Source organism: Pseudomonas monteilii NBRC 103158 = DSM 14164, from assembly GCF_000730605.1.
Lineage (GTDB): Bacteria > Pseudomonadota > Gammaproteobacteria > Pseudomonadales > Pseudomonadaceae > Aquipseudomonas > Aquipseudomonas monteilii.
The window spans coordinates 107388-151036 of the sequence record NZ_BBIS01000037.1; the positions used below are offsets into that span (position 1 = coordinate 107388).

A 43649-nucleotide genomic window follows, 5' to 3' on the forward strand; every position below is an offset into this window, starting at 1 on the left:
TATTTCCTCGCGCGGCACGCTGACCATCTCGGTGTTGCTGGATCGGTTTTCTGTGGGCATGGGGATACCTCAAGTCTTGGACTTCGCGCGCTTTTTGCTCCAGGCAAGAACATCGAGTACGACGCTCTTGCTGAATGTGGACTGCCTGGTTGATCTCTTGCTGCTCTTCCTCGTCGAGGTCTTTCCAGTACTCCTCAGGGCTGAACCAGCGCCTGTCTTCCAGGCAGACCACTAAGCCCTCGGCGTAGTCAGCCTCATAGCCGTAGTCGATGCGCTTCTGCTGCACAGTGAACAGCGCGCAGGCCGTGTGATGCCACTTAACACCCTGGCCATTGCAGTGGTGGCGAAGGCGGGTAACGAAGTCCGCCCAGGTGTCGGCGTTCATCGGGTGTCCGGTTGCCAGGCTCTGGTCGGCTTCGGTGTCGCTCATGGCTTTCTCCAAGCATGCGCCGCCCTCCGTGGCTGGGCGGCATGGTGGCAATTTGGTTTGGGATGGGGTATTACGGGTGATCGGCATGGGGCCGGAGGGGATAGCTATGGATGCAGCAGTGGCAGGCCTGGTGGGCGCTGCAGTTGGTAGCGTGGCGACTTTGTTGGGGCAATGGATTCAAGCCCATTACACTCAGAAGCGAGAAAAGCAAAAGCTTTTATTAGAGGCAGCGATTCAAAACAGAGCTCAGGACATCAGCGTTATTCTTGGGCGCAACGAGATGAAGAGGGCAGCCCCTATGGCGGCCTACATTCTTCACCAGCAAGTCATGAACAAGCTTGTAGAGTCAGGAAAATTGTCGGCTGCAGATGTTGAAAAAGCGTTTGCTCAACATCTGCTGGATTCAAAGCGGCTAAGCGAGCTTGACTCTAAATGGACGCTCACCGCAGATCTTGAAGACGCGGCTAAAGGGAAGGGCTGAGGACCTCGTCGCCCGGATCCTGCTGAATCATCAGCAAGCTCTTCCGGTCGAAGGCCAAGGCCAGGCGCGGTGAGATGCTGATCTTGTGACGCGGCGGAGTAAGAAACTTCGCCGCGTGCAGGCTGCCCAGGGCGTGGATGCCGTGGATCAGCGCCTCGATCATCTGGCTGTAGGTAGCGTCAGCCCAGCCGCAGATGGCGCGCAGGTTCTGGCCGGTTCGTTTCCTGGTCGACAGCCGCAGCGGCTCAGTGCGCGCCACATTCCGGTGTGCTTCGATTTCGTGGCGCGCGATCCGGAACAGTGCGTGATGCCCGAGCGCTTCGATGTGATGAATCATCAGCGTCATCGCCTCGCCCTGTTCCTCGATCCCGGCCCACTCCATCAGTTCCAGCAGGGCCTGTTTAGTCCCTGGTCGAACCTTCAAGCGCAGGTCTTCTTCCTGCAACCGTGCGGCTTTGGCGCGTCGTTTCTCGTCGCGTTCCTTGGGTGACATCGCCATACGGCACCTCCATGATTCCGCTGGGCGGGATGTGTACGTGCAGCTGGCGGCGACGCTGCTGCGTGAGCTTCTGGATTCGTTTCATGGGTGGCACACCTCAATAGGCGTTTTCTTCGTCGAGCCAGACGGCATAACCACCAGTAGACGCTTGTTTCCTCGGTATACGCCCCAAGGCTGACCAGTGGACCTGGCCATGGCCGCCGCGTACTTCACGGCGGGCACAGGCTGAGACATGGTGGCGATCATGCGCCCGCCAGGTGGTGGAGCGGGGCGAACGGGATATCGTCGTCGAAGCTTTCGGGATCCGGCCCATACCCTGCTTGCTGGTTCTGTTGCTGCGGCGCCTGGCGCTGCTGTTGGTACTGCTGGCGCTGCGGCTGCTGACGTTGTTGCTGTCGTTGCTGCTGAGGCTGGCGTTGTTGCTGTTGCTGCTGGCCGCCGCCCTGGTTGTCAGGCCGCCCCCCGAGCAGCTGCAGGGTGCCGTTGATGTCGACGTGCACCTCTGTGGCGTAGCGTTTTATCCCGTCTTTCTCCCATTCGCGGGTTTTCAGCTTGCCCTCGATGTAACACTGGGAGCCCTTGCGCAGGTACTCGCCGGCAATCTCAGCGACCTTGCCGAACAGCACCACGCGGTGCCATTCGGTCTTCTCGATCTTCTGGCCGGTCTGCCTGTCATTCCACGATTCGCTGGTGGCCAGGCTCAGGTTGGTGACCGCGTTGCCGTTGGGCAGGTAACGGACCTCGGGATCCTGGCCGCAGGTGCCGACCAGGATGACTTTGTTTACTCCGCGAGCCATGTTGTCTCCTAGCGCTGCAGTGCTTTGCGAACGAACGGGTCGAGGTCAGGTTGGTTGAGCAGCCAGCGGCGGTAGTCGGCCGGCAGATCGCTGAACTTGGTGCCGCGGTGCTTGCCGAAGCTGATCACGGTCGGGATGCGGGCATCTTCGGAGATACTCCAGAGTTCTTCCCAGTCGGCCACCGGGCGTCCCAGCTCGCCAGCCAGGGCATCGAGAATTTTGACCAGCAGCAGTCGGCAGTTCTTCACATCATCCAGGGCTGCGTGGGCATTGCGGAGCAGGCCCGGAGCTTGCTCGCGGTAGTGCAGGTAAATCATCGCCGACTGCGAATGAGAGTCGGCGTCGGGCCATAGTCGGCGGCTCAGGGCTGCGGTGCAGATCCGCTTGATCGCTGGCTGGCCGATGACGCCCCAGTCGTAGTCGACGTTGTGACCGATCAGATACTCAACCTCGGTAGGCAGCGCGAACTCGGTATGGTCCGGGCAATCCGCCAGTTCCTCATCAAGGATGTGGCTGGTGGCCAGGGCGCCGAGCTCAATCGGCTTGCCCGGTTTATAGCGCTGTAGGAATTCGTCAGCCACTGGCAGGCCGGGGATCGCTGCAAGTTGCAGCCAGGCGGCCTCGACCAAGTGCGGCTCGTTGAAGCCAGTGGTCTCGCTGTCGAAGATGAATGCATTCATGCCGATTGCTCCTGATGGGTAAGTTCGTACTTGCGTTGGTCCTTCGCGGCGTTCAACTGCGCAAGGAGGTGAGGGGACTGCTCGAGGACGCGATAGGCTGCCGAGAACACGCTCTGCAGCTCCTGCATCGTTTCTGTGATCGGAATCTTCGACAGGGCGTCGTCGAGTGCCGCAGCTTGGAGATCAGCTTGAGACTTGCCATCGTTCAGCCAGGCCAAGAGGCGCCGGCCGGTATCCGGGCTGATCACTTCAGGCTGATCGAAGAGCCGGGTACGGTCCTTGGTGGCCACGGCAACGTTGCCGTCGTGGAGGAGGTCGAGCACTACGGTGAACTCGTAGTCAGAACCGTCACGCTGCTCGGACTTCATGCCAAGCTTGAGGATCTTCTTGCCTTCGCCCTGGACCGTCTCGGTCTTGCTGCGCATCGTGCAGATGATGTGCAGCGGGCTGGTCAGGATGGTGTCGACCAGCTTGCGGTGGCGCGGCGTCGTCTCGTTCCAAGCCGACCAGGTGTTGCCCTTGTAGCGCTGCTTGGCGATCGTGTCGTTGATCTCAAGGCAGCCACCGGAACCGACCCACTCGTGGGAGTAGCTGTCGATGATCAGCGTCGAGTAGCCGCCTGCCTCTGCAGCCTTTATGGCCTCGATGTACCGTTCCGGCGAGTACGGTGCGCTCAGCCCCGTGACATCGAAGTCGGTCAGGTCGGCGTACAGCGAGGCGCTTTCGTGCTCGGTATCGATTACCGCGATCGGGCCGCCCAGGCCGATGGCCAGTTGCAGCGCGGAATAGGTCTTGCCTGATCCAGATGGGCCGGTAAGTGCTAGCCGTAGCCTTGCCTGCTTACGTTCGGCTTTCTTGAACATTGGGATGCCCTCAGTTCGGTTGGTTGTCCCACTGCCGCTCAATGCGAGCGGCCTCTTCTTCGTACTCTTTGCGCTCTTCGCCTTGGTACCGTTCAGGCGAGAAGGCTCCGACCGTCATCCAGTCGAGTTGGGCGGCCAGGCGGGGTGTTGTGTTCATGGTTACCTCAGGAGGTGATGCAGCCGGCGTAAGCGCTGGCCAGCATCCAGGCGGTGCACAGGGAAAGGGTGATGAAGCTGCCGCGCCACATGGCAAAACGTCTGGCGCGCTGGTATCCGGTCATGGCCGCACGCGGACAGCGAGGCGCCGCCCCTTCATGGTTGTGCTGAGGCGACGGGTCAGGCTAGAAACCGGTGTCTCTCGTGGTAGCCCAATGGCCTCGTTAAACGGCAAGCCGAAGCTGATCACTGCCAGGGTGCGCTCGATCTGCTCAAGCTGCTCATCGATGAGGGATTTAACAGGTGCAGTGCTCATGCCACCCTCCCATACCTTTCCATCCACTGCTCATGGTCGCGGGCAATGATGCGGTTCAGGCGCTCGGTGTAGCTGCGCTGTTCGGCCAGTTCAATGGCGCCAGTGAGCCCGGCTAGATCGATAGCCATGACCAGCTCACCACGTAGCGTGTCGCTGAAATTCGCACAGATCGCAGCGAAGCGAGATTCGATGATGTCGATAACATCCTGCCTGGTCTTCCTGTTCATGCAGTCCTCCGGGCGGCGCTTGAGCCGCACATGGCTTCCATCTTGTCGAGTGCCGCGGCAATGACCCGGCGGCTTTCTATCCGCTGACGTTCGTCGCGCTCTCGGATCGACGTGTTCCAGGCCTGGTTATTCGCTCTGGCCTGCTCCGAGGTCAGGTGATCCGCCCAGTGCGTATCGCCGAATAGCCTGTACTGGTGATCAACCTCGCGCGCCTGGGCGCTGTCTGCGTAAAGCTCATGCTCGCGAGCCATGGTCGCCTCCAGGTGGTGGGTTACTCGGTGGGTGGAGTGAGGTGCGGCTGCCAGTGAGTCACGCGGTGCTCGAAGCGCGAGCCATCCCCGTAGCGCCAGTCAATGCCGTTCCAGTAGAGGAAGCGGGCGCCGTTGAAGGCGCTCTGCGCTTTTCGTGCTGGCGTGTAGGCGATTACCCAGGCCTTGCCGCCGCCCTTGGGCAGCTCAGGCATGCGTTCAGAGCACTTGATCCAGTCGCTCATGGCTCTTCTCCACGGCGCCGGCGTTCGGTTGCCATTTCCATATCCAAATCATGTCGCTCCTCGCTGATCAGCTCGGCTACGGCATTTTCGATTTGGGCCATGGCCTGCTGCTCGTCAGTGGCGCGGCGAATCATCACGCGCAGCAACTGAATGGCTGCATCAAGGCGTGTTGGGTAGACATGGGCCGAAAACCCGCTGCCTGACGGCTCCTGAATCATGATCTGGCCGGAAACGTTCATTCCGCTCATTGGGTGATCCTCATGACCGCATTGGCCAGGAGCCAGGCGCGGGTGACCAAACCCACCGTGAAAGGTGGCCTGGCGCCTGCCAATGCGGTCGTATGTGAAGGGAAGGGGATGCGGGATGCATCGGAGATTGATCGGAACACCAGGGCGCTACCCCTGCTTGGTTCCCGCCGCGTTTCTGGTATTGGCCGTCTCGCATATACCGGCTCAGGAGGTTCACGGGTCTTTGCGATCCTAGCGCTGCAGCTCGCTTGAGCACGCTCCGATCAATCTCCGATGCAGCCTGCGATGGGGAGCAGGGCATCATGGACTCTTGCGGGAAACTAAGATGTGATGAGATTCAGCTCTAAAGTTTTCTCAACTTCTGCCGACTCGATAGCTGTCAATCGCTAAAACCAACACTCAAAGGATGATGCGCATGGGGTTTTTCGACATTGTTGCTGGCCTAGGAAAAGCAGCAGGCAAGGCTATGAACGACACGATGGTCAGAAACTTGCTCACTATGTGGGACAAGGTCAAGAATGCTCCCGAGTCTCGGCTCATGGACTTCTACGAGCAGAACAACACGAGCGAGAAAAACAACAGTACGAATCGGGCTATGGCCTTAGCCGCAATGGCCGGATCGTACCAAGCCCGTCAGTTGCTCGAGCGTGATGAAAGCGCACGACGTGCTCTCCGCAATATCCGTGAAAAAATTTCGCTGGAAAACTCATCTTCGGCTGACCGCTTGCGCGAAGCTATTGATCAGTTGCTACGTTGATAGCGCGGCACTCTGACGTTTATTTCGGGCTGGCCAGCTAGCGTCAGGCTGTCGTTAGCTGGTTGTTCAGTCGACGCTGATTTTCCCGCCGCCGGGCTTCTGGATGGTCTTCAGCATTTCGCGTTGCAGCTCACCGATTGCCCAGGCCGCAGCAACAACTGCCACGTCGCGGCACATCGCGCCTTTCACGTCGAAACCTTCAACGCTGATGCCGTCCTTGGTGATGGTCACGCGCCCAGTTTTGCGGATCTTCAGTTCATCGTCGGTCGTGTACATACTGCTCTCCAAGGCGGTTGATTTCCCGTCTGGCCCTGTCGCCAAGGCCAGCCAGTGAAATCGCTCAGCGCTTGCCCAGAACCGCCTTGGTGACGACCTTGGGAAATTTCTTGGTGCGGATCTCGTTGGCCTGCTTATCGGTCAGCAGGCCTGCCAGATACAGCGTGGTGATGGACGTGTTGATATGGTCGAGGCGCTTGGCCTCGTCGGCGTTCATTTCCGGGAACTGCTGCGCGAAGGGCCGCGCCGCCCAGCCTTGCTCGAACGTGCCTGACATTGTCTTGCCCTCTGCTATTCAGTGGATTCCCCCTGATGCGCCCCGCTTGAGGCGCACCGGGGAATCGTCTGTTCAAACCGGCGAGTTGCTATCGTCGCCGCCGTGCGAAAGGAACTCGTGGATCTTGTCGAGGCCGATGTACTCCAGCGTGTCGTCGGGATCGCTGTTATCGATCAGAAATTTGCGGACAACGTCCTCATCAATGGACTCAAGAATGTTCTCGACGCCCACCTCGCTGATGATGTCGACAGGGTCGAGATCGTGAAGGCGGTCGTCCAGATCGAGCTTGGCGGCAATCTCACGGCCATTTGCCTCTACCGTGACGCTCACGCCGCTGGTGTGATAGGTGCTGTCCACGCTCACGCTGTCTGCTGGGAAGGTGATTTCCATTGGTGTCACTCCAGTTGATTCCCAATGCCGCCTCATCGAAGCGGCATCAGTGAATCGTTCTGTCCCATTACCGCCGGGGTGGCGGGGCGCATTGCATGCCCGGGTCGTTCTCTCGGTTCAGGCGTTTCACCCTGACCGGTATTGGCATCTAGCCTTTTCATATTGCTCGGCGGCCAGCTCAGGCGTTGGGTATCGGCCCAGGAATATGGTCCGGCCTGAAACCTTGATCGATGCCATCCAGAGCTGACGACGCTGATCGAAAGCGACACCCCTGAATCCCGATTTGTTGTTGGTGTGTAACCCTCGATTCAGAGAGTTCTCCGTCCTGGTGCAATCCCGCAGATTCAAAGCTCGGTTGTCATCACGCTTGCGGTTGATGTGATCGACCTCGCCCAGTGGCCAGGATCCGTGATGCATTGCGTAGGCGATGCGATGAGCTCGGTAGTACCGACCAGCGATGCACACGACTATGTATCCGGATGGCTTGGTCGAGCCCGCTATGGAGCCAACTGCACCTGTTGGCGAGCTTGTCACGCGCCATGTCAGGTGGCCTGTATCTGGGTTGTATGAGAAGAGTCGGTGCAGTTCGGATATTTCCAGTTCGTTTGTGTTCATTGATCTCCTCGCATCGAAAGCGAACTCGGCGAGAACGCTTTCGATGTAGCCCTAATTGGCGCCAGGGCTATCGGCGCGGCATGCAGCTATGCGGGTCATTCGCACGGTTCAGCGTTTCGCTTCGTTCGCCGTCAGAGGTTGTCCTCCGCGTTGGTTGCCTTTCGGGGCAATCGAACTCCGGTCACCACAGGAAGCTGCATGGTCTGTTCACCAGTTCCAGAGCTGGCATGGGGATCGAATTTATTGCTCGCGCTGTACCGTTGCCGGGATCGATCCGCGATGTTCCCATCAATGTGAAAGAGCGGTCGGCTTGAGGGCCTCCCGAGGGGCTGTGTAGCGCCTCGATGGGTAAAATATGCACCAGTGCAATTTTGGTGTCAATGCACCAGTGCATAAATTTTTATGCAGGCACAAAAAAGCCCGCGCTAGGCGGGCTCTCATGTCGGCGGATTCTAGTTTTGCGGGACGTACTTTGTTTTGGCGTCCATGCCACATTCGGCTATCAGCCTCTGGCAGATCTGATCGGCTTCTGCCCGAGAGTCGTAATAGCCGCAATGGATTGGCATGCTTGAGCCGGATACGACTGGAAGACCAAGCTCTCTGGCGACCCCGAGGCGCCTGCCCAGCTCAGCCTTGCTGGTGGCTGGCAGTATGGCGACCCAGCCGTGCGAGGCTCCGCTTCCTTGAGGCATTGGTACAGGCTTGCTGATGTACTCATGCGCTTGATGGCCTGAGCTTCCAGAGATGGGGGCGCCTACGGAGTCAATGCTGGATCTTGATCGCACCGAAAGAAGGATCACGCCAGAAACAGCAGATGCAGCCCCAAGCACTGCCAACATGGTGCGCCTGGATAGAAGCTCAGCATTGCTCGCTCGCTCCCAGTACATGAGCCCGTAAGGCAATGTCACATCCATGGCCAGAGCGTAGGCGATGACGGCCAGCCCGATCCCGATCAGTGCGATTCCCCAAGCCTTCATGGCGAACTCCCTGTGAATTTAGCGCCATCCTACCACTCTGGCCGCCAGCCATCACGCAGGCATAGCGCTGGAAATCAGTCGTTCTGAGGGAGGTCCCTGGGCTTTACAATGAGGCCTAGCATTGCAACCAGGTAGAACAAGGCCCACCATGTCCAGAAGGCGATCAGTAACACCGACATTCTGGTGAGCGGCTTATCGGTGAACACGTTGAGCTGAATCTGAAGGAGCAAAAACCACATGACCGCAATATTTCGCAGGGCTGCTAGAGAGATTTCTCTAATTGTTGCAACGTTTGCGGCAACAATGCCTATATACCTCCTTCTTGACTCCCAGATAGCCCTTGACAGCCCTATTATCATGGCCGCAATCAAGCTGGCGACTACGCTATTAGCTATGTTGCTGATATCCAAGCTGCCTCCATTTCGAAAAAGCCGAGACGAATCCCGGCCGGCAAAATAGCCTCTTCAGGATCTCTCGATACGGCCTGCTTTTACCTCTTCCCCATACCCCACCAGCCGATCCTCCCCATCCTGCATCACCTGGCAGATCCTGATCACCGCCTGGGCGTCATGCTCGTTTCCGGCTTCGCTCAGGCGGACGGCGATTCGCATCAGTTCGACTGCTGACCATTTAAGGTCAGAGGCAAGGCCCTGGAGGTCGCGGCGGAGGTCTTGGCTGGGCTTGGTTAGGGGCATGGCTACACCGGCTGCCCATTCCACACGTAGAGCACCCGGGCCAGGATGTGGGTGTCGTCCACACGGATCTCCTCAGGGTCATGGTGTTTGTTGTCAGAAATCATCTTGAACCGATCACGGCCTTTCTTCTGCAAGCGTTTCACGTACAGCATTTCGTCGTGAGAGAAGAGGTAGATGCCGTCACCGGTGAATTCTCGGATCGTAATATCGACCAGCAACGGGTCGCGGTCTTTGATCGTGGGCGCCATTGACTGCCCCCAGCCGGTGATCATTTTGAGGTGATAGTGCTCTTTGAACGTCACGCCCATTTCGCGCAGGTGCCGAGGGCTGACCCGGATGTCTTGCAGCATTTCCGGGTAATCATGGGGTATCTGTCCGCCACCCATCGCTGCCCGAACGTCGTAGTGCGCAATCCAAACCTCGTCACCAACTTGACCAGGCCGCGAGAAATCAAATGTGACGACCTTGGATGCTTCCTGCTCGGCAGATTTCTCCTCAATCGCGTCAGCGATCTTCTGCCGAGCATCCACTGAAAGCCCTTTTCCGTGCTTCGCCAGCATCTGCTTGACGATATCGGCAGTGGAAAGGGTGGCTCGCTCTTCCGGCTGAGGCTCGACTTCGCCCAAGGGTTCATAGCCACGCAGCTGATCGGTGGTGATACCGAAGAAATCGGCTAAAGGCCTGACCTGCTTGTCAGTCGGCTCTTTGATGCCTTTTGGGCCTTGAGGCTTGAGAATCCTGGAAATGGTCGACTGGCCGACACTTGTCCGGCTCGACAGCTCAACCTGAGTTATGCCATTTGCGGCCATCAGTTGAGCGAGAATTTTATCTATCGATTTATGCATGAGTGCAATGCTGCCTCCCGGCGGTGCATACAGCAATACAGCGGAGCGTTGACAGATATGCACCAGTGCATGATGATGTGCATATCTACAAAGGAGGCAGCCATGAGCGCTACCGATCTTCCGAAAAAACTGGATGAGCTGCTGGGCTCAGGCATGACCTACAAGGCCATTGCTGAACGCGCCAAGTGCGACGTCTCGACCGTTTTCCGTATTCGCAACGGCCAGATCAGCAACCCGAGCTATGTCGCCGGAACCGCTATCGACCAAATGCATGCCGAACTGGCCAAGAGCGGTAAGCAAAGCATCAAGAAATCCGCCGCTTAAACACTTTTCAATCACAAGGAAATCCCTGAATGCACCTGGACCCCGCCAACAAACGCAGCGAAGTGATCAAGTCGCGCTGGAAGCCTGAATAGGTTCGAAAGCTACGCATGGAGGCCCGCATGGCTGGCATGCAGCTGGCGACCTACGTGCACGAACTGGCCAACCTTGGCCGTCGCCTGGGCGCTGCTGATCTGCTCCGAGAAATGAACGGCGCTGGTGAGCAGGATAAAACGGCCTGAAGCCCCTATGGAGGGCCTATGCCTGAAACCACCTTCGAATTGCTGCCAATCGAGGTGAAGGCTGAGGTTCGACAGCTGGCTGCCGACCTTGGCTGGAGCCTGGATAGATCGACGGATGAGTACTTGGAGATGAGTCGCTCACTCGCGATCCAGGAGCAATTGAGACAAATGCGACACAAGGCCCCCGTGTTGGGGCTGGTAGGGCACAAAAAGGGCCTCGATGTTCCCTGATTGTGAAAAGACAGAGGCCCTCTTTCGGGCTTCTGGCAGGCACAAAAAAGCCGGGATTGCGCCCCGGCTCTCTGCAACATCACATAAGTGAGACCAATTATGCATATGCAGACCCCAAGTGTACAGCCCATAGGATTGCTCGCGCCACAAAACACGAAGCATGATTTTGTGGCGCGCATGTCGTCTCGAGAGATTGCCGATCTGGTGGGATCTCGCCATGACAAGGTGAAACAGTCCATCGAGCGCCTGGCCACGGCCAAAGCCCCCGACAAGCCGGCTGTGATTGATCTTCCCCCATTGGGGGAATACCTCGACTCGCTGGGCCGTAAGGCTACCGAGTATCTCGTCAACAAGCGCGACAGCTTCGTTGTCGTCGCCCAGCTTTCGCCAGAATTCACCGCCGCCCTGGTGGACCGCTGGCAGCAGTTGGAGGCCCAGGTAGCGAAGCCAATGCCCGCCGACCTCAGCAAGCTGGAAATCCTCCAGATGGCCCTGGAGTCGGAAAAAGCCCGCGTCCTGCTCACCGTCCAGGTCGAGGCCCAGGCCAAGAAGATCGACCACCTGGAAAACCTGTTCAAGGAAGGCATGAGCCACGTCCAGTTTTGCAAGGGCCTCAATGGGGTCAACGTGATGCAGGTTGGCCACTTCCTTGAGCGCCGCAACTGGCTCTACAACGAGAGCAAGTCCGGAACCCGGTACCGCGTCGCCGCCTATGCTCGCGACAAGTACATGACCGAGCACCAGCAGGAGATCACCCCGCACGGGAAAGAGGCGTTCATCAGCTACACGCCGATCCTGCTGCGCAAGGGCGCCGCTCGCCTGTACGAGCTGTATCTGGCCGGTGACCTGCCCATGAAGAAGAACTGGGACGGCCTGCACACCCACGACAAGGCAGTGCGGGGTGCAGCATGAGAAGCCGTGAGCAAGATCGCCAGCAGTGGCAAGACCCCGACTTCAACAAGTGGCTGGATGAAGCCATATCCGACGCCGGCCATATCGTTTGGGATGCGATTCCCGATGTTGGTTCGGCCTGGAATGGCTGGGATGCTGCGAAGGCTGCGCTTGGCTACTACTGCCCAGCCTGCAACGGTTCCGGCGAGGAAATCCACGTCACCTATCACGGCCCTGATTCGTTTGAGCGCCTCGGCCACTGCACTGCCTGCAACGGCGATGGGAGGACCTCGGCAGCACTTGCCGTCGCGAGTGAGCGTCTAGTCAGCGAAACCGCGCACCGTGGCGACCTTCAAGCGAAGGTCTGCGGCCTTCAGGCGGAGATCGACAAGCTCAAAACCGATAACGAGGCGTGGGGGCTTACCGTTGAGGCTGAGCGTCGCATCAAGCGCGGCATCTCCGACGAGAACGAGGCGCTGCGCATGCAAGTCAAGGAGCTCGACCTGTTGTTTGGGCGATACCTGCTTGGCATGCGTGCCGCTGTTGTGGAGTGGCAGAAAGGGAAGGGTGCCGATGCCGCGATGCAGTGGATCTGGAACGGTCTGCGTGGCCCTGGCGAACTGCCGCCTGAAGAAGAAACCCAGGCCCAGGCCTACTTCGACCGTGAGGTAGTGAAGATCGAGGAAGGCCTGGAAGAGGTGTACGCCTACCGCGACAAGCGCCGTAGTGAAAAAGCCCAAGGGGGTATTTGATATGCAGTTCACCCTCACCATCAACCAGGTGAAAGCTCTGGAATGGGGGCTCAACTCCCAGCAGGCGCTGCTGTTCTCGTTCGTCTACGGCTGCCCGAGCTGGGCCAAGCCTATGCAGACGCCGGACGGGATCTACTTTGCCCTGAGCAAGGCCAAGATCACCGACGAGCTCCCGCTGCTCACCGGCAAGCCTGATACCGCCTATCGCATGCTGAAAGCCTTGGAAGAGGTCGGACTTATCGAGCTTTCCAGCACGTCCAGCATCACGCTGTTCCGTCTGACGGAGAAGGCCACCGAGTGGAACCAGAAACTGGATGGGTCGGAAAAATATCCGACCCCGCCTACTGGTACCAAAGGTCGGAAAAAAATCCGATCTACCTCGGAAAAAAATCCGAGCATGGTCGGAAAAAAATCCGAGCCAAGGTCGGAAAAAAATCCGACAAATCAGGATACCAATAATCAGGATACCAATCAGGATACCAATCAGGGTACCAGTCAGTGTTCGCAGGAAGGTTCGGACGAGCCGAACCAGCCTGCCGGAAAAGTGGTTGCACTGATCCCTGTTGGGGGCGAAGAGCCGCGCTGCGAAATCCCGGCAGACATGCCAGGCCCGAAGGACCAGTCCTGCAAAACCTTCAAGGCCTGGGCCAACTACGCGATGGCTTACCGCAAGCGCTATCACACCTGGCCGGTATGGAATGCGAAGGCAGGCGGGCAGATGGGTCAGCTGATCGACCGCCTCGGGATTGAAGTTGCTCACCATGTCGCCGCGTTCTACCTGCGGATCAACGACGCCAAGCTGATCAACGGCTGCCACAACCTTGGCGACCTGCTGGCCAAAGCCGAGGCCTACCACACCCAGTGGGTGACCAACCGCCAGATGAACGCCACCACTGCCCGCCAGCAAGAGCAAACCCAGGCGAACATGAACGCGGCGCAGGAAGCGGCTGACGCGATCCGTAACGGCCAGGGGGGTAAGCGCAATGCTTTCCTCTGACCAACAAGCCGAACTGGCCGTGGCCATCTGCGCCACTGCCGAGGCGATGGGGCAGGCAATCAGCGCAGGAGGCGCTCAGCTCATCGCTGAGGACCTTTCGGCGTATGAGCCTGGCGTCATCATCGGCGCACTGCGTGCGTGCCGTAGAGAGCCTGCTGGGCGCCTTTCGCTCGGCATGGTCCTCAAGAACATCCACGCGGCAGACACCCGCCCAGGCAAGGACGAGGCGTGGTCCATCGCCCTGGCGGCCAGTGACGAGCACGATACCGTGGTGCTCACCACTGAAATCCGCCAGGCCATGATCGCATCCGCTCCGATCCTTGAGGCTGGCGACAAGATCGGCGCCCGGATGGCGTTCATGAGCGCCTACGAGCGCCTGGTCAGTTTCGCCCGTGCCGAAGACCAGCCGGCCAAGTGGGAGGTGTCGCTGGGCTACGACCAGGGCCGCCGGGTGACCGCGATCGAGTCCGCCGTCCGCGCCCAGCTCATCACCCACGAGACAGGGGCCAAGTACCTGGCTGACCTGCGCATCGCGCCGATCACCGAAGACGGCCATGCGATTGCCGGCCTACTCACCGGTGAAGTGCGGGCCAAGGTCAGTCCCAAGGTCCGCGAAAAGCTTGCCGAGGTCCGCCAAATCATCGGCGCCGCCAAGGAGCGCAAAGAGAAAGAGCGCCTCAAGGAATCGAAAGTGATCCGCGTCGATACCTACCTGCGCAAGCGTAAGGCCCGCGAGGCCATTGCCGAACTCATGAGGAAGAGCCAATGAGCCTGCTGGCCAAGTTGAACATCAAGCGCGCCGGGCAGCCGGCCGGGGAGGGGGTGTGATGCGCAAGTTCAATCCGCGCGGTGCTCAGGCATGGATGCTTCGCCGACCATGGCTTGCTCGTCTGTACCTGCTGGCACTGCTGCCGTTCACTCCGATCATTTTCTCTGTCGCGATCCTTTGGCAGAACCGTCGAGATTTCCGGGAGATACCCGAGCTGATTTCAGCCATTTTCCTGCCTTGGGAGCAGCACTGATGAGCATGTGTGATCAACAACTGCTGGAGCTGGCGGCGAAGGCTGCTGGAATCCGCCCGGTCCTCTGCTACGAGGCCGCCCGTAATTGCCTGCGCATTGGCAGCCGCGACTCCTACCGCCTGTGGCGACCGCTCCAAGACGATAGCGATGCGCTCAAGCTGCTTGTGGATCTCAATTTCGAGGTCGAGCGCAATGGTGGAGGCGAAAGGTTCTATGTCGGCCCGTTTGGAGAGGCCAAATGGATGGAAGACGCTGACGATCACTGGTTCGAAGGCGCTGACGAGCATGAGGTCCGCAGCAAAGCGCTCCGTACCGCAATCGTTCGTGCAGCTGGCGAAATCGGCCAGGCCATGCAGGAGGGCAAGTGATGCAGATCGCAACCGAGGTTTACCGCACTGCCTGCCGCCGCTTCGAGGCGCAGATTGAGGAGTGCGTGGAGCGCGTGCTGGGTTGCTCGCTGGCGGAAGGCCTGGAGCGAGAGCGTGTCAGCACGCATGCCGGGCAGGTTTTCGTCGATGGCAGCCAGGTCTGCTACGTCGAACCGCCACGCCTGAGCGGAGCGAATGTGGTGTGGATATTCCAGGATTTGACCGCGCAGGAGAAGCACTGATGGACACCAACAAGATGCGCGATATCAGCCGCGAGCAGTTCGAGAGCTTCGCCCGCGATGTTCTGGACTGGTCAGACGATGAGTTTCGTCTGGCATCGGATGGCAAGTCCTACTACTGGGGCGCCACGGGTGAAGCCTGGGTGTTCTGGCAGGCCTCCCGCGCGGCCGTGGTGGTGGAACTTCCTGCCAAAATCAGCGCGCACAATGCCACCGAAGGCGGGTGGGTTCGGCCAGAGGCGGAGCACTACGACGAAGCCGTTGACGACTGCCGCGAGGCGATCGAGGCCCATGGGCTGAAGGTGGCGCCATGAAGCGCGTATGGACCGTGATCGTAGGCCCCAAGGCCTTCCAGATGGTGCTGATGGAGCAGAGCCTGGACCGTGCCGGCGCTCTGCGTGAGGCGCAGTTGATCTGGCCTGAGTGTGAGGTGGTGGCATGAGCAAGAGACAACCAATGCAGCCAGTGGTAGTTGCGGCCGACGGCGTTATCCGCTTCAAGGCAAATCAGATCATCAGCGACATGCTCGAGCTTTGCCAGAAGCATGGCTTCGGCCTGAATGAGATCGCCATGCGCGAGTACGAAAAGGATGACAGGTCCCAGCTCATGCAGTTGATCGGGTACAGCGTCAGTGGCTACGGCAACCTGGACTGTTCACGCGCCAAGCACGTGATGCGCGCTGACCAGAAGGCTGAGACGTTGGTGCGGGAGGTGGCGCCATGACCGAGAAGATCAGCGTGAACAGCCAGGCTAAGCTGTCCGAGGCGATCACCATGCTGACCCGGCTGTTCCGCGACAAGAAGTTCGTCGTTGTCAGCATGCGCCCGGGCAAGGATCGGACCTTAGACCAGAACGCCCTGTGGTTCGCCATGTACGAGCGCATCGCCAAGAGCACCGAGATGGGTGACATCGAGGACGTTCGCCGTTACTGCAAGCTGCACCTGGGCGTGCCGATCATGCGCGCCGGCTGCGCCGAGTTCCGCACCGGCTGGGCTGAGTCGTTTATCCACTTGGATTACGACGTCAAGCTTCGTTTGATGGGTCCTTGCGCCATGTTCGGGCCGGATGGCTTCCCGGTGACCCGCCTTTTCGACCGCGCTCAGGGCTGCCAGTACACCGACCGCATCGTGGCCGAGTTCGCGCCGAAGGGGGTGTTCTTTGGTGACCTTCTGAGCGAGGAGGCTGCATGAGCCATCAATTCAAGCCGGGCGATCTGGCACTCATCGCGGGGTCTCGCACTGGAGTGTCACCGAACATCGGCAGGGCCGTTGAGCTGGTCATCAAGTTGGTGCCAGGTCAGTCCTTTGTGGCTCCGAACGGGCGTGATGCCAAGAACGCAAGCGGATACGAGGCGTGGGCCGTCCACTCGGACGGGGCTACAGCGGTAGGAGAGAGCGGGCGTATCGATGTTGGCGGGATTTTCTTGATCCAAGAGCGATTCCTGATGCCCCTGCGCGGTGACTTCGAACCCGAGCAGCAGAACGCCAAGGAGGCTGAGCCATGCGCGTAGCTCTCAAGGAAGTGAAGCAGAAGACCTGCAAGGGCTGCGGTACGAAGTTCCGGCCATCTCTGTCGACGCAGAAGGTCTGCGGTGTTCAGTGCGCCCTGGCGCTGGCCAAGAAGCCCGAAAACCAGGCGGTGGCACGCAAGGCGATTGCCCAGCGCGAGCGCCGCGAGATCCAGGTCCGCAAGCAGAAGCTCAAGAGCCGGGCGGATCACCTCAAGGAGGCGCAGGTGGTGGTTAATCAGTACATCCGCCTGCGTGACGCTGACCTGCCGTGCGTGAGTTGCGGCCGCTTCCATGACGGCCAATGGCACGCAGGGCATTTCAGATCGGCCGGCGGACACCCGGAGTTGCGTTTCGAGCCGCTCAATATCTGGCGCCAGTGCGCTCCATGCAATACCCACAAGTCAGGCGACCTGGTGAATTACCGGGCCGAGCTGGTGCGCCGCATAGGGGCTGAAAAGGTCGAGTGGCTGGAAGGCCCTCATGAGGCCAAGCGCTACACCATCGACGACCTGAAGGCCATCAAGGCCGAGTACCGGGCAAAGATCAAAGCCCTCAAGGAGGCAGCATGACACCAGCATGGGGATTCCTGATTCTGGCCACCCTCATGGTGGTGGGTGGTGTGGCGTTGTCCTGGGCGGGCGCAGTGCGCCGCAAGCGGTACGCGGAAGAGTTTCTGGTGCGCCGGGCTGAGAAGAGGGGAAAGGCATGCAACTGAACAGCGCGCGTCAGGCTTGGCACGACTGCCTGTACACGGCCTGGGATAGCCAGGGCTCATTCATCGAACAGCTCGGCCTGCTGGGGGCGATGGTGCAGACCACGGAGCGGCAGCGCCACGCAGGTCACGCTGCCCACCAGGTCATTGCTGGTGGTGTGCAGTCAGCGATCGACAAGCTCAAACCTCACGTCAAAGCGTTCGGGCACTTCATGTACGCGCCGCGCCTGGACGTGGACGACAAGGAAACTTCGGAGGAGGTCGTATTCTTCATGGTCCAGCAGCGTTCGCCACGCATGACTGCGGCCAAGCGCGAAAAGCTTGAATACGTGGTCAAGGGCGTCATGGCCCGGTACCGGTACATGCACCAGGGCGGCCAGTCGGCCAATGACGATCCCCTGGAGTCGCCTGAGGGCTTCCGTGCGTGGATGGTGGCCCATTACGACGTGAAGCTTGAGTCAACAAACTGGGAGCGGGATTGGGCCGGATTCGTCCGGCTGGCCTTCGATTGCTGTGAGGATCTGGACAAGGAGGCACTGAGCCCGGTAGCCGCCGCAATCTACGAAATGAAAAGGGCCGCTTGAGGCCCTATTGCGTTCCCGTTCGGCTGGTGATACCGTATCGCCATTGTTACAGTTTTGCCTTCGGCAAACACCAATCAAAAGCCCGGCCAAGTGCTGGGCTTTTTTGTGCTCGCAAGAAACGCAACTGCAGCCAGGGCAGGCCCTAACGGGACAGCCTGGACACTGCTAGCCGGTAGTGTGGTGTACGGAAAAACACCGGCAGCCCGCGCACTCATTCCCTCACTGTGCTGATGGGTGGCGCGAGACTTGATCGGCGAGACTGGTGCGTCAGGGTGCCAGCGCTGGAATGGTCTTCGGCGGACAGGTGGGGAAAGACCCACACAAAGCGGGCAAGCAGCAGGTTTGCCGCCAGCCTTCCAAGCTGAGCAGAGAAGGGTTCGATTCCCTCTGCCCGCTCCAATTTCGTTATGTGCTGCTCCGCACGCTTGCCCGGTCCCTGAATAGGGTCCCGCCGGGCCTTTTATTCCAAGGACACCCCTTATGGCCGAACCAACAAGCGCCGCTGCCAGCGTAGTGCTGGGCAAGTACGGCTTGGTGATGGCTGCATTCATCGGCTCGATCCTCTCACTGGGATTCCTGAAGGACCTAACCCGGTTCCAGGCCGCCACTGCGGTCGCCACCGGATTCGGCTTCTCGGTCTACCTGACCCAGCCCGTTACCGCCTGGCTCGCCCCAAAGCTGGAGCTTGCGGTTACTGATGACCTGCTGTGCGGGGTAGCGTTCGTGCTTGGCCTTACTGCCATGAACATCATCCCCGCGATCAAGGCTGCCATGGGGGCGTTCGTCACGGCGCGAGGTGCCTGATATGAACAACATCCTGGTTTCAGCGCTGACGGCCCTGGACGTGTTCCTGTGCGTCATGGTCGTGCTCGCTGCCTGCGATTACCTGCGCAAGGTCCGCCCGGTGGATCAGCCACTGCTGAGCATCGCCTTCTACCTGGTGGCCATCGGCGGCTTCGGCGCATTCGTCACCGGCCTGCAAGGGCATTGGGTCAACCCGTTCGGTGTGGTGCTCCACGCTGGGGTGGTGGCCTATGCCTGGGTTCGTCGCGGTCACGTCTTCAGCTGATCCGCTCCACAAAATCGAGATGCGCTGTTTCGTGGCGCGAGGGCAGGCAAATGGCATCGGTAACCGTGCGCATCGCTTGCCGCCATAAGTGGTGGCTCAAGTACTACCTGGCCGGCGTCCTCGTCATGGCCCGGCTGACTGGCCGAGAGCCATGCCCTGAGCGCTTCAGCTACTGGGTGGGGCGCGGCATCAAGATCGAGGTTCATCCTGAATGACCACCATCGCGTACAAGGACGGCGTGATCGCCTACGACTCTCGGGTTACCCGCGGCGACCTCATCACCGATGACGACTGTGACAAGTGCATTGAGCGTGACGGTGTGAAGTTCTTCATGTCGGGCGCCCTCTGTGACTATGACGCATTGGTCGGGGCCTACTTCGGCACTGCGCCATCCGGGAAGGTCGACGCATCTGCAATTGTCGTGGATGCGGGCAAGCTGATGATGGTGGCGGTGGATGACGACACCGGTCTGTGGAAGTCGCCAATCAAGCCTGATCGACCGTATGCCATCGGAAGCGGAACGCCATACGCATTCGCTGCGATGGACATGGGCGCATCTGCCGAGAAGGCCGTCGAGATGGCTGCAAGGCGCGATACCAGCACTGGCGGCAGGGTTCGGACTATGAGGATTGACCAGCATGGAAAGGCCAGTTCCTCCGGCTGATCTCCTTGAGCTGACCGAGCTATCGATGCTCGGAACCAGGCTTCAGCCAGCGCCCGAGGTGGGTGAATGGGTGCAGGCAGCGATCCTCAGCGAGGGTGGCGAGCTGCATAACCCTGACCATGCACACCTGATCGACGCGCCGCTGCGATTCCTCTGGGCCTCAGCCTGCTTCGAGAAGCAAGGGCGAACCGTGGTAGGTCAGGCCGAGGCTGTGATGTTTCGTGCTGGCGGGTGGCAGAAGGCCAGGCAAGAGCAGCAGATGATCGACTGGTTCGGGGAGGTGCCGGGCTTCGTCATCACCCTGGCTGCCGACTACTGCTCCCAGTGCACCGACACCGAGCTCTGTGCGCTCATCGAGCACGAGCTGTACCACATTGCCCAGAAGCTCGATCAGTACGGCGCGCCCAAGTTCACCCAGGACGGGCTGCCCAGCCTGACGATCCGCTCACACGATGTGGAGGAGTTCGTCGGCGTGGTACGCCGCTACGGTGCCAGCCACGACGTACAGCAGCTGATCGACGCTGCAAGCCGGCCGCCTGAGGTGGCCAATATCAACATTGCGAGGGCCTGTGGAACCTGCCTGCTGAAGTCGGCGTAGTTTTGACAGGCGCTTGACGGAACCAAATCTATGGCAGCCCTGAGCAACGAGGTGAAGGCCTTCATCGTTCAGGCGCTGGCCTGCTTCGATACGCCATCTCAGGTGGCAGAGGCCGTCAAAAACGAATTCGGGCTTGTGGTGAGCCGCCAGTCGGTAGAAAGCCACGACCCAACCAAGCGCGCTGCGCACCGCCTGGCCAAGCGCTGGGTGATCCTGTTCGAGGACACTCGAAAGCGTTTCCGCGAAGAGACGGCAGAAATACCGATCGCCAACCGAGCCTACCGGCTGCGTGCGCTGGGCCGAATGGCCGAGAAGGCCGAGAGCATGAAGAACATGGCCCTGACTGCCCAGTTGCTGGAGCAGGCGGCCAAAGAGGTCGGTGATGTGTATGTGAACCGCCAGACCAAGAACGAGAATCCCCACGACAACGTGCCGCCCACACGGGTTCAGGTCGACGTGGTGGATGCGAGGAAGCCTGATGCCGTCGTTGAACGTCCCCCAGGCTAATTTCCTCCGGATGGAGAACAAGTTCCGCGGTTTCGTCGCGGGGTTTGGCAGCGGGAAAACTTGGGTAGGCTGCGCAGCATTGTGCAAGCACGTCTGGGAATGGCCCCGGATCGACTCCGGCTACTTCGCCCCGACCTACCCGCAGATCCGCGACATCTTCTTCCCGACCATCGAGGAGGTCGCCTTCGACTGGGGCCTGAAGGTCAAGACGAAGGAGAGCGACAAGGAGGTCGAGTTCTACAGCGGCGGCCAGTATCGCAGCACGACCATCTGTCGCTCGATGGAGAAGCCGCAGACGATCGTAGGCTTCAAGATCGGGCACGCCCTGGTCGATGAGCTCGATGTCCTGCCCGCGCTGAAGGCTGAGCACGCCTGGCGCAAGATCATCGCCCGGATGCGCTACAACGTGCCTGGGCTGAAGAATGGCGTGGATGTGACGACGACCCCTGAGGGGTTCAAGTTCGTTTACCAACAGTTCGTGAAGCAGCTGCGTGAGAAGCCAGCGCTTCAGGGCATGTACGGCCTGGTGCAGGCCAGCACGTTCGACAACGAGCTGAACCTGCCGCCGGACTACATCCCGTCGCTGATGGAGTCGTACCCGGATCAGCTGATCCTGGCTTACCTGAATGGCAAGTTCGTCAACCTGAACTCCGGGTCGATCTACACAGCCTACAGCCGCAAGCTGAACGGTAGTCAGGAGAAAGTGCAGCCCGGCGAGCCGATCTTCGTGGGCATGGACTTTAACGTCGGCAAGATGTCGGCCATCGTCCACGTCAAGCGCCTGGGCATGCCCCATGCAGTGGGCGAGATCATGAACGGCTACGACACGCCCGACATGATTCGCCAGATCAAGGAGCGCTATTGGCTATACGCCGATGGCGATTACCGAAAAACACGCGAGATTCTGGTTTTCCCCGATGCATCGGGCAAAGGCCGGAAGTCGGTCAATGCGAGCACCTCAGACCTTGAGCTGCTGCGCCAAGCCAGCTTCACCGTCATGGCGCCAGAGGCAAACCCTCCGGTGAAAGACCGGATCAACGCCATGAACGCCATGTTCTGCAACTCGGCCGGCGAGCGCCGGTACCGGGTCAATACAGACCTGTGCCCAACCTACGCCGACTGCCTGGAGCAGCAGATATGGGCGCCGACCGGCGAACCAGACAAGAGCCAGGGCAATGACCACGCCAACGATGCGGGTGGTTATTTCATTCATCACGACTATCCGATCGTGAGGCCCGTGGTAGTAACCCAATCCCTGAGAATGTGAGCATGAGCGATAACCCGAGCTTCACCCTGCCAGCTGTCGACGAGATGCGCCGATACTGGGCGGTGATTTCGCCGCTCATGGGCGGAACGCTGGCGATGCGGGCTGCTGGCCAAAAACTGCTCCCACGGTATCCAGCCGAAGACGAAGACGTCTACAAGGACCGCCTGGCCCAGTCCACACTGCTCCCAGCCTATTCCGAGACGGTCGGCAACATGACCTCTCGCGTGTTCGCAGAGCCGCTTCAGGTTGGTGATGACGTTCCGCCAGAGATTGCCGAAATGACCGTCGATATCGACCTGGCTGGCAATGACCTGAACAACTGGGCCGTGGAGTTCTTCCGCAATGGCCTGAGCCATGGCCTGTGCCATGCGCTGGTGGATCATCCTGCAGTGCAGGCTGGCCGCACGCGGGCAGAGGAAAAGGCCTCCGGGGTTCGCCCTTACACCGTATTGGTGAAGCCTGAGCAAGTCCTGGGCTGGAAGTCCAACGGCAGCGTCCTGACCCACTTCCGCTACATCGAGATGATCGAAGAGGAGGATGGCGAGTTTGGGGTGGAATGCGTCCTGCAGATCCGGGTGCTTGAGCCTGGCCTGTGGTGGACCTACCGTGTCGCCAAGAATGGCGGGGCCTGGGCTATCCATGACGAAGGCGTCACCAGCCTGGACCACATCCCGCTGGTCACCTTCTACACCGGCCGCACGGGCTTCATGACGGCCAAGCCGCCACTGCTCGAACTGGCCCACCTGAACGTCAAGCACTGGCAGAGCCAGAGCGACCAAGACAACATCCTGCACGTAATTCGGGTGCCGATCCTGGCGCGCATCGGTGTTCAGCCGATGTATGACAACCAAGGCAAGCCGGTGCCGCCTGAGTTCAAGGTGGGCACTGGCTCGCTGACTGACCTGCCTAAGGACGGCGACCTCAAGTACGTCGAACACACCGGCAAGGCTGTCGAGTCTGGGCGCACCGCGCTTCAGGACCTGCTGGACGAGATGCGCATGGCCGGCGCCAAGCTGCTCACCCCGGACAAGTCCACGACGAAGACCGCCACCCAGGCCGAGGAAGAGGCCGCTCAGGAGCTTTCCCCGCTGGCTCGCATGGCGCACCAGTTCGCCGATTGCCTTGGGCAGCTTCTCCAGTACATGGCTGAGTACCGGGGCCTGAGTGACGGCGGCAGCGTCGAGATGCGCGGCAACTTCGACGTGGACTACATGCCAGAGGTGTCGCTGCCGACGCTGGTATCCATGGCCAACGCCGGGATGATCTCGAAAGAGACACTGTTCGCCGAGATGCAGCGCCGTGGCGTTATCAGCGATGAATACGACTGGGCGGAAGAGCTGGCCAAGATTGACTCCCAAGGCCCAGCCCTTGGGGCGATCTGATGAAGACGGCAAACGAGCAGCTGATTGACGAGCTGATTGGGCATGAGGTCGATCTGTCCAGGTTGAGCAATGCCCAAGTCGTCGCGATCATCAAGATCCTGAACGGTAACGACACTGAGCTGCGTGCGGCGCTGGTGGCTGCCATCGAGGCGCTTGGCACTGACCTGAGCGCTTCGGCGGTGGATGCGGCGCTGTTTCGAGTCAACCAACTGAACAGCGACACCTTCGCCCAGGTTCGTCAGGCCATGGCTGCGCTGACCGATGGCGTGGCCACCTACGAGATCGCTTTCCAGCAAGGACTACTCCAGTCGATCGTGCCCGCCCTGGTGCAGGCCAAGTTCCCGATTCAGGTGGCGCAGTTCAGCCAGGTGAGGGCACAGGCCGCAGCCAGGCCATTCCAGGGGCGATTGCTGTCCGAATGGATGGATGGCATCGAGGCAGACCGAAAGGCGCTGATTCGCAACGCTGTGCGCGCTGGCGTGGTGAATGGCCAGACAACCCCCGAGATCGTGCGAACGATCATGGGCACCCGGGCCGAGAAGTACGCCGATGGGCTGATACATCGCTCACGGCGCGAGGTCGAGTCGGTTGTCCGTTCAGCCGTGTCGCACACCGCCGAGACAGCCAGTGACCGGGCTTTCGAAGCCAACAGCGACATCATCAGCCACGTTGAGTGGTTGAGCACCCTGGACAGCCGGACCTCAACCACTTGCCGTATCAGGGACAGGCTGCCGTACACGCTGGGCACGTATCAGCCCATCGGGCACAAGATCCCGTGGCTTGCCGGGCCAGGCCGCATCCACTTTTGCTGCCGCTCGACCAAGATCCCGATCCTCAAGAGTGCCTTGGCACTGGGAATCAGCGATACGGCAACACGGGCAAGCATGGATGGCCAGGTGCCGCAGCAGACCACCTACGCGCAATGGCTCGGCAGGCAGTCCTCAGCCCGCCAGGACGAGATCCTCGGACCTGAGCGCGGGAAGCTACTGCGCCAGGACAAGCTGAAGCTCGAAGACTTCTACAACGAGCGTGGGAAATTCCTCACCCTCGACGAGCTGCGCGAGCGGCTCAAGTAATTCCGCGCCACGAAACGCAACACCAGCATTTTGTGGCGCGCAATGCAGGCCTCGCTAAGCGCGGGGCTTTTTTCTGCCTGCGGTTCGGATGGACGGGGCGCAATGGGCCGGATGGCTCAACAACAGGCCGGATGGCCCAGAGAGACGAGATGAAACTTAAGACCGTTGAAGTGGATGGCAAGCAGTACGCAGTGATCGAAGATGGCAAGCCCGTCTACACAGATGACGACGGCAAGGACGTCGCATTCGATGCGGTCGGCACCCGCAACACCATCACCCGGCTGAATGCCGAGGCGAAGTCGCACCGTGAGCGCGCGGACGGCTTCGAGAATACTGCGAAGGCGTTCGAAGGCATCGAAGATGCTGCGGCCGCCAAGAAAGCCCTGGAGATCGTCGCCAACCTCGACGCCAAGAAGCTGGTGGATGCCGGCGAGATCGAGAAGGTGAAGGGCGAAATCAGCAAAGCCTTCCAAACCCAGCTGGATGAAGCCAACACCAAGGCGCAGGGCTTCGAGCAGCAGCTGTATGCCGAGAAGATCGGCGGCAGCTTCGCCCGCTCGCAGTACATCGCCGAGAAGATGGCTGTTCCTGCTGACATGGTCCAGGCCACCTTCGGCAGCAACTTCAAGATCGAGGAAGGCAAGGTCGTCGCCTACGACGCCCAGGGCCAGAAGATCTTCAGCCGCTCCCGCCCGGGTGAACTGGCCGACTTCAACGAAGCGCTCGAAACCCTCGTCTCGCAGTACCCGCACCGCGATCACATCCTCAAGGGCTCCGGCGCTCAAGGCACGGGTGCCCACACGACCAATGGTCAAAAGCCTCAGACCAAGGGAAACCTTGGCGGCGACAAGGCTGCGCGCCTGGAAGCCATCAAGGCCATGACCGCAGACGCATAAGGAAACGATATGTCTCTCTCGAACATGAAGGTGTTCAACGAATACCTCAAGCAAACCACCATCGAGACCCTGCAGCAGGACGTCGAGAAGTTCAACGCTGCCTCGGCCGGGGCTATCCGCCTCACCACTCAGGGCATCGACGGCGACTTCCTGCAGGAATCCTTCTGGGCTGGCCTGCACGGCGCTCAACGCCGCGTTGACCGCTACGCCGCCAACAGCTCGCAGGCATCGACCCCGCTTTCGCAGAAGCAGTACGACTCGGTGAAGATCGCCGGCGGCTTCGGCCCGATCATCTGGGAGCCTTCCCAGCTGTCCTGGGTGCAGAAGAACCCGGAGGAAGCGCTGGAGGTCATCAGCCGCAACCTGTCCGAATCGATCATGGCCGACCAGCTGAACACTGCGATCGCCGCCCTGGTGGCCGCCATCGGCAACCAGCCGACCGCTGTGAACGATGTCTCGGCCACCGCCGGCATCACCTACGTCGCCATCAACAACGCCCACGCGCTGTTTGGTGACGCCTCCCAGCGCCTGGTTGCCCAGGTCATGACCGGTGCCATGTACCACAAGTTGATGGGCCAGAACCTCGCCAACGCCGAGCGCCTGTTCCAGTTCAGCGGCGTGCAGGTGGTCGACATCCTGGGCAAGGCGGTGATCATCACCGACGCCGCCGCACTGTTCGAGTCCGGCACCCCGGACAAGCAGAAGGTGCTGAGCCTGGCCGATGGCGCGGCGATGGTGATGGATGGTTCCGACCTGATCACCAACATCGAGACCACCAACGGCAACCAGCGCATCGAGACCACCATGCAGGCCGATTACACCTTCGGCATGGGTCTCAAGGGCTACACCTGGGACACCACCAACGGTGGCAAGTCTCCTACCGACGCTGAGCTGGCGACCGGCTCCAACTGGGACCTGGTGGCGAACAGCATCAAGGCCTCGGCTGGCGTAATGACCATCGGTGACGCCGCGCAGTAATCGGCATAGCGCCCTTCGGGGCGCATTCAACTGGAGACAGACATGTCCGAAAAGATCGTTTACGAGAAACACCCGGTCTCTGCTGAGCGCAAGACTTACCTGCGGCAGAAGGGCTACAAGATCCTCGATGCGCGCTTCGCGCCTGAGGATTACAAACACCCGGAGCCGGTCAAGGAAGTGAAGGCCGGCAATGGTGGCAATGGCAAGACCGCAGCCGAGAAAAAGGCCGCAGCCGAAGCTGAGGCCAAGGAAAAGCTGCAGACTGCCCTGACCGCAAAGGGCATTGAGTTCTCGCCCGAGGCGAGCGCCGCTGACTTGCAGAAACTGCTGGATGAGGCCGCGTAATGACCACCTACATCACCGTCGAGCAGGTAGACGCCCTGCTTGGGCCGACCTGGGCGCCCGACGACCAGAAGGCCCGGGCGGTGCTGATGGCCAACACCTGGCTTACCAATCTCGGCCTGCCTGAGTTCGATCCGGTTCCGGATGACGTGATTCAGGCAGGCGCCGAGATCGCCCGAGAGGCTGCGGCGGGCAACATCTACGGCAGCAAGGAAACCGGCGTACTCAGCAAGTCGGTGGATGCTGACGGGGTGTCCAGCAGCAAGACCTATTCCGAGTACTCCCGAAACATCAGCGCGGGCGAATCGTTCGCCCTGGCGCTGCTGGCGCATTACCTGAACAGCAGCGGCCAGACCAAGATCGTGAGGGGCTGATATGGGGCTTCGCGATGAACTGCAGGCCGACCTTGCGGAAGCCTTCAATACGGACCTAGCCGACGCAGTGCTGGCCTTCACGGGCGAGTACATGGGGCCTGGTGTTATCGATCCGGTTACCGAGGAGAGCACCGCTCAGCCGGTGACCTACACCGGGCGTGGCGTGCTTTCGCGCTACGAAGACACCCGGATCGACAACATCAACATCCTCGTGGGTGATCTGCGCCTCACTGCGCTGGCCAACGAGGTCACGGATACCCCGGATGTCGGGCACAAAATCACGGCGCCCGACCTGATGGACCGCACCAAGCAGGTGGTCTACCTGGTCAAATCGGTGCGGGCTGACCCGACCTCGGCCACCTATCGTGTGCAACTGAGGAAGTGACCTATGGCCAAGCAGGGATGGAGCACACCGCCAAGCCTGTTCGCTGGCGTGGTAGAAGAGGCGCTGACTCAGCGCGTCAGGGTGATCGCCCTGGCCATGCTCAACGAGATCGTACTCCGGTCGCCGGTCGATACCGGTCGGTTCCGTGGCAACAACATCGTGAGCGTGGGCGCGCCGGTGTACGCCAGTAGCGAAAACCTCGATCCATCTGGGTCAGAGACCATCCAGCGCGGCCTATCCGCGATGAGCGGCCTTGAGCCGTACACGCAGGTCTATATCCAGAACAACCTTCCATACGCCACCGCGCTGGAGGACGGCCATTCGAAGCAGGCGCCAGGCGGCGTCTATGCGGTGTCGTTCAACGGCGTTTCCCAGGCCTACAGCTCATGACCTTCGAACAGATCCGCGCCATCGTCATCGGGCGCATGGCGCAGTGGACGGGCATCCCCGCGGATGCTGTCGATTACCCGAACCCGCCAAAACCATTCAATCCGGCAGGGCGCCCCATCTGGGCCCGCCTGTCAGATGTACCAGGCCTGAACAGCACGCCAGAGGTGGGCATCGGCCCATGCGTGCGGCAGACCGGCATCGTCATTATTCAACTGTTCGTGCCTACCTACAGCGGCACCCTGGCCATCACCCGGGCGGTCGATACGCTGGTCACCCAGTTCCAGTACTACAGCGCCCCGGAAGGCCCGTTCGACTTCTTCGAGGCATCACCGCAGGTCGTCGGAGACGACGGCAACAACTGGTACCAGGTCAATGTCCGGGTTCCATACCGGGCCTACTGAGCCCTCAACATCCACCGCCACATGGCGGTTTTTTTACGCCTATTGATAGGAGAAACACGCCATGTCGAGTGGTGCCAAGGTTGCAACCGCCTGGATTCGTGAAGTCACGCCAGGCACCACCCCGCCAGGCCCCTGGAACGTGCTGACTCGTACCAGCTTCGGGGTTGGGCCCACCTACAACACTGCCGAGAACAACGAGATCGGCGAAGACCGCATGTCGCAGGGCACCGCCCAGACCACCGTGGACGTGGCCGGCGATGTCGGCACCAAGATGCGCTTCGGCGCGCTTGACGAGTTCATGGCCTCCTGCTTCGGCAAGGACTGGGACAACAACGTCTTGACCATGGGCAACGACCGCATCAGCTTCAGCCTGGGCTACTATGCCGCGGACGTCGGCATCGCCGGCAAGGCCACCGGCGCCCAGGTCGCCACCATGAACATCCAGGTGCCGAACGACGGCGAGATCGAGGTGACCACCACCTTCGCCGCGACCGGCTGGCAGGACAAGGCCGACGACAGCAACTTCATCCTCACTCCGGTTGCCGAGGCCTTCCAGCGGCGCTACGGCTTCAAGGACGTCTCCGGCCTGAAGCTGAACGGGGTGCAGGTCGGCGACAACAACGTCTGCGTCGACACCTTCAACCTGCAGTTCGACAACGCCGTCCAGACCCAGCGCTGCATCGGCAACGGCACCCCCTTCGCCGGCAACATCATCCCGACCACCTTTACCCCGTCGGGCAGCATCACCCTGAGCTGGGCCAAGACGGCATACGAGCTGTGGAAGAAGCAGCAGACCGGCGACGCGATCAGCTTCGAGTTCACCCTGGGCAATGCCGACGGCGCCTACGACTTCCTGATCCCGGAGATGGAGATCAGCGGATCCTGGCCGGATGGCGGCGCCACCGACATCATCCAGGTGGAACTGACCTATACCGCCCGCCGCGTGTCGCCGACCATCACTCGTCGCCCGGCACCGCCGGCGCCCACCGGCGTGACCGTGGCTCCGTCGACCGCCAGCGTGGCAGTGGCCGCAACCACCAACCTCGCCGCCACTGTGGCCCCTGCTGGCGCGACCCAGACCGTCACTTGGTCCAGCTCCGATGCGAGCAAGGCCTCCGTCAGCGCCTCCGGTGTTGTGACCGGCGTGGCTGCAGGCACCGCGACCATCACCGCCACCAGCACCGTTGATGGCACCAAGAAAGGCACCGCGGCGATCACCGTCACGGCGTAACCATTGCCCGGCACGCCCTGCGGTGCGTGTCGGGCCTTTTACCGCAGAGGAAGACCATGGGATTCACCATTGCTCGCAAGCCCGAGCTGGACCTCCACGGCCAACGCTGGGTGGAGTTCGCCCCGGGCGCCAAGATCCTGGTCGGCTCCGCCGCTGACCCGGTGTACCGATCGCACCGCGCGCTGATCAACCGACACCTGGCGGCAGTCGATTCCCAGGCCGGCGTCGGCACCAAGCAGTTCAGCGTTGCACAGATACCCCAGGCCGAGATCGAGGTCGACGACGAGCTCTACATGGACCTGGTGGCGCACCACCTGATCAAGGATTGGCAGGGCGTCGACGTGGCCGAGCGTCCGGGCGAGCCGGCGCCGTACGCCCCGGAGCTCGGCAAGGCCCTGATCGAGCAGATGCCGAGCGTCTACTTCTTGGCCCTGCGCACCGGCGTCGACATCGCCAACCGCGTCGAGGAGCGCATCAAGGAGTCGGTGGGAAAGCTCTCGCCGTCTACCGATGGGGCCGCGACTGGGCGGGCGAAGAGAACGAGAAAAAGCGCTGGAAACGTGAGCGCCTGAACAACGTAGCAAAGGTGCCGCCGGCCCCGGAGATTGACCCGGTCACTGACCAACTGCTCGACGCCTACAACGCGATCAGCAGGTCCCGGCAGTACGTCGGCATGATGGCCGCGCCGGCGCCGATCACCGCAGGCATGGTGAGCGAGTACCTGGCCCGACACCCGACTGCCATCAATCGCGACGAGCTCGAGGTAGTGGTGTTCGCCCTGGATGAAGAATTCCGCGCCAACTGGGCGGAGCAGAACGGTAACGAAAAAGACGCGTCGGTCAGCGCCTGATGGAGCCTCCGATCAAGACGGCACTAGCCAAAAATACAAAGGGTTAAGCCGAATGAAGATCAGCCAGCACGAAATGACCGCTGTATTTGTCGCAGGCCGGCGCGAAGAGAGGTCGACGGAATGCTACCTGAGCTTTGTTGGCCGCACAGACCCACTGCTGTACCTGGATCTGTGGGCGAGCGGCGGGAAGCGGATAGGATTCGTTGAACTTCGCTATATGGCAGATGACTCGACTAACCCCCTAGCGACTGCAGGAACGTACGAAGTAGCGGGCCTGCTGCCGGAAGGCTTTCCATGCCCAGGTCCAATAGTTTCTCTGTCAGGCGTTTTGTGGCCTCGGCGGGTAATCCACGAATGACGGAGAGGATTGAGTTTTTCTCATCCTCGGCGAGATCTGATGCTGCGATCTTGGCTTCGATAAGCCCCTTGATGGTGTCCTCATGAAGCTTGATCGTTACAACGCCTAGTATGGCGCTGAGCCCGCCATCGTTTGCTAGAAAATCCATGCCGCGATGGTTGATCTTTGTCAGGTATGGTTCCGGTACTTGGCAGCCTATGTAGCTACTGAATTTCGCATCAACCAGTCCATGTTCGTATAGGTAATGAATGTTGGCAGTTGCCACGCTAGGCTCATGGAAGAGCGTGTGCATATTGTCGGCCTGCATAGGGTAAATAGCTTCAAGCCTCCTGAGTATCTCCAGCTGCAGATCTCTATCGAGTTTCATGTACCTCTCCTTGGTGATGACTTGATGGGGCAACGCTACTATGCCCAGGCCCAGCCCACGTACTGGATTTCCGTCCAGGGTGGATGGGTGGACAAGGGCAGGGTTGATTGTCGTATAGCGCCGACGGCTGCCTCGTCGTGGTAGATTGCCCTCTCATTTCAAGGAGGGGAACAGTGAAAAGACTGGTACTGATAGTGCTGGCCTGCATCACAGCAACCGGATGCGAGACAACTAGGGTTTCGCCTGATGCTGCATTCCAGGTTCCGGCAGGTGATGTTTACGCCTTCAGCCGCTCAACGGCCCCTGATGATGCAAGGATCGTTTTCACCCAAGACGCGGGCGCATTGAGTTGCTTTGGCGCAGGAATGCAAGTTTTCCTAAATGAGAAGCTTGCGGCCGAGACCAGCAGCGGGAAATCGGTGACCCTCTACCATCTGCCAGGCCCTGTGCAGTTGAGCATCAAAAACAACATGGGGTGTGCAGGTGGCGACCTGCGAGGCCTACTACTGGATTTGAAGCCCGGTTACTCGTACCAGGTCCGAGGATATCGCGGTACATGGGATAAGGCGGAGCCACTGCTGACAACGCCTGCTCCATTCAAGTATCGCTAGACTCCGGGCGGCTCATGGTAATGTAAGGGCACCTTCGGGTGCTCTTTTCTTTTTGTCGAATTACTCAGTTTGGTGATGGCGCCATGCGATGGTAGATTGCCCTCATCAACAAGGAGGGTTCATGGAACTGTTCATCATCTGGCTGGCATTGGCCGGCGTGACTGCCTATTTCGCAAAGCAGAAGGGCAGAAATCCAGTGGGCTGGTTCATCATTGGTTTTGTCTTCCCAGCTATCGGGCTTGTCGCTGTATGGCTGGCAAATCCGCTGGGGGTAGACGAGCAGAAGAGTATCGAGATCGCCAGGAAATTTGGTGTCTCCTCCCTTTATCGAAAGTGTCCATTCTGCGCCGAGGTTGTCCAAAGGGAAGCCATCAAGTGCAAACACTGCCAGTCTGACCTAGAGCTGGTCAAAGAATGACCTGAGACCAAACGAAGATAAGCCCGCCATGCGCGGGTTTTTTTATGCCTGGAGATATTGCATGGCTCAAGAATCGCGCCTTGCCGTAACCATTGACTCACGCGGCGCGCAGCGTGACGCAGCCTCTATGAGGAAAGAGCTTGAGTCTCTTGAGTCATCTGGTAATCGTGTAGCGTCGGCAATGGACAAGTCTGGAGCATCTATCGAAGGGGCCGGGCGGCGTTCTGATGCGAGCTCAAGAAGGGTTGGTGGCCTGGCTGCCGAAACCGATAAGCTACTTGGTGTCGTGGGAGGACTGGCCGCGCCATTTGCGGCGGCCTTCAGCGTTTCGAAGATCGCGCAGTATTCGGAGCAGTACACCAATCTGACAAACCGCCTGAGGCTTGTTACCGAAGGAACTGAGCAATTAGCGTTTGCTCAGGATTCTGTGTACAGGGTTGCTCAGAACTCTAGGCAGTCGCTCCAAAGTACCGCTGAGGTGTATCAGCGGGTGGCCCAGAATGCGAGGCAGCTTGGGCTGAGTTTTGCTGACGTGGAGAGCGTCACCGAGACAGTATCGAAGACCGTTGCACTGAGTGGCGCCAGTGCCCAGGCGGCTGAGGCCTCCATGGTCCAGTTTGGTCAGGCTCTCGCCTCTGGCACCCTTCGCGGTGATGAGCTCAACAGCATAATGGAGCAGACACCGGCGCTCGCTCAGGCGATTGCGCGCGGTCTCGGCGTCTCTATTGGGCAACTGCGCACCATGGGGTCTGAGGGGAAGCTCACGTCTGAGGCAGTCGTTAAGGCGCTGCAGAGCCAGAAAGACAAGGTGGACGAGCTCAGCGGCAGCCTTCAGGTCACGGTCAGTCAATCGATAACTGCATTCAACAACTCGCTGGTGACAACAGTCGGGAAGCTTGATGATGCTACTGGTGCCAGCGCCCGGTTGGCTCGTGGCATTGTATCCATGGCAGAGGCTATGGATAGGTTCAACTCCGGTGAGTTCCTGGATTTCTTCCGGGACGACAAGCAGACAGTGGCCGGGCTGAACAATGAGCTCAGCGTCACTCTCGCTGGAATTCGAGACCTGCAGAATGCGAGGTCAAAGCTGTCATCTACCGACTCGAGTGATACGGTTTTCTTCAAGTTCAAATTCTACAGCCGCGAGGAACTGGACAAGGAAATTGCCGGGCTGGAGAGCCGAGCCGCCTCTGTCAGGGCAGTAGTTGCGCAGATGCAGAAGACTGCAGCGCAGCCATCTCTCCAGACACCGAAAGGGGATGATCCAGGTAAGAAGGTGAATGCTGAGTACGAGAAACTTTTAGCCAACCTGAAAAAACAGGCTGCACTTGAGGGCGAAAACACTGAAGCCGCAAAGGTGCGGTATGCAATTGAGGCTGGAGAGCTTGGGAAGCTGCTTCCTGAGCAAGAAAAGCTACTTCTGAAATACGCCCAAGAAAAGGATGCAAAGGCGGCAGCGGAGAAAGCGTCCAAGAAAGCAGCTGCGGAGGCAGCCAAGGCTCAAGCTGCGACCGGCAATGGGCTATCAGAATCGCTCAACACCTTCTCCCGCCTGTACGCTCAGTACGACCCAGCATCCCAGGCCGCCCGCGCCCTGACCAAGGAACAGCAGCAGCTGGACCTAGCCTTCAAGAAGGGCAAGATCAGCCAGGAGGAGTACGGCAAGGCGCTGGCGCAGGCCTCGACGAACTATGCCGCTGCGATCAAGGGCGCCCAGGGCCTGACCCAGGCCGAGCAGTACCGGGCGCAGATGGAGCGGCAGCTGGCCACCCAGCGCATGGAGTACGCTGCGCAGGCCGATGCCGTGGGCATGGGCCAAAAGGACGCCACGCGCATGCAGGAGCGCCTGCGGATCGAGCAGGACACCAACAACCGCATCCTGCAACTGCAGACCGAGCTGGCCAATGCCCAGGGCGAGAAGCAGCGGCAGGACTTGCAGGCGCAGATCGACATCGAGCGCGAGTTTCTCCAGAAGAGAGTCGCTGCCCAGCGCGAAGGATGGGCGCAGATCGATCAGGCCCAGGCCGACTGGAGCAACGGCGCCCGCGGTGCCTTCCAGGACTACATGGACAGTGCCCGGGACGTGGCGGGGCAGACTCGCAACCTGTTCAGCAACGCCTTCGGCAACATGGAAGACGCCGTGGTCAATTTCGTGAACACCGGCAAGCTTTCCTTCAAGGATTTCGCTGACCAGGTCGTCGCAGATCTCATCCGTATTCAGGTGCGGCAGGCTGCGGCAGGCTTCCTGGGTTCGGCATTTGGCTTCCTCACTGGCGGAAGTCAGGCGCTGGGGCAGGGCACTATGACTGGCTTCAGCGAGCCGCTCAAGCAGCTTTCCACTGGCGGCTACACCGGAGACGGCGGCAAGTTCGAGCCGAAGGGTGTCGTGCACGGCGGGGAGTACGTGGTTCGCAAGGAGGTCGTCAGCCAGCCCGGTATGCGCGACCACCTCGACCGGCTCAACAGGAAGGGGTATGCCAGTGGCGGATACGTTGAGCCCGCTGGAGCTCCAGCGCAGGGCTATACGCCTGCGCCATCAGCAGTCGCCAGCCTTCCTCCGATTGTCCAGCACATCACCGTTCAAGGAACCGCCGACGACGCCACCCTGGCCCGCATCCAGCAGGCCGCCCAGAAAGGTGCGCAGGATGGCTACAACATGGTCCTGCGCGACCTGAAGACCAACGGCCCGGCCCGTCAGCTCATCGCCCGCAACCGATAGATCAAGGAGCACTGCATGGCTCTCGCATGGCCCGCATCGCTGCCCGTGTCTGAAATGACGTGGGGCATAGTCAACAACAGCCGGGCATTCACCTCGACGCTGTCCAACGCTCAGCAGATCGTCGGCCAGCCAGGGGCGTACTGGCAGTGCACCTTAACCTTCGGGTTGCTCACCCGGGCGCAGGAGCGTCAGCTTTCGGCGTTCCTGGGGGATCTGGACGGGATGTTCGGCACTTTCAACTTGCCAGCGCTGACGCGGCGGCGCACCGATAGCGTCGGCAGCCTCAGCGTGGTCACCGGTACGGCTCAATCTCGATCTATGCAAGTTGCCGGCGCTACACCTGGTTCGCATGTGTTTGCCCCGGGGGATTACCTCACGGTTGCTGGTGAAATGTTCGAAGTGGTGCGCCCGGTCACCGCCACCGCCCAAGGCCAGGCGGTCGTCCCGCTCAACAAGCGGATCAGGCGCACGCTGACGCCCGGGGCGGCGATCGAGTACCTCAATCCCTACTCCGAAATGCGGATGACCCAGGACACCTGGGCGATGACCGTGCGCCCGGTCGTTTCCAGCGGCAGCTATCAGTTCAGGGAGGCTTTCTGATGCCCTCGACATTCCCCTTCAGCCAAAGCGTGGTCGATATCATTGCCACTGGACGATTCATGACTGTCTACGCCTGCCAGCTCGACTTCGAGGATGGCCCGGTCTACGCGCATACCGGCACCGGTGACCTGGTGATCGACGGCATCACCTACCTCGGGGTAGGGCAGTTCGGCGAGGTCGGGCAGTCGCAGGAAAGCGACAACTCGAACTCGCCCATGTCCGTCGACCTGGCCCTGACCGGCCTGGACAGCTACATCATCACTGAGACCAACATCCGCGGCTGTCGTGGGCGGTCCGGCAAGCTCCTGTTCGTGGTGTATGACGAGCAGGGCAACTACGCCGCCGACATCCTGTTCTCTGGCCGCATGGACGCTGCCACCTTCTCCTACGCCGGCAATGGCGAGGACGGCAACAAGATCACCGTGCCGATCGTGGACCGAATGGCTGAGTGGAGCCGCACCGGTACCGAGCGCTTCACCGACGAAAACCACCGCGCCAGGCACCAGGGCGATCGGTTCTTCTATGCCGTCGCCCAAATGTCCGAGTGGCCCATCTACTGGGGCTCTAAGAAGGACGCCCCGACGTTCACCTACGAGAAATAGGCATGCGCTACCGAGACTGGACAACACGCCTCAGCGAAGTGATCAAGGCCGCCCTAGAGCGGCCTTTTTCATGGGGCGAATTTGACTGCTGCCTGTTCGCTGCTGATTGCGCGGTGGCGGTGTGCGGCACCGATCCGGCCGTGGCCTATCGCGGCACCTACAAGACCGAGGCGGGCGCCAAGCGGGCGCTGAAGAAGCGGCACGGCAGTCTTGAGGCGGCCTGGGATGCCTGCTTCACCCGGGTGACCCCGGCGTACATCCAGCGCGGTGACGTCGCGATGTACGAGGCGCCCGGCGGCAAGTCCATGGCGGTCTTCTGGGCCAATGAATTCTGGGCGACCACTGACGACGGGGTGGCCCGCGTGGTTTGTGACCCGCTTGCTGTGTGGAGAGTTGAATAATGTCTGGTGGCGTAAAGAAGCTCGCTCAGGTCGTGGTCGGTGCTGTCGTAGGCTTTGCGCAGGGCGGCCCATGGGGCGCAGTTGCGGGCGCAGCGCTGGCTTTCTACGCCGCCGAGCAGCAAGAAAAGCTCAACACTAAGTCACCTTTGCGTGACAGCGAGCCGTCAGCGCAGACCGTCCGCTCGTCCAAAGCCCCAGCCAGGTTCATACTCGGCCGCGTGAGCACCGGCGGCGTTCTGGTGTGGGCTCAGGAGCAGGCCGGCGACCAAACCGATGGCGAATGGCTGCACCTGGTCTACGTGTTGTGTGAAGGCGCTGTCGATGGCCTAGAGAATATCTACTTGGGTGAGGAAGATATCGCCGCCTACGGCGAGCACGCTTCCTACGAGCTGGTGGTCAATCCTACCGCGGTCAACGCCTTCCTAAAGGCCAACTGTCCGGACTGGAAGGATGAGCAGATCGGCCGCGGCCTGTCGTTCGTGCGCCTGTCGCTACGCTACAGCGCCGAGAAGTTCCCGTCCGGCATCCCCGACGCGCGTTTCATCGTGCGCGGGCGCAACGACATCTACGACCCGCGCACTGGGGCATCCAGCTATAGCGAGAACACCGCGCTGCAGATCCTTTGGTTCCTTCGCAACCGGTGTGGTGTGCCGGATGATGAGATTGTCTTCGAGACCTTCGCCAGCGGAGCGAACGTATGCGACGAATCCGTCGGCAATCCCGACGGCACGACCAGCCCACGCTACCGCAGCAGCTGCGTCATCGGCGCTGACGAGCAGCGCACCAACGTATTGCAGAAGCTGGAGGCAGCGTGTGGTGGGAAGGCCATTCGTGTGGGCGGTCGCTGGATGTTCCAGGCGGGGGCCTACTACGGGCCTTATGACTTCGAGATCACCGAAGACATGGTGATTGGCACTATCACCGGAAGTACCGAGCCGACCAACGACGCAGCGATCAACACAGTGCGCGGCACGTTCATTGATCCGTCTCAGTCGTGGACCGAGACTGACTACCCCGAGGTCAGCATCGCCGACTGGGTAGTAGCAGATGGCGGGGAGGCGGCTGAGACCCTTACGTTCTCCTACGTCAGCAATGCCTACCAGGCGCAGCGCCTGGCCAACATCGAGCTGCGCAAGCGCCGCGCGGGCGGCACCATCAACGTGCCGATGAACTTCCTTGGCTACAACTGCCGTCCTGGCCGCGCAGTGCGTGTGAACTTGCCGTCGCTGAATATACTTGGCGAGTTCATCGTCACCAACTGGAGCATGGGGAGCAGCGAAGGGTGCACGGCATCGCTGCAGCAGTACGATGCAGCGCAGTTTGATGATGCTGTCGGCCAGCCCTACAACCCAATCGGCTTCATCAGCCTGCCAGCCGGGGGCTTGGGCAGCCCGACCGGGCTCGCCTGGGCTACGGACGAATCGGCAGAGGTTGTCCAGGGCACTCTGAGCTGGGTGCAGCCGATTGGCATCGTCACTTCGTACGCAGTGACTGTGCGCCAAGGCGCAAATGCGGTGCAGGCGCAGCAGGTTCCGGCTACCACCCTACAGCTGCCGCTCTCCGGCCTGCCGTCTGGCAACTACACCATGAGCGTTGCCGCCCTGGGACCGCTGACCCGGTCCGGCGAGACCAGCATCACCGTGAGCATCGGCGGTCCCCCGATCCCTGAGTCGTGCGTGGTTCAGGCGACCATCGACACCATCACACTGATCCCGGGCAACACGCTGCACGGCCTCAACGGCGGGACCTACGAGTATTTCTTCTCGACCAACCCGCAGACCGCCGAGGGCGAGTACCTCGGTCAGGGCCTGTCCTTGACCCATACCGGGCTGGCATTCGCCACCAACTACGCCTATTTCATCCGCTCGAAGAATGCCTATGGGGTGAGCGCGTTCCTGAAGGTGGTGGCTTCCACGTCGTCCGACATGAGCAACATGCTTGGCGCTCTTAAGGACAAGATCGAATCCGGGCAGCTCGCGCCTGTGCTGCGCCAGGAGATTTCGTTGATCTCCGGCCCGCCAACTCAGGCCGGATCGGTTGCCCAGCGCGTAGCTGCTGAGGCGACTGCCCGTGCCCAAGCCATCGCCGCCGAAACGCAAGCGCGAACCAAGGCCATAAGCGACGAGGCTGCGGCCCGTGCACAGGGCTTGCTGTCCGAAGCCCAGGCTCGCGGGGCGGCGATCACCAGTGAGGCGCAGGCCCGCCAGTCGGCGGACGATTCGCTAAGCCAGAAGATCGACACCGTCACGGCTTCGGCCGGTAACAATGCGGCGGCGATCCAAGCAGAGGCGACCGCCCGGGCCAATGCTGACTCGGCACTGGGCCAGCGCATTGATACTGTGGCGACCAGCACGGCCGCGAACACCGCAGCGATCGGCAACGAGACTACGGCGCGGACCAACGCAGACACTGCACTGGCCGCACAGATTGCTACGCTGCGTGCCGAGTCTGGCGGGTTCGATTCCGCGCTCAACTATGGCTTTGCCTCGACTGTTGAGGGATGGACCGGTACGCGCTGTATGCTGGCAATCGAGAACGGCCGGCTCATCGTTACCAATAACGGGACCGGTGCGGCGTATCTGGGCTCTCCGGTGGTGTCACTCAAAGGGCGTGATCATGACCGAATCCGTTGCCGTATCACACGGCGTGCGGGTTCGGGGTGGAATGGCCAGGTCACCTACGTTACCGCCAACCATGCTTCATCGACGTCCTACCGCAAAGTGATCCCGGATCCCGGCTTGGCGGTTGGCCAGACCGTGGTGCTTGAATGGGACATGTCGCAGCTCACCAATGGCGGCAGCGACTGGACGGATAGCACGGTCACCAGGTTCTACCTGTGGATCAGCTCCGGCACGACCGATGTGTTCGAGATCGACTGGATTGCCGTCGGCCAGATCGCGCCGTCGGCATCGGTGGCGTCGGTGGTGGACGAGCGCACTGCCCGGATCAGTGGTGATGAGGCGAACGCAGCGGCTGCTACCGCACTGCAGAGCAGCTTGACTACCACCAATCAGAACGTCACCGCTGCCCAGCAAGCCGCTCAGGACGCGGCCACGCTGGCGGGAGGGAAAGGCAAGGTACTGGTGCAGGCGACGGCGCCGGCCGTGGCTGACCGCTTGGCGCAGAACCTCTGGATCGACACCACGAGCGATGCCAACACCCCAAAACGGTGGAATGGTACTGCCTGGGTGGCGGTGACAGACAAGGTGGCCACCGATGCTGCTGCCGCTGCGCAGTCGGCACTGTCGCAGTTGGCCGGCAAAGCCGACGCTTCGGCATTGCAGGCGCTCAGCACGACCGTCAGTAACCATGGCAACACGCTGTCGAGTCAAGGCAGCAGCATCACCGAGCTCAACAACAACCTGCAGACCACCAACGGCAACGTCGCCACGGCTCAACAGGCAGCCCAGGCTGCGGCCAGTCTGGCCGGGAGCAAGGGCAAAGTGCTGTATCAGTCGGCGGCGCCGGCGGTGGCCGATCGCCAGGCCGAGAACCTGTGGTTCGATACCACCGGCGCGGCGAATACGCCCAAGCGCTGGAACGGCAGCGCCTGGGTGGCCGTCACCGACAAGGTCGCGACCGATGCTGCGGCTGCAGCTGCTAGTGCCTTGGCACAGGTGGCGAACAAAGCGGATGCCTCGGCGCTGCAGGCCTTGGATTCCGAGGTTAAAAGCCAAGGCACCCTGCTAACCAGTCAGAGCACAGCGCTCACACAGCTCAAAGCTTCGATTGGGCAGCAGCCGGACAACCTGATCCTCCGAGGCAGTTTCGAGGATGGTCTGACTGATCCGTGGACGGCCAACCCGGTGATCACCAACATCTCCGCGCACCCGTCCGCAGGTAAGGGGATTTCGTTCTACGGCAATAGCTTCTGCGGTGTGGACTACAACATCGTTACCAAGGGAGGTGAGCAGTTCGACCTGGCGGCCGATATTTGGCCGAACTACATGACGGCAGGGCAGACAACTCGCTTACAAATGCAGTTCCGGGACAAGGCTGGGACGAGCCTTGGATACTTCACGGCGTTCTCGGTGCCGGCGGGGACCACAGGCTTCCAGACTTTCACTGGTCGTATCACAGCGCCGGCCGGGTCAGTCTCGGCCCGGTTCGTCACCCGCACCGAGCCAGCGGATAGCACCGGTCGTTCGCTGTGGTGCAACATCGTTGCTCGTCGAGTGACTGCTGCTGATTCCGCCAACGCGGATGCCGTAAGCACGCTGAGCAGCACGGTTACCCAGCAGGGCACGACGTTGACCAGCCAAGGGCAATCGCTGCTCAGCTTGGCCAACCGCATGACCGATGCCGAGGGCGTGAATAGCGCCCAGGCAACGGCCATCAGCCAGATTGACACCACGGTCAAGCAGCAAGGCACCGCGATCACCGCGCAAGCCACCCGCCTGGACGGGCTGTATGTCCAGGTGAACCCGGAAATGGAGGGCGATAGCACCGGCTTGGCCGGCGCAACGGGTGGACTGGTTGGCGTATGGACTGAACAATCGGCGCGGATCGAGGATGGGATTGCCGTAGGGCGGCAGGTCGAAACAGTTCAGGCGCAGATGGGGCAGACCAATGCCTCGGTGCAGCAAGTCAGCGAGGTCGTGGCCGGCGTCGATGGTCGAGTGTCTGCTCTTTCGTCTTGGAAGACCGAGACGAACGCCAATGGCAAGAAGGTGGCCACCGGCATCGTCCAGGGAAGTGATGGATCGGTTGGTGAAATTCTGCTGTCGGCCGACCGCGTAGCGATCATAAATGGATTGAACGGGCCTGAGGCAAACCTGTTTGTCTTCCAAAATGGCCAACTTTTCCTGAACTCGGCGCTGATCAACCAAGCGTTCATCCAGAGCCTGGTCGTGGGCATGACGCTCCGGTCCCAAGCGGTTAACGCTCAGGGCCTGCCGCTGATCGAGATCAATTTGGCCTCTGGGTCATTTACGGTGCGCGGGCAGGATGCCAGTGGATCGACATTACTCAACAACGGCGGTTTGTACGTTTACGACGCCAATGGCATCGAGCGTGCGGCAGTGGGGAGGCTTACCTAATGGCTGATCTGCGCGGGCTCCGGACGAAGGATGTGGCCGGGGCTGTGACTTTCGATACAACCATCACCCCAGTCAGATCACTGAAAATGATGCAGGTCACAGGGAATACCGCCTTCGACCAATACATCTCGATCCCAGAGATACAGGCCGCCTCGTTCGTGGTGGTTGATGCATTGTTTGATGCAGGGGAGAACACCTATAGCCCGCAGGCGTGGTACTCGCAAGGCCAGCTGCAACTCAGGCAGGCAGAAAACCGTGCATGGCAGGTAATGATCCTCTCGCAAGGAGGTGAGCCATTTGCCGCGCCGGGCAGCTACGGGATACGGGCGCTCAACAACAACGTCCGTACTCAGATCGACGCAATCAACCGAGTGCTTACGATCCGCTACAACGGAAATTTCAACATAGGGTTTCAAGGTCCAGGCAGCGGTACGCAGATCCAGTGGGGTGATGTGAACTTCGCCGCACCTATCACCACATACGAGCGGCCGCTAATTTTCCTCAATGCTGCCAACTATATGATGGTTGGCAACTTCTATGTCAAAGGCAGCCCAGGCAACTGGACGGGCTTTCGCATCAAGGCCTGGAACAACAACCAGGCGCATGGTGATGTCGCGCTGTATCCAATGCAGATCAAGTGGTTCTGCGCGAGCTACCTAACACCCAATACACCCGCTGGGGACTACGGCGCCTCGGTCAAGGATGCCACCGGTGCCCGTACGTTCGTCACAACCGCCAACCTTTCACTACTGAACGGCCAGCCTGCCAGTAACAGCTTCGTCCAAACGGGTGACCCGATTTCAGGTGGCGCCTATTACCACCCTAGTCAGCAGATGCCGTGGACAGGCAGCTATGACGACTACGTGCTGGCGAACGCTTTGTTCTCCTGCACCAACATTCAGCAGACCGCCCAGCCTATCCGGACCAACTACGGAGGCTTCTTGCCGGGAAATCGGTCGATTCTGCAGATGTACTGCGACAACGCCTCTGGCATCAACCCGCTCACCGCGAATGGGCGAACACTATTTGCGTCCAGGCCCATGAAGCCTCTTTAAGGAACAGACATGGCAAAGCAAGTAATCAACCTCGGGTCTTCGCCAACAGGTGCCGGCGGGGACGATCGCCGTTCGGCTTGGGTGAAGGCCAAGGCCAACTTCACCGAGCTCTACAATTGGCTATCGAACTTGTCGCAAGGCGACGATGTAGCGACTGCGCTGCCTGCTTCTTTGCCGGTGGCCAAGGGTGGCACTGGCGGCACCACTCAGGCAGCTGCACGCACAGGCCTGGGTCTTGGCAGTTCGGCAACCCTAAACACCGGCGCCGCCCAGGGAAACGTGGCTGTTGTCGGGTTTCGCGGACTTGGCATCCAAGGACTTGCTAAAGCCTCATCCGTAAACGTTGTGCTCAGCGGATTCGATGCGTACGACAACACGGTTACCGCGTACTCGCCGTCGACCTACGGCAGCATGCTGACGATGGGCTATCCGTTCGGCGATTGGGCGGGGCAATTGTTCATCAGTTGCACGCCGCAGAGCAAAGCCTGGATTCGTGGCGGCTCACAAGCCAACGCCCCTTTTTACGAGATCTACACCACCGGCAACACCACCCGTGCCGCTGACGGCACATTGAAGGCGATCTGAACATGGCAAGAGCAGCAATCAACATCCTGGGTGACGGTTCGATCATGGACATTACTTCGCTCGGCAGAGGAGACATCTCTGTAGCGCATCCCAGCCCTGGTCAGTACCTGGTGACTGGCACGCTAGGAATGTGCCCTCCGCCAGAGGGCTGGGGGTATGTGATCAACCAAGCGGACTCAGGAGCATCTGTCGCTATCTCGTTCACAGATGGCGTCCTGTTGGTCAGCGTGGCCAAGGAAGGAGAGCCGGCCGACCTGGTTCACAGCATCACCTTGCACGTATCTGTGGAAGATCTGCCAGCCCCTCAGATTCCCGATAGCCATGCTCCAGAACCGGTAGATCCACTGGCGCTGGCTCAGGTGGAGGCAGGTCGGCTGCGAGCAATTGCCGACGCTGCCATTGCGCCGCTGCAGGATGCTGTCGATCTGGATGACGCCACGGTGGATGAAATGCGCCGCCTCACGGCTTGGAAGCGGTACCGCGTTGCCTTGAACAGGCTACCAGAGCAGGCGGGCTGGCCAACTGAAATCGACTGGCCAGCGCTACCGGCCTGACTACAAGTCACATCGAAACCCAACCGCCACCTGGCGGTA

Annotated in this window: 68 protein-coding genes and 1 tRNA gene (1 of these 69 only partly in view); 49 read left to right on the top strand and 20 right to left on the bottom strand. The window is 60.5% G+C overall.

Annotated features, from left to right (window positions below; genetic code table 11):
* A protein-coding gene (locus PM2_RS29540; RefSeq protein ID WP_154670332.1) for a hypothetical protein crosses the window boundary here: on the bottom strand, positions 1-60 show its 5' portion. It extends 792 nt beyond the left edge of the window; the window shows 60 of its 852 coding nt (coding positions 1-60); it begins with the start codon at positions 58-60; its stop codon lies beyond the left edge, outside the window.
* Between the two features lie 368 nt (positions 61-428).
* Between PM2_RS29540 and PM2_RS19315 the strand changes: the two genes are divergently transcribed.
* Positions 429-911, top strand: coding sequence for a hypothetical protein (locus PM2_RS19315; protein WP_051564705.1), 483 nt, complete (start codon positions 429-431; stop codon positions 909-911).
* Here the strand turns inward: PM2_RS19315 and PM2_RS19320 are convergent.
* The 10 genes from PM2_RS19320 to PM2_RS19360 form a co-directional block, all read right to left on the bottom strand.
* On the bottom strand, positions 895-1410 hold the full coding sequence (locus tag PM2_RS19320; protein ID WP_028699443.1) for a hypothetical protein: 516 nt from the start codon (positions 1408-1410) through the stop codon (positions 895-897). The two genes, PM2_RS19315 and PM2_RS19320, sit on opposite strands and share 17 nt — an antisense overlap.
* Before the next feature lie 242 nt (positions 1411-1652).
* Positions 1653-2207, bottom strand: coding sequence for a single-stranded DNA-binding protein (locus PM2_RS19325; RefSeq protein ID WP_028699442.1), 555 nt, complete (start codon positions 2205-2207; stop codon positions 1653-1655).
* An 8-nt stretch (positions 2208-2215) separates the two neighbouring features.
* Entirely contained in the window at positions 2216-2887 is a 672-nt protein-coding gene (locus PM2_RS19330) for a 3'-5' exonuclease (RefSeq protein ID WP_028699441.1), read from the bottom strand.
* Positions 2884-3750, bottom strand: coding sequence for an ATP-binding protein (locus PM2_RS19335; RefSeq protein WP_028699440.1), 867 nt, complete (start codon positions 3748-3750; stop codon positions 2884-2886). Before PM2_RS19335 ends, PM2_RS19330 begins: the two co-directional genes overlap by 4 nt.
* A gap of 10 nt (positions 3751-3760) precedes the next feature.
* Entirely contained in the window at positions 3761-3907 is a 147-nt protein-coding gene (locus PM2_RS30790) for a hypothetical protein (protein WP_154670331.1), read from the bottom strand.
* 120 nt (positions 3908-4027) lie between these two features.
* Positions 4028-4222: a hypothetical protein gene (locus PM2_RS19340; RefSeq protein WP_028699439.1), complete on the bottom strand. Its 195-nt coding sequence runs from the start codon at positions 4220-4222 to the stop codon at positions 4028-4030.
* On the bottom strand, positions 4219-4449 hold the full coding sequence (locus tag PM2_RS19345; RefSeq protein WP_028699438.1) for a hypothetical protein: 231 nt from the start codon (positions 4447-4449) through the stop codon (positions 4219-4221). Before PM2_RS19345 ends, PM2_RS19340 begins: the two co-directional genes overlap by 4 nt.
* Complete coding sequence (locus tag PM2_RS19350) at positions 4446-4700, bottom strand: hypothetical protein (protein ID WP_028699437.1); 255 nt, start codon at positions 4698-4700, stop codon at positions 4446-4448. Before PM2_RS19350 ends, PM2_RS19345 begins: the two co-directional genes overlap by 4 nt.
* 20 nt (positions 4701-4720) lie before the next feature.
* A complete protein-coding gene (locus PM2_RS19355; RefSeq protein ID WP_028699436.1) occupies positions 4721-4942 on the bottom strand; it encodes a DUF551 domain-containing protein in 222 nt (73 codons plus the stop codon).
* A complete protein-coding gene (locus PM2_RS19360; protein ID WP_233425958.1) occupies positions 4939-5190 on the bottom strand; it encodes a hypothetical protein in 252 nt (83 codons plus the stop codon). The genes PM2_RS19355 and PM2_RS19360 overlap by 4 nt, the downstream gene beginning before the upstream one ends.
* Before the next feature lie 415 nt (positions 5191-5605).
* Between PM2_RS19360 and PM2_RS19365 the strand changes: the two genes are divergently transcribed.
* A complete protein-coding gene (locus PM2_RS19365; protein WP_028699434.1) occupies positions 5606-5947 on the top strand; it encodes a hypothetical protein in 342 nt (113 codons plus the stop codon).
* 66 nt (positions 5948-6013) lie between these two features.
* Here the strand turns inward: PM2_RS19365 and PM2_RS19370 are convergent, their stop codons facing one another.
* The 8 genes from PM2_RS19370 to PM2_RS19405 all read right to left on the bottom strand — a co-directional run bounded on the left by PM2_RS19370 (position 6014) and on the right by PM2_RS19405 (position 10022).
* Positions 6014-6223 (bottom strand): hypothetical protein, encoded by a 210-nt coding sequence (locus PM2_RS19370; RefSeq protein ID WP_033740500.1) that lies wholly within the window; start codon positions 6221-6223, stop codon positions 6014-6016.
* A gap of 64 nt (positions 6224-6287) precedes the next feature.
* On the bottom strand, positions 6288-6500 hold the full coding sequence (locus PM2_RS19375) for a hypothetical protein (RefSeq protein WP_019751323.1): 213 nt from the start codon (positions 6498-6500) through the stop codon (positions 6288-6290).
* A gap of 72 nt (positions 6501-6572) precedes the next feature.
* Positions 6573-6890, bottom strand: a complete 318-nt coding sequence (locus PM2_RS19380; RefSeq protein ID WP_028699433.1) for a hypothetical protein — start codon at positions 6888-6890, stop codon at positions 6573-6575.
* Positions 6891-7016: 126 nt separating this feature from the next.
* Positions 7017-7505: an HNH endonuclease signature motif containing protein gene (locus tag PM2_RS30230; RefSeq protein WP_028699432.1), complete on the bottom strand. Its 489-nt coding sequence runs from the start codon at positions 7503-7505 to the stop codon at positions 7017-7019.
* Between the two features lie 452 nt (positions 7506-7957).
* Positions 7958-8482 carry a hypothetical protein gene (locus PM2_RS19390; RefSeq protein ID WP_028699431.1) on the bottom strand — a complete coding sequence of 175 codons (525 nt, stop codon included), beginning with the start codon at positions 8480-8482 and terminating at the stop codon, positions 7958-7960.
* 74 nt (positions 8483-8556) lie between these two features.
* The gene (locus PM2_RS19395) at positions 8557-8892 is read right to left on the bottom strand and encodes a hypothetical protein (RefSeq protein WP_028697938.1); all 336 of its coding nucleotides are present in this window, start codon (positions 8890-8892) and stop codon (positions 8557-8559) included.
* A 54-nt stretch (positions 8893-8946) separates the two neighbouring features.
* Positions 8947-9177, bottom strand: coding sequence for a hypothetical protein (locus PM2_RS19400; RefSeq protein ID WP_028699430.1), 231 nt, complete (start codon positions 9175-9177; stop codon positions 8947-8949).
* A 2-nt stretch (positions 9178-9179) separates the two neighbouring features.
* Positions 9180-10022 carry a LexA family transcriptional regulator gene (locus PM2_RS19405; RefSeq protein WP_028699429.1) on the bottom strand — a complete coding sequence of 281 codons (843 nt, stop codon included), beginning with the start codon at positions 10020-10022 and terminating at the stop codon, positions 9180-9182.
* 102 nt (positions 10023-10124) lie between these two features.
* Between PM2_RS19405 and PM2_RS19410 the strand changes: the two genes are divergently transcribed.
* From PM2_RS19410 to PM2_RS19580, 37 genes are all read left to right on the top strand, one after another.
* Positions 10125-10346 (top strand): hypothetical protein, encoded by a 222-nt coding sequence (locus PM2_RS19410; RefSeq protein WP_028699428.1) that lies wholly within the window; start codon positions 10125-10127, stop codon positions 10344-10346.
* A 257-nt stretch (positions 10347-10603) separates the two neighbouring features.
* A complete protein-coding gene (locus PM2_RS19420; RefSeq protein WP_009396432.1) occupies positions 10604-10816 on the top strand; it encodes a hypothetical protein in 213 nt (70 codons plus the stop codon).
* Positions 10817-10993: 177 nt separating this feature from the next.
* Positions 10994-11728, top strand: coding sequence for a Rha family transcriptional regulator (locus PM2_RS19425; protein WP_233425959.1), 735 nt, complete (start codon positions 10994-10996; stop codon positions 11726-11728).
* On the top strand, positions 11725-12459 hold the full coding sequence (locus tag PM2_RS31610) for a zinc finger-like domain-containing protein (protein ID WP_233425960.1): 735 nt from the start codon (positions 11725-11727) through the stop codon (positions 12457-12459). The genes PM2_RS19425 and PM2_RS31610 overlap by 4 nt, the downstream gene beginning before the upstream one ends.
* Position 12460: 1 nt before the next feature.
* Positions 12461-13456, top strand: coding sequence for a hypothetical protein (locus tag PM2_RS19435; protein WP_028699426.1), 996 nt, complete (start codon positions 12461-12463; stop codon positions 13454-13456).
* Complete coding sequence (locus tag PM2_RS19440) at positions 13443-14225, top strand: hypothetical protein (RefSeq protein ID WP_028699425.1); 783 nt, start codon at positions 13443-13445, stop codon at positions 14223-14225. The genes PM2_RS19435 and PM2_RS19440 overlap by 14 nt, the downstream gene beginning before the upstream one ends.
* A gap of 58 nt (positions 14226-14283) precedes the next feature.
* Positions 14284-14478, top strand: coding sequence for a hypothetical protein (locus PM2_RS19445; RefSeq protein ID WP_028699424.1), 195 nt, complete (start codon positions 14284-14286; stop codon positions 14476-14478).
* Entirely contained in the window at positions 14478-14846 is a 369-nt protein-coding gene (locus tag PM2_RS19450) for a hypothetical protein (protein ID WP_028699423.1), read from the top strand. Before PM2_RS19445 ends, PM2_RS19450 begins: the two co-directional genes overlap by 1 nt.
* A complete protein-coding gene (locus PM2_RS19455; RefSeq protein ID WP_028699422.1) occupies positions 14846-15088 on the top strand; it encodes a hypothetical protein in 243 nt (80 codons plus the stop codon). The genes PM2_RS19450 and PM2_RS19455 overlap by 1 nt, the downstream gene beginning before the upstream one ends.
* The gene (locus PM2_RS19460; RefSeq protein ID WP_028699421.1) at positions 15088-15399 is read left to right on the top strand and encodes a phiTE_015 family protein; all 312 of its coding nucleotides are present in this window, start codon (positions 15088-15090) and stop codon (positions 15397-15399) included. Before PM2_RS19455 ends, PM2_RS19460 begins: the two co-directional genes overlap by 1 nt.
* Positions 15396-15527 (top strand): hypothetical protein, encoded by a 132-nt coding sequence (locus tag PM2_RS31795; protein ID WP_267880089.1) that lies wholly within the window; start codon positions 15396-15398, stop codon positions 15525-15527. Before PM2_RS19460 ends, PM2_RS31795 begins: the two co-directional genes overlap by 4 nt.
* Positions 15524-15808 carry a hypothetical protein gene (locus PM2_RS19465; protein ID WP_028699420.1) on the top strand — a complete coding sequence of 95 codons (285 nt, stop codon included), beginning with the start codon at positions 15524-15526 and terminating at the stop codon, positions 15806-15808. The genes PM2_RS31795 and PM2_RS19465 overlap by 4 nt, the downstream gene beginning before the upstream one ends.
* Positions 15805-16275 carry a NinB/YbcN family protein gene (locus PM2_RS19470; protein WP_028699419.1) on the top strand — a complete coding sequence of 157 codons (471 nt, stop codon included), beginning with the start codon at positions 15805-15807 and terminating at the stop codon, positions 16273-16275. The genes PM2_RS19465 and PM2_RS19470 overlap by 4 nt, the downstream gene beginning before the upstream one ends.
* Positions 16272-16595, top strand: coding sequence for a hypothetical protein (locus PM2_RS19475; protein ID WP_019751346.1), 324 nt, complete (start codon positions 16272-16274; stop codon positions 16593-16595). The genes PM2_RS19470 and PM2_RS19475 overlap by 4 nt, the downstream gene beginning before the upstream one ends.
* Positions 16586-17164: a recombination protein NinG gene (locus PM2_RS19480; protein WP_019751347.1), complete on the top strand. Its 579-nt coding sequence runs from the start codon at positions 16586-16588 to the stop codon at positions 17162-17164. Before PM2_RS19475 ends, PM2_RS19480 begins: the two co-directional genes overlap by 10 nt.
* Entirely contained in the window at positions 17161-17310 is a 150-nt protein-coding gene (locus tag PM2_RS31225; protein ID WP_169739398.1) for a hypothetical protein, read from the top strand. Before PM2_RS19480 ends, PM2_RS31225 begins: the two co-directional genes overlap by 4 nt.
* The gene (locus PM2_RS19485) at positions 17301-17891 is read left to right on the top strand and encodes a hypothetical protein (protein ID WP_028699418.1); all 591 of its coding nucleotides are present in this window, start codon (positions 17301-17303) and stop codon (positions 17889-17891) included. Before PM2_RS31225 ends, PM2_RS19485 begins: the two co-directional genes overlap by 10 nt.
* A gap of 325 nt (positions 17892-18216) precedes the next feature.
* Positions 18217-18290, top strand: a tRNA-Gly gene (locus PM2_RS19490).
* 81 nt (positions 18291-18371) lie between these two features.
* Positions 18372-18695, top strand: coding sequence for a hypothetical protein (locus PM2_RS19495; protein ID WP_028699417.1), 324 nt, complete (start codon positions 18372-18374; stop codon positions 18693-18695).
* Position 18696: 1 nt separating this feature from the next.
* Positions 18697-18960: a hypothetical protein gene (locus PM2_RS19500; protein WP_028699416.1), complete on the top strand. Its 264-nt coding sequence runs from the start codon at positions 18697-18699 to the stop codon at positions 18958-18960.
* A 50-nt stretch (positions 18961-19010) separates the two neighbouring features.
* Positions 19011-19175: a hypothetical protein gene (locus tag PM2_RS31230; protein WP_012273044.1), complete on the top strand. Its 165-nt coding sequence runs from the start codon at positions 19011-19013 to the stop codon at positions 19173-19175.
* Positions 19172-19624, top strand: a complete 453-nt coding sequence (locus tag PM2_RS19505; protein ID WP_028699415.1) for an Ntn hydrolase family protein — start codon at positions 19172-19174, stop codon at positions 19622-19624. Before PM2_RS31230 ends, PM2_RS19505 begins: the two co-directional genes overlap by 4 nt.
* Positions 19599-20222 carry a putative metallopeptidase gene (locus PM2_RS19510; RefSeq protein WP_028699414.1) on the top strand — a complete coding sequence of 208 codons (624 nt, stop codon included), beginning with the start codon at positions 19599-19601 and terminating at the stop codon, positions 20220-20222. Before PM2_RS19505 ends, PM2_RS19510 begins: the two co-directional genes overlap by 26 nt.
* Positions 20223-20252: 30 nt before the next feature.
* Entirely contained in the window at positions 20253-20729 is a 477-nt protein-coding gene (locus PM2_RS19515; protein ID WP_028699413.1) for a DUF2280 domain-containing protein, read from the top strand.
* Complete coding sequence (locus tag PM2_RS19520) at positions 20701-21996, top strand: terminase large subunit domain-containing protein (RefSeq protein WP_028699412.1); 1296 nt, start codon at positions 20701-20703, stop codon at positions 21994-21996. The genes PM2_RS19515 and PM2_RS19520 overlap by 29 nt, the downstream gene beginning before the upstream one ends.
* Before the next feature lie 2 nt (positions 21997-21998).
* Complete coding sequence (locus tag PM2_RS19525; RefSeq protein ID WP_028699411.1) at positions 21999-23378, top strand: DUF4055 domain-containing protein; 1380 nt, start codon at positions 21999-22001, stop codon at positions 23376-23378.
* Positions 23378-24454, top strand: a complete 1077-nt coding sequence (locus PM2_RS19530) for a hypothetical protein (RefSeq protein ID WP_028699410.1) — start codon at positions 23378-23380, stop codon at positions 24452-24454. Before PM2_RS19525 ends, PM2_RS19530 begins: the two co-directional genes overlap by 1 nt.
* 149 nt (positions 24455-24603) lie before the next feature.
* Positions 24604-25350, top strand: coding sequence for a DUF6651 domain-containing protein (locus tag PM2_RS19535; RefSeq protein ID WP_028699409.1), 747 nt, complete (start codon positions 24604-24606; stop codon positions 25348-25350).
* Between the two features lie 9 nt (positions 25351-25359).
* The gene (locus PM2_RS19540; RefSeq protein WP_028699408.1) at positions 25360-26328 is read left to right on the top strand and encodes a major capsid protein; all 969 of its coding nucleotides are present in this window, start codon (positions 25360-25362) and stop codon (positions 26326-26328) included.
* Positions 26329-26370: 42 nt separating this feature from the next.
* Entirely contained in the window at positions 26371-26673 is a 303-nt protein-coding gene (locus PM2_RS19545) for a hypothetical protein (protein WP_028699407.1), read from the top strand.
* Positions 26673-27044, top strand: a complete 372-nt coding sequence (locus PM2_RS19550; RefSeq protein ID WP_028699406.1) for a hypothetical protein — start codon at positions 26673-26675, stop codon at positions 27042-27044. The genes PM2_RS19545 and PM2_RS19550 overlap by 1 nt, the downstream gene beginning before the upstream one ends.
* A 1-nt stretch (position 27045) precedes the next feature.
* Positions 27046-27429: a hypothetical protein gene (locus PM2_RS19555; protein ID WP_028699405.1), complete on the top strand. Its 384-nt coding sequence runs from the start codon at positions 27046-27048 to the stop codon at positions 27427-27429.
* 3 nt (positions 27430-27432) lie between these two features.
* Positions 27433-27819 carry a hypothetical protein gene (locus PM2_RS19560; RefSeq protein ID WP_028699404.1) on the top strand — a complete coding sequence of 129 codons (387 nt, stop codon included), beginning with the start codon at positions 27433-27435 and terminating at the stop codon, positions 27817-27819.
* Positions 27816-28220 carry a phage tail terminator-like protein gene (locus PM2_RS19565; RefSeq protein ID WP_028699403.1) on the top strand — a complete coding sequence of 135 codons (405 nt, stop codon included), beginning with the start codon at positions 27816-27818 and terminating at the stop codon, positions 28218-28220. The genes PM2_RS19560 and PM2_RS19565 overlap by 4 nt, the downstream gene beginning before the upstream one ends.
* A gap of 61 nt (positions 28221-28281) precedes the next feature.
* Positions 28282-29451 carry a phage tail tube protein gene (locus PM2_RS19570; RefSeq protein ID WP_028699402.1) on the top strand — a complete coding sequence of 390 codons (1170 nt, stop codon included), beginning with the start codon at positions 28282-28284 and terminating at the stop codon, positions 29449-29451.
* Between the two features lie 56 nt (positions 29452-29507).
* Positions 29508-30023, top strand: a complete 516-nt coding sequence (locus PM2_RS19575; protein WP_233425961.1) for a phage-derived protein YdaY family protein — start codon at positions 29508-29510, stop codon at positions 30021-30023.
* Between the two features lie 14 nt (positions 30024-30037).
* A complete protein-coding gene (locus PM2_RS19580) occupies positions 30038-30301 on the top strand; it encodes a hypothetical protein (RefSeq protein WP_042132300.1) in 264 nt (87 codons plus the stop codon).
* A gap of 233 nt (positions 30302-30534) precedes the next feature.
* Here PM2_RS19580 and PM2_RS19585 read toward each other — a convergent pair whose 3' ends face one another.
* Positions 30535-31026 (bottom strand): hypothetical protein, encoded by a 492-nt coding sequence (locus PM2_RS19585; protein ID WP_028699400.1) that lies wholly within the window; start codon positions 31024-31026, stop codon positions 30535-30537.
* A 173-nt stretch (positions 31027-31199) separates the two neighbouring features.
* Here PM2_RS19585 and PM2_RS19590 point away from each other — a divergent pair, with 173 nt between their 5' ends.
* From PM2_RS19590 to PM2_RS31800, 10 genes are all read left to right on the top strand, one after another.
* Positions 31200-31637 (top strand): hypothetical protein, encoded by a 438-nt coding sequence (locus tag PM2_RS19590; RefSeq protein WP_028699399.1) that lies wholly within the window; start codon positions 31200-31202, stop codon positions 31635-31637.
* Between the two features lie 121 nt (positions 31638-31758).
* Complete coding sequence (locus tag PM2_RS19595; RefSeq protein WP_028699398.1) at positions 31759-32055, top strand: zinc ribbon domain-containing protein; 297 nt, start codon at positions 31759-31761, stop codon at positions 32053-32055.
* A gap of 61 nt (positions 32056-32116) precedes the next feature.
* Entirely contained in the window at positions 32117-34774 is a 2658-nt protein-coding gene (locus PM2_RS19600) for a phage tail tape measure protein (RefSeq protein ID WP_051564703.1), read from the top strand.
* 15 nt (positions 34775-34789) lie between these two features.
* The gene (locus PM2_RS19605; protein WP_028699397.1) at positions 34790-35374 is read left to right on the top strand and encodes a hypothetical protein; all 585 of its coding nucleotides are present in this window, start codon (positions 34790-34792) and stop codon (positions 35372-35374) included.
* Positions 35374-35976 carry a hypothetical protein gene (locus tag PM2_RS19610; RefSeq protein ID WP_028699396.1) on the top strand — a complete coding sequence of 201 codons (603 nt, stop codon included), beginning with the start codon at positions 35374-35376 and terminating at the stop codon, positions 35974-35976. The genes PM2_RS19605 and PM2_RS19610 overlap by 1 nt, the downstream gene beginning before the upstream one ends.
* A gap of 2 nt (positions 35977-35978) precedes the next feature.
* Positions 35979-36377, top strand: coding sequence for a DUF6950 family protein (locus PM2_RS19615; RefSeq protein ID WP_028699395.1), 399 nt, complete (start codon positions 35979-35981; stop codon positions 36375-36377).
* Positions 36377-41416, top strand: coding sequence for a phage tail tip fiber protein (locus tag PM2_RS30235; protein ID WP_080694014.1), 5040 nt, complete (start codon positions 36377-36379; stop codon positions 41414-41416). Before PM2_RS19615 ends, PM2_RS30235 begins: the two co-directional genes overlap by 1 nt.
* On the top strand, positions 41416-42471 hold the full coding sequence (locus PM2_RS19625; RefSeq protein ID WP_028699394.1) for a hypothetical protein: 1056 nt from the start codon (positions 41416-41418) through the stop codon (positions 42469-42471). Before PM2_RS30235 ends, PM2_RS19625 begins: the two co-directional genes overlap by 1 nt.
* 9 nt (positions 42472-42480) lie before the next feature.
* Positions 42481-43056 (top strand): hypothetical protein, encoded by a 576-nt coding sequence (locus PM2_RS19630; RefSeq protein ID WP_028699393.1) that lies wholly within the window; start codon positions 42481-42483, stop codon positions 43054-43056.
* A 2-nt stretch (positions 43057-43058) separates the two neighbouring features.
* A complete protein-coding gene (locus PM2_RS31800) occupies positions 43059-43610 on the top strand; it encodes a tail fiber assembly protein (RefSeq protein ID WP_028699392.1) in 552 nt (183 codons plus the stop codon).
* Positions 43611-43649: the final 39 nt, after the last annotated feature.

Bases quoted from the DNA above. Each gene is read 5' to 3' on its own strand.
- PM2_RS19425 (WP_233425959.1), top strand. From the start codon at position 10,994: ATGTCGTCTCGAGAGATTGCCGATCTGGTGGGATCTCGCCATGACAAG.
- PM2_RS19350 (WP_028699437.1), bottom strand. From the start codon at position 4,700: ATGGCTCGCGAGCATGAGCTTTACGCAGACAGCGCCCAGGCGCGCGAG.
- PM2_RS19575 (WP_233425961.1), top strand. From the start codon at position 29,508: ATGGGATTCACCATTGCTCGCAAGCCCGAGCTGGACCTCCACGGCCAA.
- PM2_RS19595 (WP_028699398.1), top strand. From the start codon at position 31,759: ATGGAACTGTTCATCATCTGGCTGGCATTGGCCGGCGTGACTGCCTAT.
- PM2_RS19535 (WP_028699409.1), top strand. From the start codon at position 24,604: ATGAAACTTAAGACCGTTGAAGTGGATGGCAAGCAGTACGCAGTGATC.
- PM2_RS19345 (WP_028699438.1), bottom strand. From the start codon at position 4,449: ATGAACAGGAAGACCAGGCAGGATGTTATCGACATCATCGAATCTCGC.
- PM2_RS19540 (WP_028699408.1), top strand. From the start codon at position 25,360: ATGTCTCTCTCGAACATGAAGGTGTTCAACGAATACCTCAAGCAAACC.
- PM2_RS31610 (WP_233425960.1), top strand. From the start codon at position 11,725: ATGAGAAGCCGTGAGCAAGATCGCCAGCAGTGGCAAGACCCCGACTTC.
- PM2_RS19525 (WP_028699411.1), top strand. From the start codon at position 21,999: ATGAGCGATAACCCGAGCTTCACCCTGCCAGCTGTCGACGAGATGCGC.
- PM2_RS19410 (WP_028699428.1), top strand. From the start codon at position 10,125: ATGAGCGCTACCGATCTTCCGAAAAAACTGGATGAGCTGCTGGGCTCA.
- PM2_RS19320 (WP_028699443.1), bottom strand. From the start codon at position 1,410: ATGGCGATGTCACCCAAGGAACGCGACGAGAAACGACGCGCCAAAGCC.
- PM2_RS19510 (WP_028699414.1), top strand. From the start codon at position 19,599: ATGGAAAGGCCAGTTCCTCCGGCTGATCTCCTTGAGCTGACCGAGCTA.
- PM2_RS19465 (WP_028699420.1), top strand. From the start codon at position 15,524: ATGAGCAAGAGACAACCAATGCAGCCAGTGGTAGTTGCGGCCGACGGC.
- PM2_RS19545 (WP_028699407.1), top strand. From the start codon at position 26,371: ATGTCCGAAAAGATCGTTTACGAGAAACACCCGGTCTCTGCTGAGCGC.
- PM2_RS19530 (WP_028699410.1), top strand. From the start codon at position 23,378: ATGAAGACGGCAAACGAGCAGCTGATTGACGAGCTGATTGGGCATGAG.
- PM2_RS19605 (WP_028699397.1), top strand. From the start codon at position 34,790: ATGGCTCTCGCATGGCCCGCATCGCTGCCCGTGTCTGAAATGACGTGG.
- PM2_RS19560 (WP_028699404.1), top strand. From the start codon at position 27,433: ATGGCCAAGCAGGGATGGAGCACACCGCCAAGCCTGTTCGCTGGCGTG.
- PM2_RS19550 (WP_028699406.1), top strand. From the start codon at position 26,673: ATGACCACCTACATCACCGTCGAGCAGGTAGACGCCCTGCTTGGGCCG.
- PM2_RS19610 (WP_028699396.1), top strand. From the start codon at position 35,374: ATGCCCTCGACATTCCCCTTCAGCCAAAGCGTGGTCGATATCATTGCC.
- PM2_RS19565 (WP_028699403.1), top strand. From the start codon at position 27,816: ATGACCTTCGAACAGATCCGCGCCATCGTCATCGGGCGCATGGCGCAG.
- PM2_RS19450 (WP_028699423.1), top strand. From the start codon at position 14,478: ATGAGCATGTGTGATCAACAACTGCTGGAGCTGGCGGCGAAGGCTGCT.
- PM2_RS19315 (WP_051564705.1), top strand. From the start codon at position 429: ATGGCTTTCTCCAAGCATGCGCCGCCCTCCGTGGCTGGGCGGCATGGT.
- PM2_RS19600 (WP_051564703.1), top strand. From the start codon at position 32,117: ATGGCTCAAGAATCGCGCCTTGCCGTAACCATTGACTCACGCGGCGCG.
- PM2_RS19515 (WP_028699413.1), top strand. From the start codon at position 20,253: ATGGCAGCCCTGAGCAACGAGGTGAAGGCCTTCATCGTTCAGGCGCTG.
- PM2_RS30235 (WP_080694014.1), top strand. From the start codon at position 36,377: ATGTCTGGTGGCGTAAAGAAGCTCGCTCAGGTCGTGGTCGGTGCTGTC.
- PM2_RS19355 (WP_028699436.1), bottom strand. From the start codon at position 4,942: ATGAGCGACTGGATCAAGTGCTCTGAACGCATGCCTGAGCTGCCCAAG.
- PM2_RS19495 (WP_028699417.1), top strand. From the start codon at position 18,372: ATGGCCGAACCAACAAGCGCCGCTGCCAGCGTAGTGCTGGGCAAGTAC.
- PM2_RS31230 (WP_012273044.1), top strand. From the start codon at position 19,011: ATGGCATCGGTAACCGTGCGCATCGCTTGCCGCCATAAGTGGTGGCTC.
- PM2_RS19360 (WP_233425958.1), bottom strand. From the start codon at position 5,190: ATGAGCGGAATGAACGTTTCCGGCCAGATCATGATTCAGGAGCCGTCA.
- PM2_RS19585 (WP_028699400.1), bottom strand. From the start codon at position 31,026: ATGAAACTCGATAGAGATCTGCAGCTGGAGATACTCAGGAGGCTTGAA.
- PM2_RS31800 (WP_028699392.1), top strand. From the start codon at position 43,059: ATGGCAAGAGCAGCAATCAACATCCTGGGTGACGGTTCGATCATGGAC.
- PM2_RS19370 (WP_033740500.1), bottom strand. From the start codon at position 6,223: ATGTACACGACCGACGATGAACTGAAGATCCGCAAAACTGGGCGCGTG.
- PM2_RS30230 (WP_028699432.1), bottom strand. From the start codon at position 7,505: ATGAACACAAACGAACTGGAAATATCCGAACTGCACCGACTCTTCTCA.
- PM2_RS19405 (WP_028699429.1), bottom strand. From the start codon at position 10,022: ATGCATAAATCGATAGATAAAATTCTCGCTCAACTGATGGCCGCAAAT.
- PM2_RS19485 (WP_028699418.1), top strand. From the start codon at position 17,301: ATGCAACTGAACAGCGCGCGTCAGGCTTGGCACGACTGCCTGTACACG.
- PM2_RS19445 (WP_028699424.1), top strand. From the start codon at position 14,284: ATGCGCAAGTTCAATCCGCGCGGTGCTCAGGCATGGATGCTTCGCCGA.
- PM2_RS19440 (WP_028699425.1), top strand. From the start codon at position 13,443: ATGCTTTCCTCTGACCAACAAGCCGAACTGGCCGTGGCCATCTGCGCC.
- PM2_RS31225 (WP_169739398.1), top strand. From the start codon at position 17,161: ATGACACCAGCATGGGGATTCCTGATTCTGGCCACCCTCATGGTGGTG.
- PM2_RS19420 (WP_009396432.1), top strand. From the start codon at position 10,604: ATGCCTGAAACCACCTTCGAATTGCTGCCAATCGAGGTGAAGGCTGAG.
- PM2_RS19390 (WP_028699431.1), bottom strand. From the start codon at position 8,482: ATGAAGGCTTGGGGAATCGCACTGATCGGGATCGGGCTGGCCGTCATC.
- PM2_RS31795 (WP_267880089.1), top strand. From the start codon at position 15,396: ATGAAGCGCGTATGGACCGTGATCGTAGGCCCCAAGGCCTTCCAGATG.
- PM2_RS19365 (WP_028699434.1), top strand. From the start codon at position 5,606: ATGGGGTTTTTCGACATTGTTGCTGGCCTAGGAAAAGCAGCAGGCAAG.
- PM2_RS19455 (WP_028699422.1), top strand. From the start codon at position 14,846: ATGCAGATCGCAACCGAGGTTTACCGCACTGCCTGCCGCCGCTTCGAG.
- PM2_RS19520 (WP_028699412.1), top strand. From the start codon at position 20,701: ATGCCGTCGTTGAACGTCCCCCAGGCTAATTTCCTCCGGATGGAGAAC.
- PM2_RS19460 (WP_028699421.1), top strand. From the start codon at position 15,088: ATGGACACCAACAAGATGCGCGATATCAGCCGCGAGCAGTTCGAGAGC.
- PM2_RS19630 (WP_028699393.1), top strand. From the start codon at position 42,481: ATGGCAAAGCAAGTAATCAACCTCGGGTCTTCGCCAACAGGTGCCGGC.
- PM2_RS19505 (WP_028699415.1), top strand. From the start codon at position 19,172: ATGACCACCATCGCGTACAAGGACGGCGTGATCGCCTACGACTCTCGG.
- PM2_RS19625 (WP_028699394.1), top strand. From the start codon at position 41,416: ATGGCTGATCTGCGCGGGCTCCGGACGAAGGATGTGGCCGGGGCTGTG.
- PM2_RS19480 (WP_019751347.1), top strand. From the start codon at position 16,586: ATGCGCGTAGCTCTCAAGGAAGTGAAGCAGAAGACCTGCAAGGGCTGC.
- PM2_RS19340 (WP_028699439.1), bottom strand. From the start codon at position 4,222: ATGAGCACTGCACCTGTTAAATCCCTCATCGATGAGCAGCTTGAGCAG.
- PM2_RS19375 (WP_019751323.1), bottom strand. From the start codon at position 6,500: ATGTCAGGCACGTTCGAGCAAGGCTGGGCGGCGCGGCCCTTCGCGCAG.
- PM2_RS19435 (WP_028699426.1), top strand. From the start codon at position 12,461: ATGCAGTTCACCCTCACCATCAACCAGGTGAAAGCTCTGGAATGGGGG.
- PM2_RS19330 (WP_028699441.1), bottom strand. From the start codon at position 2,887: ATGAATGCATTCATCTTCGACAGCGAGACCACTGGCTTCAACGAGCCG.
- PM2_RS19335 (WP_028699440.1), bottom strand. From the start codon at position 3,750: ATGTTCAAGAAAGCCGAACGTAAGCAGGCAAGGCTACGGCTAGCACTT.
- PM2_RS30790 (WP_154670331.1), bottom strand. From the start codon at position 3,907: ATGAACACAACACCCCGCCTGGCCGCCCAACTCGACTGGATGACGGTC.
- PM2_RS19570 (WP_028699402.1), top strand. From the start codon at position 28,282: ATGTCGAGTGGTGCCAAGGTTGCAACCGCCTGGATTCGTGAAGTCACG.
- PM2_RS19325 (WP_028699442.1), bottom strand. From the start codon at position 2,207: ATGGCTCGCGGAGTAAACAAAGTCATCCTGGTCGGCACCTGCGGCCAG.
- PM2_RS19500 (WP_028699416.1), top strand. From the start codon at position 18,697: ATGAACAACATCCTGGTTTCAGCGCTGACGGCCCTGGACGTGTTCCTG.
- PM2_RS19400 (WP_028699430.1), bottom strand. From the start codon at position 9,177: ATGCCCCTAACCAAGCCCAGCCAAGACCTCCGCCGCGACCTCCAGGGC.
- PM2_RS19380 (WP_028699433.1), bottom strand. From the start codon at position 6,890: ATGGAAATCACCTTCCCAGCAGACAGCGTGAGCGTGGACAGCACCTAT.
- PM2_RS19555 (WP_028699405.1), top strand. From the start codon at position 27,046: ATGGGGCTTCGCGATGAACTGCAGGCCGACCTTGCGGAAGCCTTCAAT.
- PM2_RS19475 (WP_019751346.1), top strand. From the start codon at position 16,272: ATGAGCCATCAATTCAAGCCGGGCGATCTGGCACTCATCGCGGGGTCT.
- PM2_RS19470 (WP_028699419.1), top strand. From the start codon at position 15,805: ATGACCGAGAAGATCAGCGTGAACAGCCAGGCTAAGCTGTCCGAGGCG.
- PM2_RS19615 (WP_028699395.1), top strand. From the start codon at position 35,979: ATGCGCTACCGAGACTGGACAACACGCCTCAGCGAAGTGATCAAGGCC.